Origin of the sequence: Aeromicrobium sp. CFBP 8757 (assembly GCF_014841755.1) — a bacterium.
In the GTDB taxonomy this organism is placed as follows: domain Bacteria; phylum Actinomycetota; class Actinomycetes; order Propionibacteriales; family Nocardioidaceae; genus Aeromicrobium.
In genome coordinates this window covers 1-54,680 of sequence record NZ_JACYUM010000010.1, presented here as the reverse complement: position 1 = coordinate 54,680, position 54,680 = coordinate 1, and the positions used below count along the sequence as shown (strand labels likewise).

Below are 54,680 nucleotides of genomic sequence, written 5' to 3'. Positions count from 1 at the left end.
CTCGGCGTGGCCGAGGCGATGGCCGCCTCACTCGCACGCGAATGACGGCCACCTACCCCGCAGGCTTGCCGCGCAGGCCGGTGTCGATGAGGTCGACGAGCCAGTCGAAGCTCTCGTCGGTGTCAGTCGACCACTGGAAGCCCCCGGCCGACTCGATCGTGGCGAAGCCGTGGAAGGCGCTGCGGAGCGCGCGGAGGGCGCTGGTCATGTCGTCGGGGGCGATGTCGTAGCCACGCAGCACCGCGGTGAAGGGCCCCATGCTCGTGGCGGCGGCGACGGCGAGCGGGTCGTCCGGCCCGGTGGGTTCGAGGCCGACCGTCGCGGCGTACCGGCCGGGGTGGGCGAGCACGAACTCCCGCAGGGCGCGGGCCGCGGCGCCGAGCGCGTCACGTCCGGAGCGACCCTGGATGGCCGAGCCGATCGCGTCACCGGCACCGGTCAGCCCCACGGCAGCGATGCGACGCACCAGGTCGTCCTGGCTGGCGACGTGCTTGTAGAGCGACGGGGTGCGGACGCCGACCCGTTCGGCCAGCCGTCCCATCGTCAGGTTGGCGAACCCGATCTCGTCGGCGAGGTCGGCGCCGGCGGCGACGACGGTGTCGGTGTCGAGGCCCGCCCTAGGCACGGACGCCGTCCAGGAACGTCAGCATCGAGGCGGCCACCTCGGCAGGGTACTGGACGTGCGGGTAGTGCCCGGCGCCGTCGATGACGTCGAGTTGGCCCAGGCCGTCGGGCAGCTCGGCGACGACCGCCTCGCCCTCGGCCAGCGGCGCGGCCCAGTCGGGGTCGGCGCTGCCCTGCACGACCAGCACGGGGCAGCGGACGTTGGCCAGTTGCTCGCCCGCGTCGGCGGGCGACGCATTGCCCATCTTCTGCAGCACCTTCATGCGTCCCGGCTGCTCGAGCATCGCGGTGACCTGCTGCAGGCGCGTGTCCCAGTCGGCGGGCTTGGTGCCGGGGTACGCGACGTCGAGGTACTTCGCCCACTGCTTCGTGCTGCCGAGCACGGTCGTCCCCACCAGCCGCAGCATGCCGCGACGGAAGGCGGACGACCGCAGGTCGCCGAGGCCGATCGACTGCTTGCGGGTGAAGGGCGCGAGCTCGACGGCCGCGATGACCAGCTCGGGTGCCGTCGCCGCCGCGATGGTCACGGCGCCGCCGGCGATGGAGTGTCCGCCCAGCACCGCCGGCCCGCCGAGGTGGCGCACCAGGGCGACGAGGTCTCCGGCGATGTCGGTGCGCGTGTACGCCTGCCAGCCGACGCTCGACTCGCCGCAGCCGCGCAGGTCGACCGCCGCGACCCGGTAGCCGGCCTCGACCAGCATCGGCGCCAGGAAGCGGTAGGCCTCGCGGCTGTCGCCCATGCCGTGGGCGAGCACCACCAGCGGGCCGGCGGTGCCGGTCAGGTCGTAGGCGAGGGTGCCGCCGTCGATCTCCAAGAACTCGGTCATGTCGTCCTCCGTGTGCGTCGTCGGGCTGGCTTATGTTGTTAGCCATAAGCTAACACACTTAGCCACCGATGACGAGACGCCGTCAGCTGGCGACCAAGGTCCCCTCCTCCCGGGCCGTGTGGCCGGGCCGAGGTCCCCGCGGTGCGAGCACCATGGCAGGAGGCCGACGGGTCACTGGCAGAACACGTTGAGCAGACAGCGTCGGTACCGCCAGGGCCCGCCGGGCAGCCGACCCCGGCCTTTCAGGGAGGGGCCACCCATGGCTGACGGAACGAGCAAAGACCCGTGGCGTCTCACCACTCCGCCCGGGTCGTCGACGTACACGATGCACCTCGACGAGGAGTCGGAGCCGGCCCTGCTCGTCTGCCAGGTGGGCTCGACCCGGCTGACCTACCTCGCCCGCGCGATCGGCGACCTCCACGCCTGGCTGCAGACTGAAGAGGACTGGGTCCCGCTCGGGGCGGCCGACGAGAACAAGCCCGCGGCTCCCAACACCGTCGAGGCCTGGGGCAGGTCGGACGCCAACCCGGTCGGCGGGTGGTACGGCCAGCGCACGGGCTACCGGGGGCGGTTCGGCATGTACCTGCCGCCGCTGCTCGAGGAGCTCGGCCTGGCCGAGCTGACCCACGAGAAGCGCAACAACCGCATGCGGGCGACGTGACCTGACGGGCGCAGCACCCGCCGTCAGAGCATCCGTCCGTGGACGTCCCAGCCCTCGTCGGGCACCCGGCGCAGGGCGGTCATGCGGCGGAACCCGACCGCGTGGTCAGCGCGGAAGTTGGCGAGCTTGAGCCAGAACCCGTCCTCGTGGTCGGCGACGGAGTCGAAGTAGGCGTCGATGTCGACGTGCTTACTCATGTGCTTGCCGGCGAAGAGGCCGATCATGCCCATCACGCCCTCGGGCGCCAGCAGGCTCCCGACCCGGTCGGCGGAGTACTCCTGGGCGCGCGAGACGCTGGGCCCGATCTGCAGGATCGTCGAGATCGGACGCAGGATCGTGCGCCAGACGCTCACGTGGCGGCAGTGGATGTGGCCGAGCTCGTGACCGAGGACGAACCGGATCGTCTCGAAGTCGCCGTTGAGGTAGGCGATGTCGAGCAGGTCGGAGTAGATGACGACGTAGCCCCGCCGGATCCGACACTTGGTGGCGTACGCGTTGAACACGCCGTTGCCGTTCGTCACGTACAGACGCGGCAGCTTCAGCAGCCCCTCGCCGTCGGGCGTCATGCTCAGACGTCCGCCGAGCTCGGCGAACAGCTCGTAGAGCTGCGGCAGCTGTCGCGGGGTCACCTCGACGCCGTTGCTGATGGTCGTCCAGTACATGTAGCGGATGAAGAACAGGCCGGCCAGCAACGGGCCGAGCACGATCAGCACGACGGCCGACGTCAACCAGCCGGGCTGATCGGCATTGGTCGCGACCAGGACGATGAACACCGCCACGGCCACGACGCTCGACACCCCGGCCAGCACCAGCATCGGCACCTCGGCCCGGTGCCTGAGCTCGCGGACGGGCGGCAGCCCCGATCCGCTCGGGCGGTCCGTCGGACGAGACGTTTCCTCGTGCAGGCTCATCGGCTTCTCCGGTTCGCGGGGGATCTTCCCGCGATTGTTCGACCGCCCACTCGACCGGACGAGGGCCTCTGGTCACACCCGGAGGTGGCCAGAGGCTCTGGCGCCGTCAGTCGACGTCAGCTGGTGCGCGCCTCGGAGCCGAGGACCAGCAGCACGAGCTTGTCGCCCTTCTCCTCCAGACCCAGGACGTACTCGCTGCCCTGGACGTCGACCTTGAACGAGTCGTCGCCCGCACGGTAGGCGCGGTAGGCCCGCTCGCCGTCCGCGTGGGTCAGGGGCAGACCGTAGGAGGACTGGGCCTCCTTGACGAAGGCGTCGACGCGGGCGTCCTGGTCGACGAGCACGGCGTCGGTCGAGCAGATGAACGCCACCACGGCTCCGGCGATCGCCAGCGACGCCACGGCACCGGCGGCGCGCGACTTGCCCGTGAAGAACAGGTGCACGCCGGCCAGGACGCCGAGGACGAACAGCGCCACGGCGACGCTCACGAGAACTGTCGAGAGGGTGTCGTGACCGCCGGTGGTGAACACGTTCTTCATGAGTGGAGGAACCTCTCGATAAGTTGGATGACCATCGGTGAGGTTACTCCGTGCCCTGAAGCCGTCAGCTGCCGGACAGCGCCGAGAACAGCTGCTCGTACCGCGCGGACGGGCTGAGCGTCAGGCCCGACTTCACGAGCTTGGCCCAGTCGTCGCCCAGCACCTCGTCGGCACCCGACTCGATCGCGTCGAGCCCGGCGGCGGCGAGGGACGCGGGCGAGATCTTGGGGGCGTCGCTGGCGGCGGCCATGTCGGTGTCGACCAGACCCATGTGGACGCCGACGACCTGCGTGCCCTGGTCGGCGAGCTCGAGGCGCGTGCTGTCGGTGAGGCTCCAGGCGGCCGCCTTCGACGCGGCGTACGCGCCGGCGCTCGGGACCGTGAACCACGAGAGCGCCGAGACGACGTTGACGATCGCGCCGCCGCCGTTGGCCTTGAGGATCGGGGCGAAGGCCTGGGTCATGAGCAGCGGGCCGTAGAAGTTGGTGTCCATCTCGCGGCGGATGTCGGCCAGGTCGCCGGAGACGACCGACGTGCCGGTCGAGATGCCCGCGTTGTTGATCAGCACCTGCACGTCGCCCGCTGCGGCCGCTGCGGCCTCGACCTGCGCGGGGTCGGTGACGTCGAGCCTGATCGCCTCGACACCCTCGACGTCGATGGCACCGTCGCGCGAGGCGGCGTAGATCTTGGCCGCTCCGCGCTCCTTGAGCTGGGCGACGAACTGCGCACCGATGCCTCGGTTGGCTCCGGTCACCAGCACGACGGCGTTGTTCAGCTGCATGGGAATCTCTTTCTGTAGCGATCACTATGGATTAAATCTCGAACATAACACATTCCATAACGGTCACTACGTTATGCTGGCCACATGGCAGGCAGACCCAGGAGCTTCGACCGCGACACCGCGCTGGCCGCCGCCGTCGAGCAGTTCTGGCGGACCGGCTATGAGGAGACGTCGATCGCGATGCTGACCAGCGCGATGGGCGTGACCCCCCCGAGCCTCTACGCGGCGTTCGGCGACAAGGACAGCCTCTTCACCGAGGCGTCCGACCTGTACTTCCGCCGGACGTGCGAGGCCGTGGACGCGGCGATGACCCGCACGTCCATCCACGAGGCGATCGCGAAGATGCTCGGCGACACCGCCCGCGCGCACACCGCCAGCGACACCCCGCTGGGCTGCCTGCTGCTGACCGAGCCGCGCCTCACCGCGCAGCGCGAGACCCTGCACGACAAGCTCACCGAACGAATCGCGCGAGCCGTCACGGACGGCGACCTGCCGGCGTCCACCCGCCCCGACGAGCTGTCGTCGTTCCTGCTGGCCGTCATGCGCGGCATGTCGGGCTGCGCGCGCGACGGCGGCTCGACCGAAGACCTCCTCGCCATCGCGCGATTCGCCGTCGCCGCGATCCCGGACCAGAACGCACCTACGATCGACGAATGATCGGTGACCGCTGGGGCGTGACGGACGCCGAGACGAGCCGCCACTACCCGTGCGACGACTTCGTCCCCCGGCCCGCGTGGCAGGCCTGGCGCGGAGTCACCATCGACGCCACCCCTGACGCGGTGTGGCCGTGGATCGTGCAGCTCCGGCTCGCGCCTTACTCGTACGACTGGATCGACAACCTCGGCCGCCGCTCACCCCGCGAGCTGCGAGGCCTGCCCGACCCCGAGGTCGGGGACCCGTTCACCGCCACCGCCGGACGCTCGATCGGAACCGTCCTGTCGGTCGAGCCCGGAGTCCAGCTGACCGCGAAGCTCGTCGGCGCCTACATGTCGTACGTCCTCGTGGACGCCGGCCAGTCGACCCGGCTCCTCCTGAAGCTCGCCGCCCGCAACGGCCGCGCTCTCGGCCCACTCATCGCCGTTGGCGATCTCGTCATGGCCCGCAAGCAACTCCTCAACATCAAGACCCTCGCCGAAGCGCGATAGCCCTACCGTTCGCTGCTGAAGATGAGCATTGCGTCGATCGCGGGGGAATGCCACACCTCCGTACGACGAAGGAAGACCGCCAGAACAGGTGCTACCTGGCTTGTCCGCGCCTAACGGTGACGTGAAGGTGAGAAGTCCCAGTCAGCGCTAGACCACCAGCGCGTCCCCTCGATTGGGAAAACCTGGTCGCGCCTAATACTCGTGCCGATGTGGTCCGGATGGAACATGCCCGGGACAGACTCGACCTGCTGGTGAAGCATTGCCGTCAACCGGTGGCCACCACTCGTAAGTTGCACAGACGTGACCGTTATCGGTTCGATGCGGAGTGCCTCGAGTCCTTGAGCATCCACCTCCGAAAGCTCCTGCTGTGCGCGAGCAATCTCATCTTCCAGACCGTCAGCCACACCAGCAGTCGCGATGGATTGAAGAATTTGAGCCAAGTGAGCGTTGACCGTCTTCCAGTCGACGGCGCGATGCCAGGAGTCGTCTTTCCATAGTTCGTAGTCGAGAACTAAGTCGGCCACCTCCGAGAGCTGAATCTCGCACCAATTTTCGTCGTCAGTCACCCGGGAAACGATAGGCCCGAGCATCGCTCAGAGGATCGGTATCGTCGTGCGAAAACGTGCCTACCGGAGACGCTCCTCGTTCGCGGGGGAATGACGTACAGAGCACGACCCACATCGGCAGCGATACGGTCAGGCCCGAGGGGGACGCGCCGGCGGTTCTGGCTCCATCTCTTCCCGTGCTTGCGGTGGCGACGATCATCTCGCGCCCGGTATGCGACTAGACCAACACCACAGACGACCGACGATTGCGAAGATCGTGTCCCATCGCCCGTCTGCTGTTGCGAGCAACTGCGCCGTGGCGGAGCCCGGTCCACAATCCAAAGGTCAGCATCCAAACACTTGGCCGGCGCGGCGGCTCGTCCGGCATGGACGCGACAGCAGTCTGGGCGAAATAGAGTTCGCCAGGTCGGGTCCAGCCCGCTCCACGGCTATCTCCGCGAGCCTCCCAGACCACCCCGCGAACTTGACCCGTGTACTCGATGACCGCCGGCAAACTCGCGGCGCCGTTTCCCCGTTGTCATCAATCCAATGCGCGCGAGCGCGTCAGTCCCGTGATGCGGTCCCAGATGCGCCACGATTGGTGTCCGGTCGACCTGGCGAAACGAGGCAAATGACATCGAACCCGCTCACGGTTTGGCTCCGTGAGAACACAGCTCTGGCTGCGAGTGGGTTGGCGACTATCGCCCTTGCCCTCAAGGTCCTATACGTCGCTGGATTGGACTACACGACCGCGCTCGCTATCGTGCGCATCTCTGGCACCTCGAACCTAGTGATCGGCGCACTAGTATCGGCGCTCCCCTCACTCATCGCAGGGGCCCTTTACTTCTTAGTTGGTAACTACTACAGCTGGTTTCGCGCCCGTACGGGCCTCGAACGATCAGCCATACAGGCGGCAGCTGCTCCGATCTTCATCCTTGCTTTGGCGGCAGCTCCCGTCGCCGTCGTCGTGATCCCAGCGCTCGTATTGATGCTGATCGCGCTCGGAGTGCGGCTATGGGGGCGCCTGTCGAAGAAGTCGCCCGCCCCGCTGCAGCCAGACGAGCGGCCGTCAGATGTGGAAAGGAACGCCGTGCGCGCCATCATCGGCGTCGGCATCCTGTTCCAGCTCATATCTGCGCCGTGGCTCCCGTCGGAACGCGTTGAAAGTCCCGGGATCCCTGCGCGTACGGTTCAAGTACTTGGCTTTCAAGGTGCTTCGACCGCTGTTCTCGTGATTGGCGAAGGCACCGCCAACCGGAGGATCGAAATGCTACCCACGCAGGAAACGACCCGGGTGCTCTGTTCGAGGAAGACCTGGATGGATAAAACTCTGTCCGACTGGATCTCCGGCGACCGCTATCCCAGGTGTCCCGACTGATCGCGACAGCGATCCGTAGTGCCATGCTCAGACCGAGTCGCGGGCATCGACGCACCCTGAGCTCGCGCTGATCGTGCAGATCTATCCGCTCCCCAGCGGCGACCGTATCGTCTCAGTTGATGCACAAGAGGTCGGGCGGAAGAGCTTGGACTCTCTGTTCTAGACGCTATTCGTGCTGCACCTATGGATTAGAACGTTTGAACGCCGGAATCCAGCGATCGCCTCCGCGCTGTGGACGGCGGGATTGGGCCCACGACCTCGATGCGGGCGTCGGACACAACTCCGACGGAGCGAAGCCGAGAGCCATAGCCGCGACGAGTTGTCTGGCCGAACGCCACCGAACGACGCCCGTTTGCGTCAGGATGAATCGTCACGACGATGGACCGGCCGAAGTTGGCCGCCGTCTTCGGCAATTCGAGCGAGCACAGGGAGCATCCGAGATGTGGTCCGATAGCGAGACAGACGTCGACTTCCTCAACTTCACCGGTGTGTCGGACACAGTGGCAGAAGTGATCCTCCGAGCCAACGGCAGGCCCGTTTCGATCGGAATCTCTGGGTCTTGGGGGATTGGGAAGACGTCGATGCTCAAGCTCACCGAGAAGTCATTGAGCAGTCGACTTCTAACCGCTGAGGCCGAGACGGGCCAACCCGGCCGCCGTCACATTTTCCTGACGTTCAACCCGTGGCTCTATCAGGGTTATGACGACGCCCGTGCGGCACTCATTGAGGCGATCGCCACCAAGCTGCTAGCTGAGGCAACGGGCAAAGAAGCAGCGGTCGCAAGGGCAAAGCAGCTACTGAAGCGCGTCAACTGGTTTCGCGTCGCCGGTCTTACTGCCCTCGGGGCGGCGGCTCTATTCTCTGGCGTTGGCGCGCCCGGCGCCATTGGCGCGGCAGGCGGGCTGATCGCAAGTTTCAAATCCGATGGTGTGACAGAGCAGAATCTGGCTGATTCTCAGAAGCTGGCTGACGCCATCGGGGACGAAGCAGATGAAGTCCTACCCCGTGGTGAGACTTCGCCGCCGAAGGAGATTCATGATCTCCGCGAAGACTTCGCGCAGACTCTGGCGCTACTGGATGCGACATTGGTTGTCTTCATCGATGACTTGGATCGCTGCCTACCCGAGACGGCCGTCGCGACTCTTGAGGCCTTTCGTCTGTTCATGTTCATTGAGAACACCGCATTCGTGGTTGCAGCGGACGACCAGATGATCAAGCACGCGGTGCGTCGACATTTCGACAACATTCCCGACGACCGACTGGTCACGAACTATTTCGACAAACTGATCCAAGTGCCGGTCAGAGTTCCCCCGCTTGGCACGCAAGAGGTGCGCGCTTACCTGATGCTCCTATTCCTCGCCGACAGTCCCGAGGTGGACCAAGATCAGCATGAGGAAATTCGGGCGGCAGTGTCTAAGCAACTTCAGTCGTCTTGGACCGGAGCCCACGTCGACAAATCCTTTGTCGAATCCTTGGCACAGAATCTCCAGCCAGAAACCCTTGGCCGACTGGACCTCGCTCAGCGCCTGGCTCCGCTGATGACAACCGGAGTCGGAATTAACGGCAATCCACGCCTCATCAAGCGATTCCTGAACGCGCTCGAGATTCGAATGTCGATCTCCAGGGCGCACGGCGTTGGTGTGAGCGAGGAGATTGTTGCAAAGATCCTCCTCTTAGAGCGTCTCGGAAGCGACGAGGCTCTGTCGGAACTCGCTTCAGCAGTCAACTCGAGCGACGACGGAGTATTCGCACCATTTGCAGAGTGGGAAGAGAGTGCCCTGAAAGGCGCCGATCTCGAACTGACTCCGGCCTGGGACAACGAGTTCACCAAGAGGTGGCTCACAATCAACCCTGGATTCGCTGGACTGGATCTCCGCGGCGCGATGTACGTGAGTCGAGATCGACTGCCGTCAATCACCTCCGAGTCCAGGCTCTCCGAGAAAGCAGCCGACTTGCTGGCCGCTCTTCTTGAGAACCCCGCCACTGCCGACTCGCACCGCACGAAGTTGGAGGCAGTGTCAGCCGTCGAACTCGGCATAATAATGGGCAGAGTTTTGGAGAAAGCCTCAGCAATTCAAACCTGGGGAGCACCGCCCATCCTAAAGGTCGCAACGCTGATCGCCGAGATTTCGCCGACTCAAGCTGATCGTCTCGCAATCTTCCTTCGGGAGCGACCACTCAATCAGATTCAAGCCGCCTTGATCACGAGCATCAAGTCGTTCGCGTGGGCGAAACCGCTCTTCGAGTTCTGGGAAGCGTCCGACGAAGTAGATACCACCGTCAAAGAGAACATCAAGGCGGTGGTCGCCGATGGGCACGTCACAAAGTAGTGCAGGTCCGGGACCAGGGGTGGCACTTCTCCCACCATGGGTGGAGGACTTGACACCGCAGCCAGACGAGGAGACTTCGGACGACCCCACCGAGGAAAGCGCGAACCCTGATCTGCTGCTCACGCCCCTTGCTCCGCCACGCAGATTCGCAGAGGCCCGCCGCAACATCGGCGAATTCGCGAATACGAGCGACTCGGTCTCCATGCGTAGGGGACTCCGCGAATACACCAGGACCGGCTATGGCGGCGCTGAAGGCCTCACGGCCCGCTTCGGCGGGACCGTGCGCCAGAGCGAGCGCCTTTTCAACGCCCTTGATCCTAGTCAGTCTGAGACTTCGGAGCGTCAGAGGCTGCTGGCCGCAACCTCCGGCGCCGTAGCGCTGCTGGACATCGTGGTGGAGATCGTGGCTCCTGTCGACGGCACCCAAGATGCGGAGTCGTCTAGGGCAGCGGTATTCGAAGCTATCGCGGAACTGCAGAATCAGTACCCAAGCGCCAACATTCTTGAGCTGACCGCGCAGCAAAGAGATGTGCTGATCGAGGAGTTCGTTGCAGTCTCGGTTTACCAAAGGGTGATCCTCGACATAGGCGACGCGATCTCCGCCAAGGCTCCTAGCATCCAAGCCGAATCATCACGCCTGCAGCAAATCAGGGACTTCATCAAAGCTACGGTGTCGGGCGCCTTCACTGAAGGCCGGATCGTAGGTCTACCGACAACATCACCCGATATTGCATCGCGAACGCGCGACGCACTTCAACGGACCTTTCAGGTATTCAAGGACTGGACCAAATGAGATACGTAGCTGGACCGTCTGGGTTCACGCCCCCCGCTGGCACTCATGGGGCTCAGATCCTGCTGTTCGGCAATCAGGGGGCACCACGGACCGTAGGGCACGCGATAGAGACTCACATTCGCCGGGCGTGTCTGGACGTTCACCCCCAAGCACGGGACTTCCTAGCCATCGCCCTTGCGGCTATCACCGCAGACCAAGGGACACTTCGAAGCGACAGTTCAGATGGCTGGACCCGTGAAATTCATCTCCACGTGGGAGTGGAGGACGCTGACATATGGTCGGCCGCCAGCGGCCTTCTCTCCGCGGCCCTGCAGTTCCTGACCACGGATCGCTGGACGTTCTCATTCAGCCAGGCCGAGTACGCGAATTTGCCAGGCGGTAAGAGTGTCGCAGCTGACAGTGTCGCGCTACTTTCTGGTGGCTTGGACAGCCTCATAGGTGTACATCGACTGATGGAGATGGGCGCCGACCCAATATTGGTAAGTCACACGGTCCGAGGCGACAAAGAGAAGCAGTCCTCGTTCGCCGCCGCATTGGCCCCGGATCAGACCCACATTCAACTCGGACACAATGCCGTCACGCCGGGTTCAACCGAGCTCTCCCAGCGCAGTAGATCCCTTGAGTTCATTGCGCTCGGGGTTCTGTTCGCATCAGCAAGATCGCCCCAAATCGACGGCACCAAGACACCCTTCTGGCTCTGCGAGAACGGGTTCATCGCAGTCAATCCGCCGCTAACACCGTCCCGTCTCGGTAGCCTGAGTACTCGGACGGCACACCCGACATACTTATCACTCCTGAACCGGCTTCTCGCTCAGATTGGTCTCTCGATCGAGATTCAGAACCCACACCGTTTCGAAACGAAGGGTGAAATGCTTTTGTCCGTAGCCTCGGAGCCGTCAATGGAAGCGATGGCCATCCAATCGACCAGCTGCGGGCGGTTCTTGAGGAACGGATACAAGCATTGCGGCCGCTGCATTCCCTGCCAAGTAAGACGCGGAGCGTTCCTACGCGCGGGGATTGCAGACACCACGGGATATATCTATGAGAACTTGGGCATCCGCGATGGGCATCACGCGCAATGGAAAGATGTCCGGGCGGTCGGGCTAGCCGTTGCAACCGCGAGCGGCAGTTCGGTTCAACGGTGGGGGCACCCGGCGCTCGCTGGACTCCCCGTTACAGAACAGCCCAACCTACTCGGCGTAGTGTCCCGTGGGCTCGCGGAGCTCAGCCAACTCCACAGCTCCTACGGTGTTTCGTGACGATCGACTTCCACTCTCACTTAGACCTTTACCCAGACGCCGCCGCGACAGCGGCAAAGCTCGACGCAAGTGTCGGGTTCGTTCTCTCAGTCACGACAACGCCAAAGGCTTGGAACGGCACGCAGGCGCTCGAGAGGCACCACCCGGCAATTCACACCGCCCTGGGCTTGCATCCGCAGCTTGCGCAGCAACGTCAGCACGAAGTTGATCTATTCGAAGAACTGGTTAGCAACGCACGATTCATCGGCGAAGTCGGTCTCGACGGTACTGATGCTGACGAGACGGGCCGGCGGGCTCAGACCGATGTGCTTAGCCGAATTCTCACAGCATGCGCTCGCGACGGCGGGAAAGTCGTTTCACTTCACAGCAGGCGCGCAACTTCGAAGGTCCTAGACCTCTGGGAAGGGAACCCGGGCGCCGGAACACCAGTTCTGCATTGGTTCTCGGGGAGTCGGGCAGAACTCCAGAGAGCAGTTAATTTGGGATGCTGGTTCAGCGTTGGTCCGGCGATGCTGCGGGGCGCCAAAGGCCGGCAGGTGGTAGCCGCGATCCCGCGCGACAGGATCCTCACTGAGACCGACGGCCCATTCGCTCAGAGTAGCCAGCGCGGGCTGATGCCGGCTCAGACTGAGGAAGCAGTAGCCGTGCTTGCCCAGGTCTGGCGGACGGACGCGATGGGCGTCGACCAACTCCTCGAAACGAACCTTGCGTCTCTACTTCAGCAGAACGACATCACGCTTTAGTAGATCTTCTGCGAGTAGCTCGTCACGAGATTTGGCTGCGTCAAAGTGGGCGGAATGCACCAGCCCAGACGGCAACGTCCGACCCGCCCCTAGGGGCCAGTCGGACGTCGCAGTATTGGTCAGGCGCGAGGACGCGAGCCCTACTCCCCCACGTAGTCCGTGTACATGTACGGGTTGTCGAGGACCTTGGACTCGGGGATGTCGGGGTGCTTGCCGGCTTCCCACTCGTCGGGGCCGAGGGTCGACTCGAGGTGCTCGACGGTCTGCTCGACGGCCGTGCGGGCCTTCGCCAGGGCGTCGCCGATGAGCTTGTGGTCGTGCTTGACGAGCTTGCCGTTGACGACGACGGTCTGGACGTCGGCGCGCTGGGCCTGGAAGGCGACGTGACCGTACGTGTTGAGGATCGGCAGCATGACGGGCGAGTGGTCGTTCTTGATCAGGACGATGTCGGCCTTCATGCCGGGCTTGAGCTGGCCGACCGTCGAGCCGAGGCCCAGGGCGTCGGCGCCGCCGCGGGTCGCCCAGCGGACGACCTCCTCGCAGCGCAGGCCGATGTTGGTGACGGTGTCGCCCGCCTCGTGGGCGATCTGGTGCTCACGGGCACGGTCGGACGCGAGCGTCGAGCGCATGGCCGAGAACATGTCGGCGCTCCACCAGACGCTGGTGTCCATCGACAGCGAGATCGGGATGCCGTGGCGGCGCAACGCCCAGCTGGACGGGTAGCCCTGCCCACAGGTCGACTCGCTCTCGGCCGACACCGACGCGACGCCGCCCGACGCCGCGATGCGGTGGTACGAGTCCTCCGACAGCGTGGCTGCGTGGACGTAGACCGTCCCGGGTGCCATGCAGTCGTTGTCGGCCATCAGCTTGATCGAGCCGTCGTCCGTCGCGCCCCACACGCCCGCGTGGGTCGTGACCGAGACGCCCAGCTCGCGCGCCGCCTCGAAGGCCGCCTTCTCGGGGAAGTCGGGGTCGCCCGTCACGTCGAACGCCAGCTGGAAGCCCAGCATGTCGTCGCGCGGGATGCGACGCTCGACGAACGAGCGCAGGTCGGGCGACGTCGCCCACTCCCACGGCGCCTGGTGGATGTTGCCGTAGCCGAGCACGAACCGTCCGCCCGTCTCGAGCAGGCCGTCGACGGCCGCCTCGGCGTGCTCGATGGTCTGCAGCCCGTGCGACCAGTCGACCGTCGTGGTGACGCCGGCGTCGAGCGCCTCGAGCGCGCCCAGCACGTTGCCGGCGTAGATGTCCTGCGGGCGGAAGTTCTTGCCGTGCTCGAGGTAGTTCCAGACGAAGTACTGCGTCAGCGTCCAGTCGGCGCCGTAGCCGCGCATCGCGGTCTGCCACATGTGGCGGTGCGTGTCGATCATGCCGGGCATCACGATGCCGCCGGTGGCGTCGATCTCGAAGGCGTTCTCGGGCACCTCGATGCCCTCGCCGATCGCGACGATCGAGTCGTCGACGACGAGCACGTCGGCGTTGGTCAGGACGGTGCCGGCGTCGTCCATGGTCAGGACGGTGCCGCCACGGAAGACGATGGGTTGGTGCGGTGCGGGCTGGTTCACGATGGATCCTTTGCGATCGGTGACAGCAGCCGGCGGCTGCGCACGATGGGTGGGACGGCGGCGATGACGCCGAGGACGATGGCTGCCACGGGCACCCACCAGTGGTCGAGAGGGACGTCGAGGGCGTGGTCGAGCGAGGCGTCGCCCGGGCCCGTGACGGCCAGGCAGGCGGCGAGCAACCCGTAGAAGACGGGCACCTCGCACCCGCCCTGCTGCGCCCAGAGCCCGTTCTTGGCGGTGGGCGAGGCGGCGACGATCATCGTCCCGAGCACGATCGCGCACCCCAGCGGGAACGCGAGGCCCGTGACGATCAGGGCCGCGCCGACGAGCTCGGAGACCGCCGCGACCGTCACCATCACGGTGCCGGGACGGAAGCCCCACGCCTCGAAGACCGGCGCGGTCTGGCTGCGGCCGCCCCCACCGAACCAGCCGACGCTCTTCTGCAGCGCGTGCCCCGCGATGAGCGCGGCGAGCACGACCCGCAGGAGCAGCAGCCCGACGTCGGTCTGGTCCATGGGTCAGACCGCGGCCGAGGGCTGCAGGACGAAGTCGTACTCGGCGGTGACGAACGGTCCGTCGATCGTCGTGCCGTCGGGCGCCACACCACCGTCGTGCAGGACGAACGGGGTGATCAGCTCGGCCTTGGTGCCGAACACGACGTCGTCCTCGAGGTACTGCGTGCCCTCGGCGAACAGGTGCGTGACGAGCCGCTCGTAGCCGTCCTCCTCGAACAGGAAGTGGATGTGGGCGGGACGGAAGTAGCTGATCTCGGTGCGCGCGATCAGGTCGCCGACCGGGCCGTCCATCGGGATCGCGTAGCCGAGCGGGACGATGCTGCGCAGGCAGTACGTGCCGTCCTCGCGGGTCTCGTACTTGGCCCGCAGCCGCGCCTCGTCCATGCCGAGCTGCGCCTCGTAGTTGCCGTCGGCGTCGGCCTGCCAGACGTCGAGCACGGCCCCGCCGATCGGCGTGCCGTCCGTCGACCGCACCGTGCCGGTGATGAAGAACGGGGTGCCGGCGATGCCGTCCGACATGTCCCACCCGTACGGCGCGGCGGGCGAGCCGTCGATGTGGAACGGGCCGAGGACGGTCGCGGGCGTCGCCTCGGGCACGAAGCCGTTGTTCATCTGCACCACGAGCATGCTGAGCCCCAGCACGTCGGACGCGAGGATGAACTCCTCACGCTTCTCGTCGCTGATCTGACCGGTCTTGGTGAGCCAGCCGATCGCGGTGATCCACTCCTCCTCGGTCAGCCGCACCTCGCGGGCGAAGTCGTGCAGGTGCGCGACCAGGCCCGTCATGAGCTCGGCGAGGCGCGGGTCCTTCGCCGTCGCCCAGCGCTCGATCGCGAGATCGGTGATGTTGTCTTCCGTCGCGTATGCCATGCGTGCTCCTACTGCGGATCGGTCGCGGGGTCGATGTACGTGGAGTGGCGGTCGATGTGCAGGTACGCGTCCATCGCCATGGGGTGCAGCTTCTCCTCGGCGATCTGGCCGACGAGCCCGGCAGTGCGCGCCAGCAGGGCGAACCCGCGCAGCAGGTCGACCGGCAGGCCCAGGTCGGCCAGCGCGGCGCCGCACACGCCCGCGCCGTTGAGCGGCAGGGTGCGCCCCATGATCTCGGGGTGCACGCGGCCGATCGCGGCGAACAGCGCCAGGTGCGGGCCGTAGGTGCCGGTCTGCTCCGCGATCTCGTAGACGCGCGGGGTGCGGGGGTCGCCGTCCTTGTGGTTGGGGTGCCCGAGGCCGGGGATGAACCGCTTGGTCTCGCGCGCCTCGGTGACGAGCCGGCGGGCCAGCTCGTCCCAGTCGTCGTCGGTGGCGCTGTCGTCGAGGCCGGACTCGTCGACGGCCTTGGCGAGGTAGCTGCCGCAGTCCTCCGTGACGCCGAGGAACCGCGACCCACCGCCGAGCAGGCCGGACGCCAGTGCGCCCTGGATCGAGTCGGGAGCGCTGAGGTAGGTCATGCGCGTCGCGATCGCCGTCGGCGTAAAGCCGTGGTCGGCCAGCGCCACGAGGCACGCCTCGAACAGCCTGACCTGCTCGGGCGTCGGACGCCGGCGGGCTGCCAGCCAGAACGCGAGCTCGCCGAAGCCGACGTTGCCCATCAGGTCCTGGATCTGCTCGTCGAACAGCGTGATGGTCGTGCGGGTCGACCGGCCCAGCGAGGACGGGTAGCTGACCTCGGTGTCGTCGCTCATGCGTCCTCCTCCTCTGCGTCGAGCCAGGCGCGGATCTCGTCGGTGTGCTCGCCGAGCGTCGGCGGCGGCAGGTCGTAGCGCAGGTCGCTGGACGAGAAGGTGATCGGGTTGCGGATCGACGGCACCATCGCGTCGCCCTCGCCGACCTCGACGACGGGCGCGAGCCCCAGGCCGTCCGCGAACTGGACGCCCTCGGCGATCGTGTTGATCGGGCCGGACGCGACGCCCGCGGCCAGCAGCACCTCGAACCACTCGGCCTTGGTGCGCTTGGCCAGCTCGCCCTCGAGCAGGGGCCGCAGCTCCTCGCGGTTCTTCGTGCGGTTGGCGTTGGTCGCGAAGCGCTCGTCCTCGACCAGCTCGGGGACGCCGAGGGCCGCGCACAGGCGGGAGAACTGCACGTCGTTGCCGGCGATGATGATGATCTCGCCGTCCGACGCGGGCAGCGGCTCGTACGGGAACAGGCTCGGGTGGGCGTTGCCCATGCGCGTCGGCACGGTGCCGCCCGCGACGTACGCACCCGTCTGGTTGACGAGACCCGACAGCGCGGACGCCAGCAGGTTGACCTCGACGTGCTGGCCCTTGCCGGTGGCGTGGCGGACGTTGAGCGCCGACAGGATGCCGATGTTGGCGTGCATGCCGGTCATGACGTCGAACACCGAGATGCCCGCGCGGAACGGCTGGCCGTCGGGCGAGCCCGTCAGGCTCATGAGCCCGGAGATGGCCTGCACCATCAGGTCGTAGCCGGGGTAGTCCTTGCCGGCGCCGGTGCCGAAGCCGCTGATCGAGGCGTAGACGACGCCCGGGTTGGCCTCGGAGACGCTCTCGTAGTCGAGGCCGAAGCGCGCCATCAGGCCAGGTCGGAAGTTCTCGATGACGATGTCGGCGCGCGCGGCGAGGCGCTGCGCGGCGGCCAGGTCGTCGGGGTCCTTCAGGTCGAGGACGATCGACTTCTTGTTGCGGTTGATGCTCAGGTAGTACGTCGACACCTCGTCGCGCACGGGCGGCACCCACGTGCGGGTGTCGTCGCCGATGGGGCTTTCGACCTTGATGACCTCGGCGCCCATGTCGGCGAGCAGCATCGTCGCGTAGGGGCCCGCGAGGATCCGCGAGAAGTCGGCCACGACGAGCCCGGCGAGCGGGCCTGCAGTCTTCTGGTCTAACACATTGCTCCTGTCCGCTGTACGGACATCTGTCCGCCACAACCTCACCGTAGCACGCGTTGTGACCGCCGTCACCCCTCAGGGGTGGACGGTTCGAGAGGTCGGACTCCCCTAGTGCTGGTCGACGACGCGGTCGAGCCACTCCGCCAGCAGGCGCCGCTCCGCCTCGCTCAGCGCCTCGAGCTGCGGCGCCATAGCCCGCATCGCGACGGCCACCGAGACCGAGTCGTCCTGCGCTGCGGCGGGCTCGTCGGTGAGCATCTGCCCCAGGACGGCGTCGAGCATCGCGTCGGCGAGACCTCGGTCGCGCTGCTCCGGCGGCGTGGCAAGAATCGTCGTGACGGCCCCCACCCCGGCTGCCCGGATGAGGTCGACCGCTCGCTCCTCCGCGACGCGAAGACGTCCGGTGACGGCCATCCGGTGCACCCGCGCGCGCAGGACGTCCAGGCCCGCGAGCGTCGCGGGGGACGTGAGCGCGCGGGTCGGATCGTTCATGAACCGGAAGAGCATGGGGTTCGCGAGCCCGAAGTCGATCTGCGTGTCCCACCCGGCGCGCAGGTCGTCGACCGGGTCGACGTCGTCGGACGTCGCAGCCTCGACCGTCCGCGCCTTGGCCGACACGTACGTCGCCATGACGTGCTCGGCGACCGCCTCGAGGAGGCCGTCCTTGTCGCCGAAGATCCGGTAGATCGTCGGCGCCTGGACGCCGGCCTCGTCGGCCACGCGACGTGTCGTGACGGCGGACGCGCCGTGCTCGCCGAGCAGCCGGGCCGCGGCGTCGACGACCGCCGTCCTCGTGTCGGTGGGTCGATCGGTCGTCGCAGGCACGTACCAACGATAACACCAGGTTGTTATCGCAGATAATCATTGTTACCGTCGTCGTGTTAACGACGATAACACGAAAGGGCCACCCATGATCGTCATCACCGGCGCCACCGGACCGTTGAACGGAACCACCACCGATCGCCTGCTCGACCGACTGCCGACGGGCGAGGTCGCGGTCGCCGTGCGCGACCCCGCCAAGGCCCAGCGGTTCACCGACCGCAGTGTCGAGGTGCGCCGGTGCGACTACGCCGACCCAGCCTCGCTCCCGGCCGCCTTCGAGGGCGCCGACCAGCTGCTGCTCGTCTCCTCGAACGACCCGGGGGCCGACGCCGTCGGCCTGCACGCCACCGCCATCGAGGCGGCCGTCGCCGCCGGCGTCGGGCGCATCCTCTACACGAGCCACCAGGGTGCCGCGCTCGACAGCCCCTTCATTCCCGCCCGCGGCCACGCCGCGACCGAGCAGCTGCTCGCCGACTCCGGCGTCGCCTGGACGGCACTGCGCAACGGCTTCTACGCCCACAGCCTCGACATGCTGATGGGCCCGTGGCGCGAGACCGGCACCGTCGTCGTCCCTGCGGACGGCCCGGTGTCGTGGACGGCCCGCGAGGACGCTGCCGAGGCGGCCGCCGTCGTCCTCGCGGACGGCTCGGCCGTCGACGGGCCGATGACCCTCACTGCGAGCGCGGCACCCACGTTCGCCGACGTCGTCGGCATCGCGTCGACGGTGATCGGACGCCCGGTCGATCTTCAGGTCGTCGACCCCGAGGAGTGGGTCGCGGCCCAGGTCGAGGCCGGACGACCCGAGCTGCTCGCCCGGTTCACGCTCGGCATCTTCCTGGCCGCGCACGAGGGCTTCTTCGCCGGGACGGACCCGCAGCTCGCGACGATCCTCGGGCGCGAACCTCGCACCGTGGCGGACGTCCTGGCCGACGCGCCCCGCTGACGGTGATCGTCTACTGCGCGGCACCCGGGTCGGTCGACGAGGAGCGGCTGCTGTCGCTGTGACCGGGCGGCCGGTCGACGGCCTGCGAGTCCGGCTCGGCCTGGCAGTGCGGGAGCGCACCCACCGCCATCGCGAGGACCAGTGCCACGCGCACGCGGCGCTTCACGCTGCACCTCGACGCATCGATGCGTGCAAGCGCGGGCGGAAGTGGCGGGAGCAGGTCACCGCGAGAGTCTGTCACGAACAGAGGTCACACCGCTACTGATCGGTCGCATCGTGTGGTCGGATTCGGAAAACTTGTCATGTGCGTGACAAGTTCTTGCCGCCTCGCCGCGCGATCAGGTGCCGTGCCGGGCGGCGATCCACGCCTCGAGCGCCTCGTCGCCGAGAGGACGCGAGTACAGGTAGCCCTGCGCGACGTCGCAGCCGATCTCGGTGAGCCGCGAGAGCTGCGCGACCGTCTCGACTCCCTCGGCGACGACCGACACCGAGAGCGCGTGCGCGAGGTCGACGCACCCCACGACGAGCGCCGCCGACTCGGCCGAGGAGTCGATCCGCTCGACGTAGGACTGGTCGATCTTGATCTCGTCGACCGGGAAGTCGCGCAGGTAGGCGAAGCTCGCGTGTCCCGTGCCGAAGTCGTCGATCGACAGCTTCACGCCGTGCTCGTGCAGCTGGCGGAAGGTCTCGGCGATCTGGGGCCCGTCCGTGACGAGCCCGGTCTCGGTGAGCTCGAGGGTCAGCAGGCGGGGGTCGAGGTCGGCGGCGCGCAGCAGCGCGACGACGCTGTCGGCGAAACGCGCCTCGCCGAACTGACGCGCCGCGATGTTCACCGACATCTGGACGGGCCCGAGCGGGCCGCTCGCGAGATCGGCCGCCTTCGCGATCGCGGTGGCGCACGCCCACAACCCGATCTGGCTGATCAGCCCGCTCTTCTCGGCCGCGTCGATGAATCCCGCGGGCGGGATCAGGCCCCGCTCGGGGTGCTGCCACCGGACGAGCGCCTCGAGACCGTGCAGCCGACCCGAGCGGAGGTCGAGCTGCGGCTGGTAGTCGAGGAACAGCTGCGACTGCGCGATCGCCGTGCGCACCTCGCCGAGCAGCCGGATCTCGTCGAGCGCCGACTCGTCGTCGTCGGCGTCGAGCCGCTTCCACCGGCTGCGTCCCGCCGCCTTGGCCGCGTACATGCCGTTGCCCGCGTGGTGCAGGAGGGCCTCCGCGACGTCCAGGGCGCCCCGCGGTCCGAGCGGCTGCGGTCGCTGCCTCGACGCCAGCCCGATGCTGGCCGAGACGACGATCTCGACGTCGTCGGCCACGACGGGCTCCGCCACCAGGGCGAGGATCTCGTCGGCGACCACGTCGGACGGGACGTCCGGCAGGACGACGACGAACTCGTCCCCGCCCACGCGGCCCAGCAGGGCGTCGTCGCCGAAGCGGGCGGCGAGACGGCTCGAGATCGTCATCAGGACGTCGTCGCCGGCCGCGCTGCCCAGGCTCTCGACGACGACGCGGAAGTGGTCGAGACCGATCCACGACGCCCCCACCGTCTCGCCCGGCCGCAGGGCGACGACCCGCTCGGCCACGGCCTCCACGACCCCCGACCGGTTCAGCAGACCCGTGAGGGTGTCGCGGCGCGCGACCTGCTCGAGGTCGTCCTCCGCCGCCTTGCGACGGGCGTCCGAGTCGTCGGCCCGACGCACCGCGGTGATGAGCTGCGCCTCCTCGAACGACTGCTCGCGGCGCGGCGCGACGACGAACAGGGTGAACGGCGGGTCGGTCATGACCCGCGAGGCACCGAGCGTCGCGGGCAGGCGGGCGCGGTCGGCGCCCAGGACCGTCACGGCGAACTCCGGCACGTGACCGGTCAGCTCGACGAGCAGCGCCGTGCGCGTCGACAGCAGCACCCGGTCGGCGACCGACAGCAGCCGCATGAACGGCGTGCCCAGCAGCTCCTCGCGCGACAACCCGCTCCACCGCGGGAACCAGTCGTTGACGTCCACGATCGTGTCGTCGGCCGCGGTGACGACGAGCCCCGCCCCGGCCGTGCGGAAGACCACCTCGAAGTCGGGACCGGACGGGTGCGTCATGTCAGGCGGCGGTGTACGCGAGGATGGCCCGCGCGGTCTCGTCCGGGGCGCTCGCCTGGGGCACGTGACCCGACGCGGTCAGCACCAGCAGCGTGCTCTGCGGCAGGTGCTCGTCGAGGTAGGTGCCCACGGACAGCGGTGCCAGGGCGTCGTCGGAGCACTGGACGATGAGGCTCGGCACCGAGACGGACGGCAGCAGGTCGCGGACGTCCGACAGGAACGTCACCCGGGCGAACGTCCGCATGACGCGGGGGTCGACGCGACAGAAGTCGTCCTCCATCTCGTCGTTCAGCTCGGCGGAGTTGTCGGCGCCCATCACGACCGGGGCCATCGCCGCGGCCCACGCCATGTGGTTGTCGTCCAGCGACGCGAGGAGGTCGTCGACGTCGAGCGACGACAGGCCGCCGACGTAGCCCGTGGCGTCGTCGTCGAGGTACGACGGCGACGGCGCCAGCAGCACCATGCGCGTCATGAGGTCGGGGCGCCGGACGGCCGCGGCGATCGCCATCATCGCGCCGATGCTGTGGGCCACCACCGTGACGTCCTCGAGCGCGAGCGCGTCGCACACCTCGAGCAGGTCGGTGACGTAGCGGTCGAGGGTGCCGTACGCCGCCGGGTCGTAGGCGTCGAGGTCGGAGCCGCCCGAGCCGACGTGGTCGAACAGGACGATCCGGAACGTGTCGTCGAGGTGCGGGACGAGCCGGCTGTACATGGTCTGGTCGCAACCGAAGCCGTGCACCATCACCACGACCGGGGCCCCGTCCCGACCGACGATCCTGACGTTGTTGCGCACCAGCACGTCCTGCGACTGCACCCTCATCTCACACCCCCCGACACCGTGCAAGCCTCTCACGATCGTCGGCCCGGCGCGGACCCACTCAGAGCAGGGTGAACGTCACTCCGCTCACCACGACCTGGGGCGACTCGGGCGCGGCACCCTCGGCGACCTGCACGTCGATGCCCGTCATCATCTTGACGTCGCCGCGCACGAAGCGGACCGTGCGCTCGCCGATCGCGATCTGCGGGACGTCGATGTGCTGCACCGACACGTCGAACAGCGTCGCCCACTTCTCGGCCTGCGCCTGCGGGTCGTGCGAGCTGATCTCGACCGCGAGGACGTCGTCGATGAGGGGGTTCTCGGACGTCTCGCCCTCGATGTCGTCCCAGAACCACTCCGACGCGTCGGGGATCTCGTCGAGCTCGACCAGCAGGCCCAGGTCGCCGGGCTTGAGCTGCACGATGCGGTGGTCGTAGACGACCTGGTCGGCGATCGTCCGGATGCCCAGCGCCTCGGCGCGCTCGAGGAACGGTCCGAGGTCGCCGACCTGGATCGACAGGCCGTAACCACCGCCGCCACCGACCTTGGCACACCACGTCGCGATCGAGGCCTCGGGCGTCAGCGCGCCGACGAGCTCGAGGTGCGCCTCGCCGCCGACGCGCAGCGTCTCGTCGTCCATGCCGATCGTCTCGAGGATCGGGTCGGCGAAGCCCGGCGCCAGGCCGAACGCCGAGCGCAGCTCCTTGCTCGCGGTCTCCATCTCGCTGGTGCCGATGATGACCTGCCGCATGATGGGAAGGGTGCCGTGCTTCATCCGATGTTCCTCTCGTGTCCGGCCCACCACGGAGCACGCAGCTCACGCTTGAGGACCTTCCCGGACGGGTTCCGGGGCAGGGCGTCGACGATCTCGACGCCGGTCGGGCACTTGTAGTGCGCGAGCCGTTCGCGGGTGAAGGAGATGAGCTCGTCGGCGTCGATCTCGTGGCCGGCGGCCGCGGCGACGACCGCCAGCGGCGTCTCGCCCCAGCGCTCGGACGGCACGCCGATCACGGCGACCTCCTGCACGTCGGGGTGCGCCATGATGACGTTCTCGACCTCGGCCGGGTAGATGTTCTCGCCGCCCGACATCAGCAGGTCCTTGATGCGGTCCTTGAGGAAGACGTAGCCGTCCTCGTCGACGTAGCCGGCGTCGCCCGTCCGGAACCAGCCGCCGGGCCAGAACGCCGCGGCGGTGTCGTCGGGACGGCGCCAGTACGAGCGGGTGACGCCGGGGCCGCGGGTCACGATCTCGCCGATCTCGCCGGTCGGGATCGGCTCACCGGTCTCGGAGTCGACCACCGCGACCTCGACGCCGGGCACGGCCCGGCCGGCCGAGCGCAGCTTCGTGGTGCCGGGCACGTGGTCGGACGGTCCGAGGATCGTCGTGACGCCGACCGTCTCGGTCAGTCCGTAGCTCTGCGACAGCTCGGCGCCGAACACCTGCTTGGCCCGCACCATGACGGTCTCGGAGATCGGCGACCCGCCGTAGACGACGTGCTGGACGCTCGAGTAGTCGGCGGCGGACGCCTCGGGGCTCGTGATGAACAGCTGGATCACGGTCGGCACCATGATGACGTGCGTCGCCCGGTGCTCGAGCAGCAGCGAGAGCATGTTGACGGGCGTGACCTCGGTGAACTGCACGATCGTGCCGCCCGCGGCCAGCGCGATGAGCGACCATCCGCCCGCGGCGATGTGGTAGTACGGCGTCGGCACGAGGCTCACCGAGTCGGGCGTGATGTCGAACTGCGCGCTGAACGCGTCGACGGCCCACAGGAAGCCCTCGACCGTCGTCGTGACGCCCTTCGGCCGGCCCGTCGTGCCCGACGAGTACATCAGCGAGCACAGCGCGTCGCCGCCGAGGTCGCGCTGCGGGTCGCTGGCGGGCTGCTCGGCGACCCACGCCTCGTATGACGACGTCTCGCCGGACTGCGAGAACACCAGCCGGTGGCCCGCGTACGTCTCGGGCAGCAGGTCGGTCAGGTGGTCCTCGACCAGGATCGCGGCGGGCTCGGCGTCGCCGAGGATCCACGTGATCTCGTCGCGTGACAGGCGGAAGTTGAGCGGGACGATCGCGACCCCGGCCTTGGCCGCGCCGAAGAACAGCTCCCAGTACTCCGTGGCGTTGCGGGCCAGGTAGGCCACGCGGTCGCCCGCGACGAGACCCATCGACACGAGCCCCGACGCCACCCGGTCGGAGCGGGTCGACAGCTCGCCGTACGTCACGCCCCGCCCCTCGCCCGTGATCGCCACGGAGTCGGGGTGGTGCTTGGCGCTGGTGCGGATGACGTCCGCGATCGTGCGCTCCTGGCTCATGTCTCTCCTCTGGGTGCCGCGCCCACGAGGGCGGGGACGATCGTGATGTCGTGTCCGGCGAGGGCCTCGCCGCACTGGTCGCAGCTGAACGTCGCGACGAAGTCGCCGCCGCACGTCCGGTGCGTCTGGACGAGCGAGGGCCCCTCGGGCGCGTGGAACCAGAACTCGGCCCACTGCAGCGTCGCCGCGACGACCGGGAAGAACGCGCGCCCCTTCTCGGTCAGGCGGTACTCGGCCCAGTCGGGACGCTTCTCGTTCTGCGTCGCCACCAGCACGCCGATCGCGCAGAACGCGCGCAGCCGGTCGGCCACGAGCGTCGGCGGCGCCTTCAGGCTCGTCTCGAAGTCGGTGAAGCGCGTGACGCCGCGGAACGCCGCACCCATGAGGGCCGACGCCCACCGGTTGCCGAAGATCGTCATGGTCTCGGGGAACAGCCCGGCCCCGCCGTGCGTCGGGTCGGCCTCGGACCGCCGGCGCGTGACCGACTCGGGCACCGACCGCTCCCACGTGCCGCTCGGGCCCCACGTCGCCGAGATCTCCTTGGCGGCGACGGGCTTGCCGCACGAGCCGCACGACAGGATCGGGGAGAAGGCGCGCTCGCACGTCACGTGGTGCATCGTCGGCAGGACGTCGACGTGCTCGGCGACCCAGTGGCGCTCCCAGTCCCAGATCGCCAGCATGACGGGCCACAGCGACCGGCTGCGCGCCGTCGTCAGGTACTCGGCCCGCAGCGGGTTCGACTGGTAGACGTGGCGCTCGAGCAGGCCCTCCCGCTCGAGCATCGACAGCCGTGCCGTCAGCACCGAGTTGGAGATCGGCAGGGCCGCCTTGAACTGGCCGTAGCGGCTGACCCCCTGCAGCGCCTGCTGGACGATCAGCAGGGTCCACTCGTCACCGAGCAGGCCCAGCATCCGTCCGACGGCATTCGTGCCACCGGGCTCCAACGTCGTGGGCTCCGCCTCGGCCATGATCGACTCCTCGCAGCTACAGACCGACCGCGTCCGCGGCCGTGTCGGCAGTCTGCCAGCGGCGCAGGTCGGCGCCGGGAGCCCACGTCGAGTGCGTGCCGCTCGAGATCCGCTCGGGCAGCTTGAGCTTGCACACCGGGCCGTCGCCGACGCGGGCCGCGTCGAAGATGACGGCGTACGAGGCGTCGTCGTTCATGTCGGTCGTCAGCGTGATCAGGTAGCCGTCGTCCTCGGACGTGCTGCCGACCCGGGGCGCCATCGCGGTCTCGCTGCCGTAGACGCCGTCGCCGAACGAGTACTTCTCCTCGGTGCCGTCGAGCAGGTCGTGCTTGACGAGACCGTCGAACAGGAACCACGACGGCTTGCCGGTCGCGGCGTACGCGTAACGGTACTTCTGCCCCGCGTGCGAGCCGTTCATCATGCCGAACTCGGTGATCGAGTCGCTGAGCTGCTGCTCCTTGACCTGCCCCGTGACGAGGTTGAGCCGCCAGCGGTGCAGGCGCGACTGCATGCGGTCGAGCGCGAGGAAGCGGAACGCCCGCTCCCAGTGGTTGCCCATGCCGTTGTCGGCCGGCTCCGGGTCGCCCTGGAAGAAGCCGTCGAGCACGATCTCGTCGCCCTCCTCGTACGCGTTGACGAAGTGCAGGACGAACGTCGACTCGGCCTCGAACCACTTGATGTCGGACGTCTGCCCCTTGCGCGGGATGACCGCGAAGCGCGTCGGCAGCTCGGGGTGGAACCGCGGGATGTGGGCGTCCTGCTTGAGCCCCTCAGGGTCCCAGAACAGCGGGCAGTCGTTGAGGATCGCGTAGTTCTCGGTGAACGCCATGTCGTGCGGCAGGCGCGGGCCCGGCAGCGGGACGTCGATGTAGTGCGACAGGTCGTTGTTCTCGTCGACGACGCCGTAGTGCATGTACGGCGCCTCCTTGCTGTAGTTGAAGAACAGCATCTCGCCGGTGCGGTCGTCGACCTTGGGGTGCGCCGAGACGCCCCACTCGAACGGGAACCGGCCGTTCCAGTCCTCCTTGCCGCGCGTCTCGGCCGACATCGGGTCGATCCGGTACATGTCGCCGCACTGGTAGAACGTCGACAGCGCCTGGCCGCGGTGCACGATGACGTCGGTGCTCGACGCGTCCTTCATGCGGGTGCGGGCACCCCAGCCCTGGTCGCGCTTGGAGCTCGACGGGCGCTCGGCGAGCCCGGCCCACAGCGCCTGCCCCGCCTCCTGCTCGGCCAGGAAGCCGTCGGTGCGGATGAAGCGGTTGCGGTAGAACGCCGTGCCGTCGCGGAAGCCGACGACGTGGATCATGCCGTCGCCGTCGAACGGGTGGTAGTTCTTCAGCGACGGGTGCACGGGGTTCTCGGTGTTGCGCAGGTAGACGCCGTCGAGGTCCTTGGGGATCTCGCCCTCGACGACCTGCAGGTCGTCGGCCTTCCACTCGGTGGTCTGCGGCTGCCACGGGCCCGTGCGGTACGGGTGGTCGTCGTCCGCGGGCAGCGTCGACAGCAGTCGTCCGACGACTTCAACGTCCATGGGGGTCTCCTAGCTGCGGTGCTGGTGGGTGGTCAGGCGGCGGGTGCGGCGCCGACGACGAGGCTGACGGTCGTCGCGGTGCTGCCGCCGAAGTTAAGCGTGCCGAAGGTCGAGGCGCCCTCGACCTGGTAGTCACCGGCGGTGCCGCTGACCTGCTTGGTCGCGTCGAGCAGCATGCGGACGCCGCTCGCGCCGACGGGGTGGCCGCCGCCGATCAGGCCGCCGCTGGGGTTGATGGGCAGGGTGCCGCCCATCTCGATCTCGCCGTTCTCGATCGCCTTCCACGACTCGCCCGGGCCGGTCAGCCCGATGTGGTCGATCGCGACGTACTCGCTCGGCGTGAAGCAGTCGTGGGTCTCGAGGCCGTCGAGGTCGTCGAGCCCGACGTGCGCGCGGTCGAAGGCGTCGAGCACGGCCTGGCGCAGGTGCGGCAGGACGTACGGGTTGTCGCGGTCGCGGTCGAGCTTCTGCTGCAGACCGAGGCCCACCGTGCGGTGGCCCCAGCCGAGCACCTGCGCGGCGGGCGTGACCTGGGCGCCGGGGTGCGCGCGCAGCCACGTGTCGTTGACCAGCACGACGCCGGCTCCGCCGTCGGTGACCTGGCTGCAGTCGAAGCGGCGCATGCGTCCGTCGACGACGGGGTTGACGGCGTCGTCGCGCCCCACGCCGGCGACGAGGTCGGGGACGTCCCACCCGCGCGTCTGGGCGTTGGGGTTGCGGCGGCCGTTGGCGAAGTTGATCTGGGCGATCGCGCGCAGGTGCACCTCGTCGAGGCCGAAGCGCTCGTCGTACTCCTCGGCGACCTCGCTGAACATGTGCGGCCACATGAACGTCGCGTCGTGCCCCTCGTGGCCGATCCACGCGGCGGCACCGAGGTGCCCGGCGGCCTGGTCGCCGCTGACGGTCTTCTCGAGCTCGATGCCGACGACGAGGGCGCTGTCGTAGTTGCCGGCGCGCAGGTCGGCCATCGCGGCGAGCACCGCGATGCTGCCGGACGCGCAGGCGGCCTCGTGGCGGGACGACGGCAGGCCCCACAGGTCGTCGCGGACCGACGCGGGCATCGCGCCGAGCTGACCCTGGCCCGCGAACAGCTGGCCGAAGGCGTTGGCGACGTGCACGACGCCGATGTCGGAGCCGTCGACCGAGGAGTTCTCGAGGGTGTGGTCGACGACCTCGGAGGTCAGGTCGGCGAAGTCCTTGCCCTCGCGCGTCAGGTTGCGCGCGAAGTCGCTCTGGTAGCCGCCCAGCACCCAGATGTTCTCCTGGCCCATGCCGCTCTCCTGTCGTCGGATTCAGTCGTGAGGGTTGCGTTGCTCACACAAAACGTACTACAACTAACAGAGTATCTCCACCAGTTGAATCAGCCAATCCGATGAGGAAGACATGACAGACGCCTACGTGCTCGACTACGTCCGCACCCCGCGCGGCAAGGCGAGCCCCAAGGGATCGCTGCACGCGCACTCCGCGCTCGACCTCGTCGTGCACCTGCAGGACGCCCTCGTCGAGCGCACCGGTCTGGACGTCGAGACGGTCGACGACGTCGTCCTCGGCTGCGCCTCGCAGGTCGACGAGCAGGGCGCCAACATCGCCCGCACCGCGGCGCTGCTCGCCGGGTGGGGCGACAGCGCGCCCGGCGTCACGATCAACCGGTTCTGCGCCTCCGGCGTCGACGCGGTCGGCCAGACCGCCGCCCGCGTCCGCGCCGACGACCTGCAGCTCGCGGTGGCCGGCGGGGTCGAGAGCGTCTCGCGGGTGCCGATGTTCGTCGACCGCGGCCCGCTGTGGACCGACCACGACGTCGTCCGGCAGATCGGTTCGGTGCACATGGGCATCGCTGCCGACCTCAACGCGACGATGGACGGGTTCACCCGCGCCGAGCTCGACGCCTACGGGCTCGAGACCCAGCTCAAGGCCGCGCAGGCCAGAGCCGACGGCGCCTTCGGACGCTCCCTCGTCCCCGTCGGCACCCTCGACCACGACGAGCTCGTCCGCCCCGACACGACGCTCGAGGGCCTGGCCGCGCTGCCGCCGGCCTTCGCCGAGCTGGGTGCCGGCGGCCAGGACGCCATCGCGCTGGGCGCGTACCAGGGCGTCTCGTCGATCGACCACCTGCACACCGTCGGCACCTCCCCCGCGATGGCCGACGCCGCGGCGCTGCTGCTGATCGGCTCGGCCGCCGCGGCCGAGCGCGCGGGCCTGCCGCCCCGGGCGCGGATCGTCGGCTCGGCCACCACCTCGGTCAACCCCGTCGTGATGCTGACGGCCGGGCAGTCGGCCGTCGAGCAGGTCATCGCCCGCGCGGGCCTGACGTCCGCCGACATCGACGTCTTCGAGTTCGCCGAGGCCTTCTCGGCCCTGTGCCTGCGGTTCCGCCGCGACCTCGACGCCGGCCCCGACCGCATGAACCCCAACGGCGGCACGATGGCGATGGGCCACGCATTCGGCGCGACCGGCGCGATCCTCGTCGGCAGCTGCGTCGACGAGCTCGAGCGGCGCGGCGGACGCTACGGCGTCGCGGCCGTCAGCGGCGCCGCCGGCCTGGGGGTCGCGGTGCTGGTCGAGCGGATCGCGTCATGACCATGCTCGAGGGGCAGGTCGCGATCGTCACGGGCGGCGGCAAGGGACTGGGGCGAGCCTTCGCGCTGCACCTCGCCTCGCTGGGTGCCGCCGTCGTCGTCAACAACCGCAACCGCGTGCCGGGCCCCGACGGGCGCAGCGCCGCCGAACAGGTCGTCGACGAGATCGTCGCGGCCGGCGGACGGGCCGTGGCCGACCACGGCGACGTCGCCGATCCCGCGACCGCCGACGCCCTCGTCGCGGCGGCCCTCGACACCTGGGGCCGGCTCGACGTCTGCGTCACGAGCGCCGCCGTCAGCGCGCCCCAGATGTTCCACAGCACGACGGCCGAGAACTTCGCGCAGGTCATGGCGATCAACGTGACCGGCACGGCGCTGGTCGCCGGTGCCGCGATGCGCGTCATGCGCGACGCCGGCCACGGGCGCATCGTCATGGTCGCGTCGACCGCCGGGCTGCACGGCGAGCCCACCGTCTCGGCGTACGCCGCCAGCAAGGGCGCCGTCATCGCGCTGGGCCGGACGGCCGCCGCCGAGGGGGCCCGCCGCGGCGTGCTCACCAACGTCCTGCTGCCCTACGCCACGACCCAGATGACCGAGGACGGCATGGACCCGCGGTTCGCCGACACCATGACGTCCGCGAGCGTCGCGCCCGTCGTCGGCGCGCTGGTCGACCCCGCCTCGACCCTCAACGGGCAGGTCGTCGTCGCGGCCGGCTCGGGCATCCGGGTCGCGGACGCCGTCGAGGGCGGCACGGTCACGCTGCCCGAGCCGTCGGCGCTCGACGGTGCCGGGCTCGCCGAGCTCGTCGCGCTCAGCCGCGCCGGCACGCCCCACACGTACGCGCACGCGCAGGACGCCTTCCAGCACTTCGCGTCCGAGCTGGCCTGACACCTCTCCTCTTCTTCTCCCACCCCACACCCAAGGACCTCCATGAACGACCTGCCCTGGGGCGACATCGCCCTCAACCTCCTCGCGGTGACCGCCGCGGTCGTCGTGTTCATCGGCGTCATCATGGCGGTGGCCATCCGCATCGAGAACCAGTCGATCATCGACATCTTCTGGGGGCCCGGGTTCGTCCTGGCAGCGGTCGTCTCGTACCTCGTCTCGTCCGGCTCCGAGGGCGACGACACCCGGCGGCTCGTCGTCCTGGCGCTGACGGCGGTGTGGGGCCTGCGGCTCGGCATCTACATCGGCAACCGCAACCGCGGTCACGGGCAGGACAAGCGTTACACCGCGCTGATGCGTCACCAGACCGGCTCGCTCGTGGGCTTCCTCGTGCGCAAGATCTATGGGCTGCAGGGCTTCCTGATCATCCTGGTGTCGCTGCCCGTCCAGGTCGCGATGTACGAGAGCGCGTCGCTCGGCGTCATCGGCGCGATCGGCATCGCGATCTGGGCGATCGGCTTCGCCTTCGAGTCCGTCGGCGACTGGCAGCTCGCACGGTTCAAGGCCGACCCGGCCAACGCCGGGCAGGTCATGGACCGAGGCCTGTGGGCGTGGACGCGCCACCCCAACTACTTCGGCGACGCCGCGGTGTGGACCGGGTTGTTCCTGCTGGCGCTCGGCTCGCCGTGGGGCCTGCTGACGATCGTGTCGCCGATCGTCATGACCAAGCTGCTCGTCAGCTACAGCGGCAAGGCCCTGCTTGAGAAGGGCATGCGCCGCAGCAAGGGCGAGGCGTACGACGCCTACGTCGCCCGCACGAGCGGCTTCTTCCCGCTGCCCCCCAAGCGGGCCTGATGCAGGGCACCGCCGGGCTCGCCGACGTCTTCGCGCTCGAGCGGCGCGACGACGACACGTGGGTCGGGCGCACCGACGGCGTCCGCCTGCCGCAGCTGTTCGGCGGCCAGCTGGTCGGCCAGTCGCTGATCGCGGCGGGCGCGAGCGTCGAGGGCAAGGACGTGCACTCGGTGCACACGACGTTCCTGCGCGGCGGTGCGCCCGGCGTGCCCGTGACGTTCCGCGTCGAGCGGCTGCGCGACGGCCGCCAGATCTCGACCCGCGAGGTCAGCGCGTGGCAGGGCGAGCGGCTGCTGTGCCGGTCGATCGTGTCGTGCGCCGTCCCGGCCGACGGCATCACCCACAGCCGTCCGGCCCCCACGACGCCCGGACCCGACGAGTGCCCCGACATCCGCGACGTCGCGGCGGCCGACGGCGGGCTCGGCGAGTTCTGGGAGGACTTCGCGGCGATCGAGGTGCGGCTCGCGCCCGACGTGCCCGGCGTCGTCCCGCACTCGGCCTCGCCCGCGAACGGCGTGTGGATGCGCTCGGTCGAGCCGTTGTCGGACGATCCCGTCGTCCACCGGGCGGCGCTCGCCTATGCCAGCGACCTGATGCTGATGTCGACCGCCGTCACCCCGCACGGTCACACGTCGGGGCACGAGCGCTCGCTCGCGAACACCTGGAACGCGGTGTCGCTCGACCACGCGATGTGGTTCCGCGGCCTGCCCCGCGCCGACGAGTGGATGCTCTTCGAGCACACCACCCCGATGGCCGGTGCGGGACGCGCGCTGATCGAGGCCGCGGTGTTCGACGCGCGCGGCACGAGCATCTGCCACGTCGCCCAGGAAGCCCTCGTCAAACCGCTCAACCCCTTGGAGGACCCATGACCATCGACCACTCGCACCCGAACGTCCAGCTGCTCGACCGCATCATCGTCGCGGCGGAGGCCGGCGACGCGTCCGACCTGTTCGACATCTACGCCGATGACGCCGTCATCTGGCACAACACGGACGACCGCACCCAGACCGTCGAGCGCAACGCCAAGGTGCTCGAGGCGATGGACCGTTTCGTGACCGACCGCCGGTACACGGAGCGTCGCGTGACGGCGTTCGAGGGCGGCGCGGTGCAGCAGCACGTCCTGCGCGGCACCAACCGCTCGACGGGCGAGGAGGTCGCCCTGCACGCGTGCGTCGTCATCGCCGTGAACGACGACGGCCGCATCACCCGTCTCGACGAGTACTTCGACTCCGCCGAGGCAGCGCGCTTCGCCTGACTAGGGCTGGGTGGTCCAGCGCAGGAGGCCGTGGCCCTTGTATCCGTGATGCCGTCGGCAGAGTGGACCGAGGTTGTCACCCCGGGTGGGTCCGTGTGGCCAGGGCACCCGGTGGTCGATGTCGCACCGTTCGGCCGGCACCATGCAGCCCGGGCCTTGGCAGGTTCCGTGGAGGAATCGCAGCGCCACGGCCAGGACGTCGGGGGCGAATCGCCCCAGGTATTCGTGCGCGAGGACGTCGTCGGTGACATGGTCGATCAGGATGCGGTGCCAGAACGTGGAGCCGGATGCGATGACGGCGGCGATCCACTCGGCCGGGACGGCCCACGAGCCGTCGGTCGACTCGGCGAAACCGGGGTTGGCGCCGGCCAGGACGTCGGCGTCGACGGTGACACCGATGTTCGCGTCGACCACACCGGCAGCGGCCTCTTCGTCCAGCAGCCATGCCACCAGCAGGTCGGCCTCCCGCTGCGCGACCGTGCGCTCGTCGCCGGGGTCGGCGGGTCGACGCGCCTCGCGGCGGAGCCGGTCGGCGATGGCGGCGAGCTCGTGCGACGCCAGGCGGGCACCGAGGAATCCCATCGAGTCGTCCTCGTGCCGGGTGGTCACGTGCCGGTTGGCCCGTTCGGCCTCGGCCCGCTCGATCGCGAGGTCAGCCTCGACTCGCCGCACGAACCGCTTCAGCCAGTCGCGCAGCTCGGCGACCGTGTGCGTCTCGGCGAACTGGACGACGCGGGCGTCGAGCCGGTGCACTGATTCGGTGCGCTTCAGCTGGTCGATCGCGTGCCCGATCTCGCGGACCCGGGCCAGATCGACCCTCCCCTCGACGAAGGCCTCCCACGTCGTCGGCGACTGGTCGCGCACGGTGTCGGCGAACGACAACCGGTGCTGCACCTGCCCCTCGCTGAACCCCATCGCCTCGCCGATCGCCAGCGCGATCGCACCGCGCTCGACCAGCTGCCGCATCGGCGACTCACCCGAGTTGTCGATCCGGTCAGACTCCACATCACGGAAGTGCAACATCGCCACGACCTCACGCGCCTCAGCCCGAGCACGCTCCCGCATGACGTCACCCAGGACGTCGATCGGAGCAGCAGTAGCGGTGGCCATACATTCAACCTAGACGCCACCACCGACACTCAACCGTAGCGATTTCGCAGGTGTGCACAACGACCAGATCGTGGTTTACGACCACTCTTTCAGTTGCCTAACCATCGCGAGGAAGGGCGTCATTCGCGGTGAATTGACGCACTCAATCGTCGTCTTTAGTCGGTTGGACTCAACCGCGCTGCGCTTAAGGCGTAGGTACGGTATCGAGTCGCGCAGCGCCGAAATGGTCCTCAGTCGCACGACGGCTACGCGAGAAGTTCGACGAAGCCATCCTGTTGCCGATAGATCAACCCAACATCGTAGATTCTGAGCAGGCGAGAGGCCTCCTCGCCAGGCTCTCCGCGGAGAAGCACGGCGATTTGTGCGTCCAAGCCTCGGGGGTCGATCGATCGGTAGTACATGGCTTGACCCATCGCGTGTGCGACGGTGACGTCGTCCCGATGGCTCGCTTTGGCCTCGATAATTAGGCTTCGCTGGCGGTCGTAAAGGTCGGCCTGACGGCCGTTAGCAAATCGAAATTCGCGCTCGACTGGACGCGCGAGCCACTTGACATAGGCGTCAACGAGCTCCCTCTCGAGTTCCGTCTCGATCTCTGCCCGCTCGATGGCAGTCAGTGTCGGATCAGCGAGGATGGCCTCGACGTCGTCCTGCAGCATCCAATGAGCCCGAAGAACTCGTAGACGATTGCCCTTGAGGTATTTGTGCATCGCCCAGTAAACGTCACAGTGGCGGTAGCGACCAGCAAGTTCGACGAAGCACTCGTGGACGGTTCGACTTTGCTTGCGTCCAGGGTTGGGCCAGCCGAGGGCCAACACGGCGTCAGCGACATCACTCAACCGGTCCGGTGAAACAGCGATTGGGTCGTCTGCCCGACCGGGGCGCCGGAAGTAGTCGTTCTCGTAGACGATGACATTCGTCCACTCAAGGTCGAGTTCAGCTGCGAGGAACGTGTCCTGAACGGTGGATCGCTCATTTGGAACTCTAAGACTGAGGCGCAGATCGGAAGCAATTCGTTCCGACAGAGTCGTCCAATTCGGTCGCTCGTCAAGTGCTGCTTGAATTACGCGGCTCGCTACCGCGACACGGTGATCCTTGTTCTGGCTGTAACCATTTCGCCCGTCGGGCGGATAAGGTACGGCCATCTCAACGACTCACGTCTGCTACCCGAATGTCCTTTATGGAGAGACCCACGGCAACGATCGTCCCACGGGCGCGTCCCGCGTTCTGTCCGGTAGATGGTGCGCCTCTGGTCGGCGTCGGCGGATGCGCATCGCCGAAGTCCGCGAGCGCAGCGCCTTCGCACCGAGGAGGAGCTAATGCCGATATGCCGATCGCAGTGAAAGGACGCATACGTCGAACGGATTCGCCGTGCCCCTCGGTACTTATCAGTACTCAGGTCTTCAAGTCCCCTTCGAGCGCGGGGACAAAGCTCGGACTCGAAAGATCTCTTTGTGGGGGCGGGCTTTCATCCCGGCCTGCGAGAGCATGCATCACTCTATTGATCTTGCGACCCGGCCTGTCTCGGAGCTCATTGGCCGACCCGAGGGCCTGCGGACTCGTAATTTGCTTCGGACAGGCCAGTTCCGGGCAGCCCCACAAGAAGCGCTAAGCCAAATCCGGGGCAGGATCGGCCAGCGCGATTCCTATCGCTGCCAGGACTATGTCAACGGTCTCTTGGATCGCGCTTGCCTTGTACACAATTCCTAGGTCGATAGGGTCATCAAAGACTGCGACCTGCTTGGTCGGAAGGTCGACGACACGGCCATCGACTTGTCGCGTGTGCACTGCCGCGAGCACACCGAGGAGGTGAATGCGGTTCGATCCGAGATTGAAGTTGCCCTGACGATCGACGTGTCCACCTCTATCGACGAGCAGTACCGGACTGCCGCTGGAGCCGGGAAAAACGGACGCGTCTATCAAGAAGGCGGGGTAACCCCGATAATCGTTCGAGAGTGGTGTGGCGGTCTGCCCACGTCGAGCGATCGGCAGGTAACTCGTGGTGTCGAATAGCCCGTTCGGGTATCCAATGAATGTCACCGCTTCAAGCGCATCAGTTTCTTCCGCCTGCGCCGAGGTCAACAGCATCGACGCCGGTGCCCACTTTACGAGTGCAGGATGACCATCGGTCTCCATCTGATTGAGCACAGGTGCGGCCTGAAACACAGCCACATCGACAGCGGCATCAGGGTGACCCGCCCACGAGTGTGGTCCGAACTGAACCATCTGGATCTGTGTGGCTCGTTGCTCGGGCTGACCATCCGCCCCTCGAGCCACGAACCGGACTGTGAGTTTTGTTGCCCCCGCCAAAACGTGCTTGTTCGTCACGACAAACGGAACCAAGCCCTCAGTAGTTTCAAATCCAACCACGAACCCCGTCCCAGTCCAGGTGCCGCCAGACGCGTCCTCTCCCTCCAAGTACGTCGTCATGAAGAAGAGCTGTTCTTGAACGGTCTCGGCACGCATCCGTCGATCGTGACAGGCGACAACATAATTGTCTTGAGAGTGCATGGATTAGCTAGCGCCAGAGACCGTGCCCCGCAGGGTGCATATCCCCGCAGTTGCGGCCATGGCCCGATCGCGAGCTTGTAGTTGCGGAGCGATCCTCGCGTATCGTCTCGCGCACGTAGAACGTCTCCCGCGTGACTACATGCCGACGCCTGGGCAGGTGTTCGGGAGTTCGATAGAAGCCCATAATCTGTGAGCCATGAGCCGCCCGGTGTGCTCAAGTTGGCCGACCGCGTCGCCAGACTCTCACCGTGAGTCCACTGCTTTTCGTGAACGACGCCGCATCGATTTTCCGAGAGAGCGAGGGGACATGACCGGGGCCAGCGGGGATTCCGCACTGCGGAAATGCCAGGTAGCTAAGCGAAAGGAGGCGGCAGGGACTTAGGGCTGGTCCGATTCACGACCTACCTCAGATAGTGCGGAAGCGCGTCGATCAGAGCCTATGCATCGTTAACGTGCCGGTAGTAGGCCAAACGGCCATGATCAGTCACGCTGATGGTTCGCCGTCTTTGATCGGCTTCATCGATCTGGTAACTGACTAGATGCGCTTCCGTCAGCTTTCGGACCCGGGACAATAATGGGGGCATCTGTGCGTATCCGAAGTCCTTGTACTCACTTGGGCTACATGACCCTGCCTTGCTCCGAAGCAAGTGATCGAACACTTTCCAATCTGCGGCCCCGAGATCTCTAGCCTGGGCTGCGTACACGAGGTCCGCTTCTCGGAGCACCGATTCGTGAAATCGAAGATCTCTATCAGCCTCTGAAATCCCGCGCAATTCGTCAGGATCCGAATCGAACGCGTATCTCTCGGAGAGGTTAAGGGCGTAGCGAAGGTTTTGACCGATGGACCTGTAGAGGTTCGCGAAAGCCGTCATCGATACAGGGGCAACCGCGTCATCTTGGTCCTGCAGCGCCTTCATCCGAGCGAAGATGACTTGCGGGACCAGCTTGTGCGGTAGCGGGCGAACGTCGATCGGATTCAAAAAGACGCCTGCCATTTTCGGGCTCGCGTAGGCAGCGCGGACCATCCCCTGCGCGCCGCTGATGATCCAGCGGAGACCAGGCCTCTTGAACAATGGGTCCCTGAGGGGCTCCATCACGTTCAAGGCCGTGCCACTGTCGTTGAGTTCCTCGAGGTTGTCGAGAAAGCAGAGCACGCCGCCAGAGTCGCGATTGGGAAAGAGTTGGGCAAGCCAACCATCCACAATCTCGGCTATGCCGAGTTCGGCAAAACCCGTGGAAGTGTTAGGAGTCCGGGCTTTGCCAAACCCTGCATTGCCTCCGGCCACCCCTCCGACGTTGGCGCCTAAACTAGCGTTCCAACCACCGGCTTCGGGCGCCTGGAGCCACCGCTTCACTCCTTCGACGCCATCGAGCGGACGCCCCCCGCTCTTCAAAGAGCCGGCATTGGCAACTAAGACGTGAGCCACAGCACGCACGACTCTTCGCTCAAAACTCTCGCGCGTATCTTCGGGACGAAGACTCAAGCGTGTGTCCATCGCGAGAAATAGTGGACCTCCCTCTTTACTCCACTGCGCCGCATCGAATGCGGCGACTGCCGCCAGACTCGTCTTGCCGACACCAAAGTCGCCTTCCAGCGCCACCACACTCGCGCCGCCCGTTAAGTGTCGCCCGATGAGTGCCAGCTCCTGCTCTCTCCCAATCAGCAGTTCACGACCCGCCGCGCTGACCTCAATGGGATCGGTTGAGTACGGGTTCCCGCGAAATCCGTACTCGTGCCAGACCGACGTAGGCATCGCCATGCTTAATCCTTCTTTGAAACGGTTCACTGAAAACCTCTCTCAAACGTGAGTGTCGCACGTCCAGAACTGCGGCGTTGTCCGTGCGCGTCTAATCAGTCCGCACGGGACAAGCTTGGGCGTCGTCGCGCTACGTACTTGTTGCAATTTTCTGGGCGCTATGCCCCTGCGTCTTAGTGGGCGGAATGAGGCTCCGGCCCCACCAAGCTCCCCCAACTACCCTGACCCCATGGACCCCAATGACGCCGCCGAGCTCGCGCGGCGCATGCGGGCGGCCGTGGTGACGGAGGTTCCGCGGCGGCGGTGGGAGCTGCCCGCGGTCGCGCTGCTGGTCGTCGTGATCGTCGCGATGGTCGTCATGCTGGCGCGGGGCTGAGACCCGCCGGGCGGCCCGTCTGACTGACAAGCACCTGCCCATCCACGATACTGACAGTATGACTGTCAGCGATCTGTCCGCACCACTCACTCTCCCGTGCGGGCAGGTGCTGCCGAACCGGCTCATGAAGTCGGCGCTGAGCGAGGTGCTCGCCGATCGCCACGGCGCACCCGACCACCGGCTCGAGCGTCTCTACGCCACGTGGGCGACGGGCGGCTACGGCCTGCTCGTCACCGGCAACGTCATGGTGGACGGTCGACAGATCGGCGAGCCCGGCAACGTCGTCGCCGAGGACGAGCGCCACCTCCCCCAGCTGACGCGCTGGGCGTCGGCGACCCGCGCGCACGGCGTCCCGCTCTGGATGCAGCTCAACCACCCCGGCCGCCAGGCCAACCCCATGGCCCTGCGCAGCACCCCCGTCGCCCCCAGCCCCATCGCCGTCAAGATCCCCGGCGCCAGCACGCCCCGCGAGCTGACGGGCGCCGAGATCGAGGACGTCATCGAGCGCTTCGCGACGACGGCCGCGATCGCCGAGAAGGCCGGCTTCGACGGCGTGCAGGTGCACGCCGCCCACGGCTACCTCGTCGCCCAGTTCCTGTCGCCGCTGTCGAACCAGCGCACCGACGAGTGGGGCGGCGACCCCGAACGACGCATGCGGTTCGCGGTCGAGGTCGTGCGCCGTGTCCGCTCGCGCGTCTCCCCCGGCTTCGCGGTCGGCATCAAGCTCAACTCGGCCGACTTCCAGCGCGGCGGCTTCACCGAGGAGCAGTCCAAGGACGTCGTCGCGGCGCTGTCGACCGAGGGCCTCGACCTCATCGAGGTCAGCGGCGGCAGCTACGAGTCGACAGCGATGTTCGGCGCGGCCGCCAGCACCGTCGAGCGCGAGGCCTACTTCCTCGAGTACGCCCGCGCCGTCCGCGAGGTCGCCGGCGACGTGCCGCTGGCCGTCACCGGCGGGTTCCGCTCGCGCACCGCGATGGAGTCGGCGCTGTCGTCGGGCGACTGCGACGTCATCGGCCTCGGCCGCCCGACCTGCACGACCCCGGACGCCGCCAACGTCATCCTCGCCGGCGCCGACGCGCGCATCGCGTCGCACCGCATCGGCTTCAGCACCACCGGCCTGCTCAGCCGGGTCACGGACGTCAAGGCCGTCAACAGCGCGATCGACCTCGGCTGGCACGAGGACCAGCTGCACCGCATGGGCGCCGGCCTGCAGCCGGACGTCTCGCGCACCAAGCTCGCCGCCGCGGCGTCGCTGGTGCGCCGCAACGGCCGCGACGCCTTCGCGAAACGGCGCGGCTGAGCGCTCAGCGGTAGCCGCCGTCGCGCAGTCCGGCGTCCTCCTCGGTGTCGTTTCGGCGCACCAGCCGCTCCCACAGGTAGGACGCGACGAAGCCGGCCGGACCCTTGTCGGCCCACTGCCGCGCGTGCCGCTCCTCGTGGTGCAGCAGACGGTCGAGGTCGAGGCGTCCCGCCCGGGTCGAGCCGTCCGCGGCCTGGTGGCGTGAGCGCCCCGACCACACCAGGGCGCGCAGCTCGGCCGGCGCGTCGACCCGCGCGATGTTCAGCAGTAACAGGTCGCCGTACGTCGTGCCGCCGCGCTGGCTGAGGACGTCGAGCAGACGGTCGCCGCCCAGACCCATCAGCATCCCGTTGGGCGTCGTCACCAGCCGACCACCGCGGGAGTGCACCACCGACACTCCCCAGCGGTACGTCCAGTCGTTGGCGCGCTGCCGCTCGGCGATGCGCCCCACCTCGGCGGCCGAGTAGGGCGTCTCGTCGAAGTCGAGATCGGTGCCCGACGTGCCGTACCCGGTACCCGCGTTGACGACGTACGTCATCAGAACGGCTCTGCGGGCGTCGTCGGCACCGATGTCGTCGGGCAGCAGGTGGAACGACTTGCCGTCGGGGTCGACGAGTTCCTCGAACCTGTCGAGCAGCCCGACGTCGTCGGGCAGGATGCCGTGCCGGCGGACGACGTCGCCGACCGTCTCGGGCTCGACGCCCCGCCGCACCGCGTTGTCGAGCCAGCGGCGGTACGCCCCGGGACGCCCGCCCTCAACCACGCAGCTGAGCGGCCAGGGGGCAGTCGAAGGGATCGCGCGCCCGCAGGCCGACGTTGTTCAGGTAGTCGACGACGATCGCGTACGACCGGAACAGCCCGACCTCCATGTAGTCGACGCCGATCGACTCGCAGTGCGCCTTCACGAGCGGCTGCGCCTTGCGCAGGTTGCAGCGCGGCATGCTCGGGAACAGGTGGTGCTCGATCTGGTAGTTGAGCCCACCCATGGCCCAGTCGACGACCGGGTTGCCGCGGACGTTGCGCGACACCATGACCTGGCGGCGCAGGAAGTCGAGCTTCATCTCGGGCGGGATGATCGGCATGCCCTTGTGCGCCGGCGCGAACGACGCACCGAGGCAGAAGCCGAACACCGCCATCTGCACCGCGAAGAACGCGACGGCCTTGCCTAGCGGCAGGAACGTCAGCAGGATCGCGACGTAGACCGCGAGCCGGGTCACGACGAGCCACAGCTCGGTGCGGCGCCACGGCTGGTTGGACGTCTTGTCGCGCGCCGCCCGGATGCTCTCGGCGTGCAGGTTGAGACCCTCGAGCGTCAGCAGCGGGAAGAACAGCCAGCCCTGCCGCTTGACGAACCATCCCGCGAAGCCGGTCGTGCGCTGCGCGACGATGCCGGGCGTGAACGCGATCGCGCCGGGACCGATGTCGGGGTCGTAGCCCTCGAGGTTGGGGCCCTTGTGGTGCATATTGTGCTTGGCGCGCCACCACGCGAAGCTCAGGCCCGCGAAGCCGCCGGCGAGGATGCGCGCCGTCCACGAGTTCCACGACGCCGAGGCGAACATCTGCCGGTGCGCCGCGTCGTGGCCGAGGAAGCCGAACTGCGTCACGATCACGCCGAGCGCCGCGGCGAGCGCGAGCTGCCACCACGAGTTGCCGAGGACGAAGAACGCGGCCCAGATGCCGAAGAAGGCAGCGACGTGCACGCCGATCTGCGCCCAGTAGTAGCCGTGCCGGCGCTCGAGGAGCCCCTCGTCCTTGACGGCCCGCATCAGGTCGGTGAACTGGCTGACGTAGTCGGACGCCCCAGTCCTGGTGGAACTCAGCTCGGTCGTCATCGGCCGCCCCCTCAAGGCTGGTACCTCGAAGGACCGGATCGGCCACGGCGAGGCGGTGCCCCTTGAGTGTGGCACGGGTGCGTGTCGAGCAGGTGTCCGAAACCTGTGAACTTCGGCAGAACGCCTCAGCCGAGGACGAGCAGGAGATCGCCGCCCTCGGCCGCCCGCGGGTCGGCGACGACCAGGCGCACCACCGTCCCGGCGGTGGCCGCCGTGATCGCCGCCTCCATCTTCATGGTTTCGATCGTCGCGACCGTCTGGCCCGCCTCGACCACGTCGCCCTCGGCGACGACGGCCTGCACGATCCCGGCGAACGGGACGGCGACGTGCCGCGGGTTGCCGGCATCGGCCTTCTCTGGCGCCACGGTGCCCCTCCTGGGTCGGGGCGCCCCGACCTGCGGCGCCGCCGTCACGGTACCGCGACGGTGCGTCAGGCCTTGAACACCCGGGTGCTCATGATCATGTCGGCGAACGTCCGGTTCTCGCGGTCCCACAGCGGCCACAGGTAGCCCAGGCCGCAGGGCAGCCCGTCGAGGACGTGCACGAGCTGGCGGGCGAAGGTCAGGCCGCCGCCGATCGGCTGGTGGGTCGACTCGCCGAGCACCGTGATGCCGACGATCTTCTTGCCGATCGTCTGGCCCGTCGAGCCCTGCCGGATGACCCAGTTGAAGACGAACCAGCCGATCGCGAAGACGACGTACACCAGGAACGGCAGCCCGCTGAGCTGGAAGGCGAAGCCGTTCTCGCTCGTCTGGCTCTCGCCGAACGCGGCGGCGAGCACCGTGAACACGATGCCGGTGGGCAGGCTGTCGATGATCAGCGCACCGACGCGGGCGATCCAGCTCGCGTACGGACGGTTCGGGGTGCCGTACGGCGGGGGTGCGGACGCGGACATGGGAGCTCCTGACTCAGGGATGGACCCACACCGTAGCGACGGCGCCGCCTCCGCGGGGCGTTTTCACGGACACGGCGTCTCCATGAAAGATCACAGGGGCGTGAGGCCCGTGATCTTCCAGGTGCCACCCTTCTTCTGCGCCGTCACCGCGAGCTGCGCCGCCGAGACGCTCGACTCCTGGTCGGCCGCGCGCCGGCTCGACTGGTCGAGGAAGACCAGCAGCGTCGCCCGGCCGTCGCGCAGCTCCTTGACGCCGATCGCCTGCACCTGCGCGGTCAGCGTGAGCTGCTGCCCCGGTGCCCGCTGCTGCAGCGACGCGAACAGCGTGTCGTACTCGGTGCGGGCCTTGCCGGCCAGCACCGCGTCGGCAGCCGCCTCGGTCGTCGCGGGGTCCTGGTAGTCGTACGTCAGGATGCGGCCGAGCGCCTGCGAGACGCTCGACTGCACCTGGGCGGTCTGCCGGGCGTCGATGACGGCGGCGTTGGCGGACGCGTCGTCGCCCCGCAGGTCGAACCACGTCCACCAGGCGACCAGGCCGACGGCCAGCAGGATCGTGGCCAGGGCCAGCGGGAGGATGCGTCGGACGGTCGTCATGACAGGCTCACCGCCACCTGCTGCAGCGACTCGAGCTTCCAGCGCCCGCCGATCTTGACCAGCTCGGCCGAGAAGCGGTTGCGCTTGACGGTCGGCTCGCTGTCGGGCGCCGCGGCGTCCTCGACCGTCACCTCGACGGCGGCGATGACGGTCGCGGTGTCGGCGTCGGCGTCGATCACCGCGGCGTCGGCCACGCGCCCGGTCGAGATCTTCTTCTGGTCGGCCAGCAGCTTGCGGTCGTCGGCGCTGACGCCGGTGAGCTGGTCCTTCAACGTGCCGGTCGTGACCTGCGACCACGCCTTCACCCCGGCGTCGACCGAGCGGTAGTCGAGCGTGTTCATGGTCTCGATCGCCTGCCGCGCCTCGATCAGCACGGTGTCGCGCGTCTGGGCGGCCGCACGGTCGGGATCGCGATCGGCGTGCCACCACATGAACACGCCGGACGCCGCGACGAGGGCGGCCGCCAGCACCAGCGCCCATCGCGCCCGGCCTCGCCCCGTCCGGGCTGCCGCCGGTCCGGACGCGTGCTGCTCGTGGCCGTCGACGTCGTCTGCGTCGGTCTGGTCGACCGGCGTGTCCACCTGGCTCGTCATCGTGCTCCCCCCATGAGATCGCTCAGCGAGTCGGCGACGCCGACCCTCGGTGCCGCCGCCGTCGTGCCGCGCGAGCCATTGTCGCCCACGGCCGCCGTGGCGCCCGGCTTCTTCGGGACGCTTCTCGGCCCGCGGACCTCGCCGCCCGACGACGGTGCCGTGGTGCAGCCCGCCCGCGTGTTGAACGGGCGCCCCTCACCGGTGTCGAGGCCCGGCCGCACCTGCGTGTCGCCGTAGCCGCTGGTGCACGGCAGCGGGTCGAAGTACGCCTGCGCGAGACCCAGGTTGAGCCCGCGCGACCCGTTGACGGCCCAGCCGATGCTGAACGCGGTCGGGATCGTGATGAGGGCGTCCTCGACCCCGTCGGCGTTCGTGCCGAAGACCTGGGCCGTCGAGACGAGGTTGCTCATCAGCAGGCCCAGCGGCGTGCCGACCTGCGTGAAGAGCTTGTCGATCTCGCGGGCCGCCGCGGGCGTGCTCTCGATCAGCGCCCGCAGGTCGCCGTCGGAGCTCTCGAGGGTCGACGCGATCGTCCGCAGGTCCTGGCTGAAGCCGCGGATGCTGCCGGCGGCGGCCTCCTGCGTCGCCAGCACCCGGCCGGAGTTCTGGATCAGCTGCGACGTCACCAGGAAGTTGGTGTCGGCCGCCTCGATGAACGTCTGCGACGTGTCGAGCAGGCGCGAGAGGTTCTGCCCGGCGCCCTGCGTCGCGTCGTAGGTCTCGTCGATGACGGTCGTCAGCGAGTCGGTGTCGACCGAGCCGGCGAAGTCGCGGGCGCTGCGCAGCACGTCCTCGACCGGGGGCGGGGACGAGTCGCCGCCGGCGGTCAGGCGGTCGCCACCCTTCAGGGTCGGCCCGCCCGTCGAGTCGCTGCGCAGGTCGATGTACTGCTCGCCGATCGCCGACCGGTCGGCGACCTTGACGCTGACGTCGGCCGGGATGTCGGTGCCACCGTCGAGCCGCAGCACCGCCTCGGCGCCCTGCGGCGTCGCGGTCAGCGAGCTGATGCGCCCGACCGGGACACCCCGGTAGGTGACCTCGCCGTTCGTGAACGCCCCGGCGGCATCGGGCAGGTCGACCGTCACCGAGTAGCTCGACCGGGTGAGGTCGATCCCGACGTAGCGGGCACCCAGGTAGCTCGTCGCGAGCAGCGCGACGGCCACGAACACCAGGAGCTTGGCCCTGATCCCTGCGGTCAGCATCACTCACCACCGTCCTTCGGCGTCGGGGTCGGCGTCGGGGTCGCCGTGGGCTCGTCGCGGGTCGGCGTGGGCGACGCGGACGGTGCCGCCGTCGGCTGGGACGGCGAGGGGCTCGACGGCTCGGGCGTCGTCGGGCTCGGCGCGCTCGGCGCGGGGCTCGACGGCACCGACACGGTGGGCCGCGGCATGCCGGGGACGGCCGAGTCGGTCGGCGGCAGCAGCGAGGGCGACGGCGCCTTCTGCGGCAGCCTGCGGCGGTCGGCCGACGTCGCCGGTGCCGAGGCGTTGGGGTCCTCGACCTGCGGCCACGAGCAGCCGATCGCGTCGCAGCCGGTCGGGAGCGTGCGGAAGTTGGTCTCGAGGAAGACGTTGAGGTAGTCGCCCTTGATCGCCCCCAGCACCGAGTCGGGGAACGGGTACGTCAGCAGGATCTGCAGCGACTCGGGCAGGTCCTGGCCGGACTTCGCGAGCTGCTGGAGGATCGGCTCGAGCGCCTGCAGGTCGGCGACGATGTCGTCCTGCGCGGTGTCGAGCGTGTCGACCGTGACGGACGACAGCCGGTCGAGCGAGCGCAGCATCGACACGAGCTGCTTGCGCTGGTCGACCAGCACCTTCATGCCCGGGCTCAGGCCCTCGAGGGCCGAGGCGATCTTGGCCTGGTCGGCGTCGAGCGTCGTCGACAGCGCCGCGAGCCCGTCGAGGGCCGACGTGATCGACTCCTTGCGGTCGTCGAGGCTCGAGACGAAGGCCTCGATCTGTCGCAACGACTTCTTGACGTCGTCGGTGCGGCCGGCCGAGACCTTCTGCAGCTCGCGCGAGATCTCCTGGAACTGGCCGATGCCGCCACCGTTGAGGACCATCGACAGCGATCCGAGCACCTGCTCGACCTGGGCGGCCTGCGACGTGTCGGCCAGCCCGAGCCGGTCGCCCGAGGCGATCGCGGGCCCGGCCACGGCGGTGTCGGGGCGCACGAGGCCGACGTACTTCTCGCCCAGCAACGAGGTCTGCTGCAGACGCGCCGTCGTGCCGGCCGGCAGCTCGGCGTCGCGGTTGACGACGAGCTCGACGCGCGCGCTGCGGCCGTCGGGGTTGAGCGTGATCTTCTGGACGCGGCCGACCGCGACGTTGTCGACCTTGACGCTCGACTGCGGCACGAGGTCGAGGACGTCCTCGAAGTCGGCCGTGACGTGCAGCGGGTTCGAGCCGACATCGGCCCCGCCGGGCAGCGGGGTGTCGTAGACCCCGCCGGACAGCACGCCGCACCCGCCGAGCGTCAGGGCGGCCGCGACCCCGGCCCCGATGGCCGCGAGCCGACTCATCGGTCGTCCCCCTGGGTCGGCAGCAGCAGCGGCGGTGCGGAGCCCGACGACTTCTGGGTCTGGCCACCGTCGGACCAGATCGACGTCTCGTTGAGGTTGGCCCGGCCGTCGAGCGTGTTGTTCTGCGCGTTGTACGAGCGCAGGAAGTTCTGCAGCACGAGCGGCACGAGCCGCACGGACTCCTCGAGCGAGTCCTTCTGCTTGACCAGCACCTGGGTCGGGCCGAGCAGGTTGTCGACGCTGGTCTTGATGTTCGCCCGGTTGTCGCCGATGAAGTCGTCGACGATCGCCAGCGCGTCGCCCAGGTTGGTGATCGCGTCGGCGAGGTCCTCGCGGTCGTCGGCGAGGTAGTCGGTGACGGCCGCGAACTGCCGGTTGACGTCGGCGACGCCCTGGTCGTTGGCGACGAGCATGTCGTTGAACTCCTTGAAGTTCGCGATCGTGGCGAACAGGTCGTCGCTGGACGAGGCGAGCGTGCCGGTGGCACGGCCGAACTCGTCGATCGTGCGGTTGATGCCGGTGCCGTTGCCGGCGAGGTTGCGGGCCGCGACGTCGAGCAGGTCGGACAACGCCCCCTTGCGGTTGGCGCCGTCGGGGCCGAGCTGGGTCGCGACGTCGGTCAGGCTCGTGTAGAGGTCGTCGATCTCGACGGGCGTGGCGGTGCGGTCGCGCGGGATCACGGCGCCGTCCTTGAGCCGGGTGCCGCCCGTGTCGGGCCTGGTCAGCTGCACGAAGCGGTCGCTGACGAGCGTCGGCGCGACGATCACGGCGGCCGTGTCGGCCTCGACGTGCTGGCCGCGCTCGAGCTGCATCGAGACCCGCACGACCGGCCCCTCGGGGTCGACGTCGGTGACGGTGCCGACCTTGACGCCCAGCACCTGCACCTCCGAACCCGGGTAGAGGCCGACGGTCGACTCGAACAGCGCGTCGACCTTCGTGCCGCCGCCGTGCGACGAGCGCCAGGCCAGGAGCCCGGCGACCACCACCAGCAGCACCACGGCCGCCCCGATCGTCCTGCGTGTCGCGGTCATCGTCCGCCTCCCTTGGCCGGCTTGCAGTTGCGTGCGACGTCGTTCTCGAGCAGCGGTCGCCGGTCGTCGCCGAACAGGCCGCACACGTAGGAGTCGACCCACGTGCCGTTGCCGAGCGCCGACGACAGCACCCGGTAGTAGGGGCCCAGCTTCTTCAGCGCGGCGTCGAGGTTGTCCTGGTTGTCCTGCAGGATGCGCGAGACGTCGTCGAGCTTGGCCAGCGCCGGGCGCAGGGCCTTCTCGTTGTCCTTGACCAGGCCCTGCAGCTGGACGCCCAGGCGTGCCGTGCCGTCGAGCATCTTCGAGACCGTGTCGCGGCGCTGCTCGAGCTCGTCGAGCAGGGAGCTGCCGTCGGTGATGATCTTGGCGAACTCGGCGTTGCGCTGCTTGAGCGTGCCGCTGACCTTGCTGGTGGCGGCGAACAGCTGATTCAGCTCGGCGTCGCGGCTCGAAATCGTCCGCGACAGGTCGGTCAGCCCCGACACCATCGTGCGCACCGACTCGGGGGTGTTGCGGAAGGCGTCGCTGAGGGCCGTGAAGCTGGCCTCGAGCTGGTCGGTGTCGATCGTCCCGATCGTGTCGGACAGGTCGGAGAACGCCTCGTTGACGTCGTACGGCGTCGTGGTGCGCGCGAGCGGGATCGGCCCGTCGAGGTCCTTGGAGCCGAGCGGGTCGACCGCGAGGAACTTCTGGCCCAGCATCGTCTTGACCTTGACGGCGGCGGTCGACTGGTCGCCGAGGTCGTCGATCTTCGCGCGGAACTTCACGCTGACCACGGCGCCGTCGAGCGAGATGTCGACGACCTTGCCGACCTTGACGCCCGCGACGCGGACCTCGTTGCCCTCCTTGAGCCCGCCGGCCTCGGCGAACTGGGCCGTGTAGACCTTGCCGCCCCCGATGATCGGCAGCGAGGCCGCGTTGAAGGTCAGGGCGAACACGACGGCCATGATCGTCATGCCGATCAGCGCGATCGCGATCTTGTTGCGCTCGGCGAACGCGGTGGGGAACGTCGTGGTCATCAGCGGCACCTCTCCGCGACGGGCTGGGCGCCCAGGTCTCCGAAGTACCCCTCGGGTCGGGGGATCTTGCCCTCGATCGAGCAGGCGTAGAAGTTGATCCACGAGCCGTACGACGCCGTGCGTCCGATGCGGTCGAGCTTGACCGGCAGCGTCGCGAAGAAGGAGTCGAGCTGCGGCTCGGCCTTCGCGAGGTTGCCCGCGAGCCCGTCGAGCGCCGTGATGGAGCCCCTGAGCGGAGCGCGGCCGTCCTCGAGCAGCCCGGCGACAGACGTCGTCAGGTCGCCCAGGCCGTCGAGCGTGCTGCCGATCGTCTTGCGGTCGTCGGCCAGACCGCTGACGAGCTGCTGCAGCGTGACGATCGTGGTGTCGAGCTGGCCCGAGCGGTCGTTGACGACCTGCAGCACCGAGCTGAGGCTCGTGATGAGCTCGCCGATGACCTCGTCCTTGCGGGCCAGCGTCGACGTGAGGCTCGCGGTGCTCGACAGCAGACCGTCGACCGTGGCGTCCTCGCCCTGGAACACCGCCACGATCTGCCCGCTCAGGGCGTTGACGTCCTGGGGGTCGAGCAGCTGCAGCAGCGGCTGGAAGCCGTTGAACAGCATCGTGAGGTCGAGCGCCGGCCGCGTGTGGTCGAGGTCGAACGTGTGGCCGGCCCGCAACGACGGTGCCGATCCGGTCGGCGGATCGAGCGAGATGTACCGCTGGCCGATCAGGTTGCGGAAGCGCAGCTCGGCGACCGTCCCCTCGACCAGGGGTGCCGACCGCGAGACCCGGAAGGTGACGAGGGCCCGACGCCGGTCGGTGACCTCGACCTTCGTGACGGTGCCGAGCTTGACGCCCGACATGCGCACGTCGTCGCCGCGGTTGAGGCTCGTGGCGTCGGTGAAGACCGCGTGGAACTCACGGGTCGCCCCTCCGCTGTCGTTGCGGATCGTCGCGGCCAGCGCCACGGTGGCGAGCACCGTCACGACGACGAACGTGATGCTCTTGATCAGGAGCTTGGTCATCTCAGCACCACCTGTGTGCCGCGCAGCGACGGTCCGAGGAGCAGGCTGCTCCACGACGGATAGTCGTCGGGCGCGATGCCCTGCGACGGGGCGACGATCTCGGCGACGAGCTGGTTCTCGGCGGGCGAGTTGGCCTGACCGAGCCCGGCGCCGGCGCCGATGCGCTCGGGGATCGTCGTGCGCGGCGGAGCGATGGTCTCGGGCTCGCCCGCTGCCGCCGCGGCGGCGGTGCTCCTGGCCGGCGTCGTGCCGACCTTGCCGGTGACGTAGGGGCAGCGTGCCTGCCGCCCCGACGCGAACGTCACGGCGTCCTTGCCGGCGAGGTACCTGCCGCGGCTCGGGACGACGTTGAGCCGCACGTGCAGTCCGGGCTCGTCGGTGCCCTTGCCGAGCACCTTGTCCATCGCGGGGATGTACTCGCGGGCCGACTTGAACAGGCACGGGAACTGCTTGGCGTACGGCTCGACGGCCTCGAGCGCGGCCCGGCTCTCGTCGGCCAGGACCTCGATCGTCTGCCGGTTGTCGCTGACGAAGCCCTCGGCCGAGTCGGCCGAGCCGATCACGGTCGCGTAGACGTCCTTGAGCGTCGTCTGCTGCGCGACCAGCGTGCGCGAGGTCGTGGTCAGGGTGTCGAGGGCGTCGAGCAGATCGGGTGCCGCGGCGTCGTAGACGCGGGCGACCCGGCCGAGACGGTCGAGGTCGTCGGTCATCTGCGGCACCAGCGGGTTGAGCTGGTCGAGGTAGGAGCCGAACGTCGTTAGCGTGTCACCGATCTGGTCGCCGCGGCCCCGCAGCGTCGTCGACAGCTCGCCGAGCGTGGCCGACAGCTTCTCGGGCTGGATCGCGGTGAGCACCGGCAGCAGCTCGTCGAAGACCTGCTCGAGCTCGACGGACTCGTCGCTGGTGTCCTGCAGGATCACGTCGCCCGACGAGAGCCCCGTGTCGGTCGCCGACGCGGGGGTCACGAGCGAGACGTAGCGCTCGCCGAACAGCGTCTTGGGCAGCAGCCGGGCCGTGGTGTCGCGCGGCAGCTCCTCGGCCGTGCCAGGCTCGAGGGCCAGCTCGACGACGGCTCCGTCGGCGTCGGACGACACCTTGGCCACCGTGCCGACCGGCACGCCGTTGAGCTTGACGTCCGAGCCCTTCTGCAGCGCGTTGCCGACGGGGCCGGTGCGCAGGTCGACGTCGGTGCTCGACACGAAGGCGCGGTCGTACGCGAGGACCGCGACGGCCAGGAGCGCCAGCGCCAGGGCGACGTAGCCCAGGCCGAGGCCCACGTCGACGAGTCGCCGGCTCATCCGGCGATCCTGACCGTGGTCGTGGTGCCCCACAGCGCCATCGACAGCAGGAGGTCGAGCACCGCGACGGTCACGATGCTGCGTCGCACGGCCGTGCCGACCGCGATGCCGACGCCGGCGGGCCCGCCCGCGGCCTTGAAGCCCAGACGGCAGTGGATCAGGATGATCAGCACCGAGAAGATCAGCACCTTGACGAACGACAGCAGGATGTCGATCGGCGGCAGGAACAGGTTGAAGTAGTGGTCGTACGTGCCGGGCGACTGGCCGTACAGGTAGATCGTCACGAAGCGCGCGCCGGCGTACGACGTCAGCAGGCCGACGACGTACAGCGGGATGATCGCGATGAAGCCGGCGATGACGCGTGTCGTGACGAGGTACGGCACGCTCGGCACGGCCATGACCGTCAGCGCGTCGACCTCTTCGTTGATCCGCATCGCGCCGAGCTGGGCCGTGAAGCCCGAGCCGACGGTCGCCGACAGGGCCAGGGCCGCCACGAGCGGCGCGATCTCGCGGGTGTTGAAGTAGGCCGAGATGAAGCCGTTGAGCGTCGACGTGCCGATCTGGTCGAGGGCCGCGTAGCCCTGCATGCCGACCACGCTGCCGACGAACAGCGTCATGCCGAGCATCACGCCGATCGTGCCGCCGATCACGGCCAGGGCGCCGGAGCCGAAGCTGACCTCCGACAGCAGCCGCAGGACGTCCTTGGGGTAGCGGCGCAGCGTCGCGGGGATCCAGGCCAGCACCCGGCCGTGGAAGCGGATGTCCTGGCCCATGTCGGCCAGGCGGTCGACGGGCCGGTCGAACCAGCGGGGCTCGCGGGGCGCGTGTGCGGTCATGTCAGGCTCCCTTGCCCGGCACCAGCTGCAGGTACAGCGTGGTGATCACGAAGTTGACGAAGAACAGCATCAGGAACGTCACGACGACCGACTGGTTGACCGAGTCGCCGACGCCCTTGGGCCCGGGCGCGGTGTTGAGGCCGCGGTGGCACGCGATCACGCCGGCGATGAAGCCGAAGACGACGGCCTTGAGCTCGCCGACGTAGAGGTCCTGGATCTGCGCGAGCGCCGTGAAGCTGGCGAGGTACGCACCGGGGGTGCCGCCCTGCACGATGACGTTGAAGACGTAGCCCCCGAGCACGCCGACGACCGAGACGAGCCCGTTGAGCAGCACCGCCGCGGCGATGCAGGCCAGCACGCGCGGCACGACGAGCCGCTGCACGGGCGAGACGCCCATGACGCGCATCGCGTCGATCTCGTCGCGGATGCGCCGCGAGCCGAGGTCGGCGCAGATCGCAGCGCCCCCGGCCCCCGCGATGACGAGCGTCGTGACGATGGGAGCCGCCTGCTGGATGACGGCCAGCACGCTGGCCGCACCCGTGAACGACTGCGCACCGACCTGCACCGTCAGGGTGCCGAGCTGCAGGGCGATGACGGCGCCGAACGGGATCGCGACGAGGATCGCCGGGATCCACGAGACGCTGACGACGAACCAGAACTGCTCGAGCACCTCGCGGGTCGCGAACGGCCGGCGCACCGAGGCACGGGCCGTGTCGAGGCCCAGCGCGAACACGTCGCCGACGACCGTCAGGCCGCGCCCGACCATGCCCAGGAGGGGGACGCCCGCGACTCGCTCCTTCTCCTCGTCGTCGGCGACGTACAGCCGTGCGCCGCCGGAGCTGACGCGCTCGCGGTGCCGCTGCTGGCCGGCGCGGACCGCGCCCGAGCGCGGCTCGAGCTGGCGCGGCAGCACCTCGATGGCCCGCGCCCCGGCGTGCCGCGACATGACGGCCGTACCGCTGGGGCCGGCCGAGTAGTCGACGGGCTCGTCGAACAGGTCGCTGCTGCGGTGGTCGGTCTCCTCGCTCATGCCGATCGGGCCGTCGGGGTCGCCGCTCATGAACTGCGAGACGACCGGGTGGTCGGTCAGCAGGAACTCCTCGCGCGGGCCGAACATCACGAGCTCGCGGCGGTAGAGCATGCCCAGGTTGTCGGGCATCGTGCGCGCCAGCTCGATGTTGTGCGTCACGACGAGCATCGTCGCGTCGGTCGCGGTGTTGACCTCGACCAGCAGCTGGGCGAGGTTCGACGTGCGGACGGGGTCGAGGCCCGAGTCGGGCTCGTCGATCAGGATGATCTCGGGATCGGTCACGAGCGAGCGGGCCAGGCCGGCGCGCTTCTTCATGCCGCCGGAGATCTCGCCGGGCACCTTGTGGTGCTGGCCGACGAGGCCGACCATCTCGAGCTTCTCCATGACGATCTCGCGGATCTCGGCCTCGCCCTTGCGGGTGTGCTCGCGCAGCGGGAAGGCGACGTTGTCGTACACGTTCATCGACCCGAACAGGGCGCCGTCCTGGAACAGCACGCCGAACTTCTTGCGCATCTCGAGGCGCTGCGACTCCTTGGCCGCGACCATGTCCTCGCCGTCAATCAGGATCGACCCGGCCTCGGGCTCGACGATGCCCATGATCGACTTGAGGAAGACCGACTTGCCCGTGCCGGACGGACCGAGCAGCGCGGTGATCTCACCGGGCGGGAACGTCAGCGAGACGTCGCGCCAGATGTTCTGCCGGCCGTAGCTCTTCGTCAGGCCCGTGACCTCGACACTTCCACCCATGGTGTCCCTCGCGTTTCGACGGTGTGGTTCACGGCACCGCCCGTCCCCCGACGGGGGTGCCTCCGCAGAACCTAGGTGTGTCACGCGTCACGACGCCAGACCTTCGGGACGATCTGTGCCGAACTCGTCGGTTTCTTGTCATGCACCTCACAAGTTCTTGCCGCCGCGCACCCGGCGACTACCGTTGCTACTCATGAGTCGCCATACTGGCATCGTCCACAACGCCTCCTCCACCCCGCGTGTCGTGTCCGGGGCTGTCTCTACCGTCGGATGAGAAGTCGCACACCGTGCGACGAAGGGATCTCATGACTGCACACTCGACCTCGCGCCCCTCGTGGCAGCGCGACACCTGCCCGCTCTGGTGCGTCGTCGTGCACGCCGAGCACGATCCGCCCGACGACCGCTACCACGACAGCGTCACGCTGCACGTCCCGGCGACCCTCGGACCGGGCCCCAGCCACGCGGCGACGACCGATCTCGTCGTCGTGATGTCGCGGCGCTGCGACGAGCTCGACGACTGGGTGCTGGTCGGCGAGCCCGAGCGCGACGGGCAGCACCTCTACCTCACGCGCGACAGCGCGGCCCGGGTCGCCAGCGCCCTGACGAGCCTGCTCACCCACGCGGGCTGAGGAGCGTCCGCGCGCTACTCATCGGTGTGTAGACCGATGAGTAGCGCATGCCCCACAGTGGCAGGGTGACATCTGAGCTGCAGAAGATCGTAGGCCGGCGACTGCGCGAGCAGCGCCAGGCGCTGGGCCTGAGCCAGGAGGCGATGGCCGAGCGGCTGGGCTACCACCGCACGTTCCTCGGGTCGGTCGAGCGCGGCGAGCGCAACCTGACGCTCGCGTCGGTCGAGCAGCTCGCGGCGAGCCTCGACATGGCGCCGCTCGACCTGCTGAAGGACTGACGCCCCGACGTCCCGGGGTGCGGACCCGGGCGGTCACCGTTTCCAACGCACGAAGGATCAGCTGCCCGGGCCCGCCCCCTCATCATCCCATCCCGGCGTCGCGGTGAGGCCGGATCCGAGGCACCTGTGCACATCAGCTCAGGTCGATGACCCCGTCCGGCGACGAGACCGCGAAGTAAGCCTTGACGTCGAACGGCTGACCGTTCTGGAACTGGCTGAGACAACCGACGACGCCTGAGACGACCAGATCGCCGGTGAGGCCGGACTCGTCGATCACCAGGCGCTGGGTCGTCTCGTCGAACGACGCGTCCGCCGTCCCGGTCACCGTGAACCTGCAGGCCGCGTTGGACCACGTGGCGCTGAAGCCCTCGACGTGACCAGCCACCACGTCGGCAGATCCGGGCGCCGAAGGGCTCGACCCGTGGAACCGCCACGGGGTGGGCGCCGACACCGACAGCGCACCCAACGGCACCGTGCACCCGGTGAACGACACCTCGTTCACCGTCAGCACGTCTGTCACACCTGCACCGGACGAGACGGTCGACGGCGGGCTGGCCGGCACGGATGCGCCGCTGCAGCCGAAGCTCAGCGTCGGCGTGCTCCACGCGACTGCCCCCGTCGTCGCAGCGGTGAAGGGGTGGGCGGCCGTGGCGGAGCTGCCACCGACGGCGACCGTGTAGGCGCTGCCGCTCGCGAGCGCGGGTCCGGCCGCGGCGAACGACGCCGTGCCGAGCGCCACCGCGGCGAGTGTCTTCTGGAGCCTCATGGGGTGCCCTCTCGTGACGGGACCCGGGCGG

The 54,680-nt window shown here is 68.5% G+C and carries 58 protein-coding genes and 1 pseudogene (1 of these 59 running past the window's edge); 19 read left to right on the top strand and 40 right to left on the bottom strand.

What is annotated here, in order from left to right:
* Positions 1–45, top strand: the 3' end of a protein-coding gene (locus tag IFT73_RS17645; RefSeq protein WP_192168751.1) for an FMN-binding negative transcriptional regulator. 585 nt of this gene lie to the left of the window's left edge; 45 of the gene's 630 nt are visible here — the last part of the coding sequence; the start codon falls outside the window, past its left edge; it ends in the stop codon at positions 43–45.
* Between the two features lie 7 nt (positions 46–52).
* Here the strand turns inward: IFT73_RS17645 and IFT73_RS17640 are convergent, their stop codons facing one another.
* Together IFT73_RS17640 and IFT73_RS17635 are read right to left on the bottom strand one after the other, a co-directional pair.
* The gene (locus IFT73_RS17640; protein WP_192168750.1) at positions 53–625 is read right to left on the bottom strand and encodes a TetR/AcrR family transcriptional regulator; all 573 of its coding nucleotides are present in this window, start codon (positions 623–625) and stop codon (positions 53–55) included.
* Positions 618–1,451, bottom strand: a complete 834-nt coding sequence (locus IFT73_RS17635; RefSeq protein WP_192168749.1) for an alpha/beta fold hydrolase — start codon at positions 1,449–1,451, stop codon at positions 618–620. The genes IFT73_RS17640 and IFT73_RS17635 overlap by 8 nt, the downstream gene beginning before the upstream one ends.
* Before the next feature lie 259 nt (positions 1,452–1,710).
* Here IFT73_RS17635 and IFT73_RS17630 point away from each other — a divergent pair, with 259 nt between their 5' ends.
* Positions 1,711–2,112: a DUF6855 family protein gene (locus tag IFT73_RS17630; RefSeq protein WP_192168748.1), complete on the top strand. Its 402-nt coding sequence runs from the start codon at positions 1,711–1,713 to the stop codon at positions 2,110–2,112.
* Positions 2,113–2,135: 23 nt separating this feature from the next.
* Here IFT73_RS17630 and IFT73_RS17625 read toward each other — a convergent pair whose 3' ends face one another.
* The 3 genes from IFT73_RS17625 to IFT73_RS17615 all read right to left on the bottom strand — a co-directional run bounded on the left by IFT73_RS17625 (position 2,136) and on the right by IFT73_RS17615 (position 4,343).
* Positions 2,136–3,023: a M48 family metallopeptidase gene (locus IFT73_RS17625; protein WP_197984360.1), complete on the bottom strand. Its 888-nt coding sequence runs from the start codon at positions 3,021–3,023 to the stop codon at positions 2,136–2,138.
* 116 nt (positions 3,024–3,139) lie between these two features.
* Positions 3,140–3,562: a hypothetical protein gene (locus tag IFT73_RS17620; RefSeq protein WP_056605062.1), complete on the bottom strand. Its 423-nt coding sequence runs from the start codon at positions 3,560–3,562 to the stop codon at positions 3,140–3,142.
* Between the two features lie 64 nt (positions 3,563–3,626).
* Entirely contained in the window at positions 3,627–4,343 is a 717-nt protein-coding gene (locus IFT73_RS17615; protein WP_192168747.1) for an SDR family oxidoreductase, read from the bottom strand.
* Between the two features lie 84 nt (positions 4,344–4,427).
* On the opposite strand from IFT73_RS17615, the gene IFT73_RS17610 reads away from it, so the two are divergent.
* A complete protein-coding gene (locus IFT73_RS17610) occupies positions 4,428–5,000 on the top strand; it encodes a TetR/AcrR family transcriptional regulator (RefSeq protein WP_192168746.1) in 573 nt (190 codons plus the stop codon).
* Positions 4,997–5,488: a polyketide cyclase gene (locus IFT73_RS17605; RefSeq protein WP_192168745.1), complete on the top strand. Its 492-nt coding sequence runs from the start codon at positions 4,997–4,999 to the stop codon at positions 5,486–5,488. Before IFT73_RS17610 ends, IFT73_RS17605 begins: the two co-directional genes overlap by 4 nt.
* Positions 5,489–5,598: 110 nt before the next feature.
* Here the strand turns inward: IFT73_RS17605 and IFT73_RS17600 are convergent, their stop codons facing one another.
* Positions 5,599–6,054: a hypothetical protein gene (locus IFT73_RS17600; protein ID WP_192168744.1), complete on the bottom strand. Its 456-nt coding sequence runs from the start codon at positions 6,052–6,054 to the stop codon at positions 5,599–5,601.
* 715 nt (positions 6,055–6,769) lie between these two features.
* On the opposite strand from IFT73_RS17600, the gene IFT73_RS17595 reads away from it, so the two are divergent.
* The 5 genes from IFT73_RS17595 to qatD all read left to right on the top strand — a co-directional run bounded on the left by IFT73_RS17595 (position 6,770) and on the right by qatD (position 12,536).
* Positions 6,770–7,411, top strand: coding sequence for a hypothetical protein (locus tag IFT73_RS17595; protein ID WP_192168743.1), 642 nt, complete (start codon positions 6,770–6,772; stop codon positions 7,409–7,411).
* Positions 7,412–7,530: 119 nt separating this feature from the next.
* The gene (locus IFT73_RS17590) at positions 7,531–9,741 is read left to right on the top strand and encodes a P-loop NTPase fold protein (RefSeq protein ID WP_371811323.1); all 2,211 of its coding nucleotides are present in this window, start codon (positions 7,531–7,533) and stop codon (positions 9,739–9,741) included.
* Positions 9,742–9,781: 40 nt separating this feature from the next.
* Positions 9,782–10,534, top strand: a complete 753-nt coding sequence (qatB, locus tag IFT73_RS17585; RefSeq protein WP_192168741.1) for a Qat anti-phage system associated protein QatB — start codon at positions 9,782–9,784, stop codon at positions 10,532–10,534.
* A complete protein-coding gene (qatC, locus tag IFT73_RS19705) occupies positions 10,531–11,793 on the top strand; it encodes a Qat anti-phage system QueC-like protein QatC (protein WP_371811322.1) in 1,263 nt (420 codons plus the stop codon). Before qatB ends, qatC begins: the two co-directional genes overlap by 4 nt.
* Positions 11,790–12,536 carry a Qat anti-phage system TatD family nuclease QatD gene (gene qatD / locus IFT73_RS17580; RefSeq protein WP_197984359.1) on the top strand — a complete coding sequence of 249 codons (747 nt, stop codon included), beginning with the start codon at positions 11,790–11,792 and terminating at the stop codon, positions 12,534–12,536. The genes qatC and qatD overlap by 4 nt, the downstream gene beginning before the upstream one ends.
* 140 nt (positions 12,537–12,676) lie before the next feature.
* On the opposite strand, the gene IFT73_RS17575 is transcribed toward qatD, so the two are convergent.
* The 6 genes from IFT73_RS17575 to IFT73_RS17550 form a co-directional block, all read right to left on the bottom strand.
* Complete coding sequence (locus tag IFT73_RS17575; protein ID WP_197984358.1) at positions 12,677–14,101, bottom strand: amidohydrolase family protein; 1,425 nt, start codon at positions 14,099–14,101, stop codon at positions 12,677–12,679.
* Positions 14,098–14,616: a DoxX family protein gene (locus tag IFT73_RS17570; protein WP_192168739.1), complete on the bottom strand. Its 519-nt coding sequence runs from the start codon at positions 14,614–14,616 to the stop codon at positions 14,098–14,100. The genes IFT73_RS17575 and IFT73_RS17570 overlap by 4 nt, the downstream gene beginning before the upstream one ends.
* Positions 14,617–14,619: 3 nt before the next feature.
* Complete coding sequence (locus IFT73_RS17565; RefSeq protein WP_192168738.1) at positions 14,620–15,486, bottom strand: dioxygenase; 867 nt, start codon at positions 15,484–15,486, stop codon at positions 14,620–14,622.
* An 8-nt stretch (positions 15,487–15,494) separates the two neighbouring features.
* Positions 15,495–16,301: a citryl-CoA lyase gene (locus IFT73_RS17560; RefSeq protein ID WP_192168737.1), complete on the bottom strand. Its 807-nt coding sequence runs from the start codon at positions 16,299–16,301 to the stop codon at positions 15,495–15,497.
* Entirely contained in the window at positions 16,298–17,464 is a 1,167-nt protein-coding gene (locus IFT73_RS17555; RefSeq protein WP_192168736.1) for a CoA transferase, read from the bottom strand. The genes IFT73_RS17560 and IFT73_RS17555 overlap by 4 nt, the downstream gene beginning before the upstream one ends.
* A gap of 108 nt (positions 17,465–17,572) precedes the next feature.
* On the bottom strand, positions 17,573–18,289 hold the full coding sequence (locus IFT73_RS17550; protein ID WP_192168735.1) for a TetR/AcrR family transcriptional regulator: 717 nt from the start codon (positions 18,287–18,289) through the stop codon (positions 17,573–17,575).
* A gap of 85 nt (positions 18,290–18,374) precedes the next feature.
* Between IFT73_RS17550 and IFT73_RS17545 the strand changes: the two genes are divergently transcribed.
* On the top strand, positions 18,375–19,229 hold the full coding sequence (locus tag IFT73_RS17545) for an NAD(P)H-binding protein (protein WP_192168734.1): 855 nt from the start codon (positions 18,375–18,377) through the stop codon (positions 19,227–19,229).
* A 10-nt stretch (positions 19,230–19,239) separates the two neighbouring features.
* Here IFT73_RS17545 and IFT73_RS17540 read toward each other — a convergent pair whose 3' ends face one another.
* The 8 genes from IFT73_RS17540 to IFT73_RS17505 all read right to left on the bottom strand — a co-directional run bounded on the left by IFT73_RS17540 (position 19,240) and on the right by IFT73_RS17505 (position 28,219).
* Positions 19,240–19,395 carry a hypothetical protein gene (locus IFT73_RS17540; protein WP_192168733.1) on the bottom strand — a complete coding sequence of 52 codons (156 nt, stop codon included), beginning with the start codon at positions 19,393–19,395 and terminating at the stop codon, positions 19,240–19,242.
* A 172-nt stretch (positions 19,396–19,567) separates the two neighbouring features.
* Complete coding sequence (locus IFT73_RS17535) at positions 19,568–21,316, bottom strand: bifunctional diguanylate cyclase/phosphodiesterase (RefSeq protein WP_192168732.1); 1,749 nt, start codon at positions 21,314–21,316, stop codon at positions 19,568–19,570.
* Between the two features lies 1 nt (position 21,317).
* On the bottom strand, positions 21,318–22,136 hold the full coding sequence (locus IFT73_RS17530) for an alpha/beta fold hydrolase (RefSeq protein WP_192168731.1): 819 nt from the start codon (positions 22,134–22,136) through the stop codon (positions 21,318–21,320).
* Positions 22,137–22,194: 58 nt separating this feature from the next.
* Complete coding sequence (locus IFT73_RS17525; protein WP_056605016.1) at positions 22,195–22,908, bottom strand: hypothetical protein; 714 nt, start codon at positions 22,906–22,908, stop codon at positions 22,195–22,197.
* Complete coding sequence (locus IFT73_RS17520; RefSeq protein ID WP_192168730.1) at positions 22,905–24,446, bottom strand: long-chain-fatty-acid--CoA ligase; 1,542 nt, start codon at positions 24,444–24,446, stop codon at positions 22,905–22,907. Before IFT73_RS17520 ends, IFT73_RS17525 begins: the two co-directional genes overlap by 4 nt.
* Positions 24,443–25,414 carry a helix-turn-helix domain-containing protein gene (locus IFT73_RS17515; protein WP_192168729.1) on the bottom strand — a complete coding sequence of 324 codons (972 nt, stop codon included), beginning with the start codon at positions 25,412–25,414 and terminating at the stop codon, positions 24,443–24,445. Before IFT73_RS17515 ends, IFT73_RS17520 begins: the two co-directional genes overlap by 4 nt.
* 16 nt (positions 25,415–25,430) lie before the next feature.
* On the bottom strand, positions 25,431–26,948 hold the full coding sequence (locus tag IFT73_RS17510; protein WP_056605007.1) for a carotenoid oxygenase family protein: 1,518 nt from the start codon (positions 26,946–26,948) through the stop codon (positions 25,431–25,433).
* A 32-nt stretch (positions 26,949–26,980) separates the two neighbouring features.
* Entirely contained in the window at positions 26,981–28,219 is a 1,239-nt protein-coding gene (locus IFT73_RS17505) for an acetyl-CoA acetyltransferase (protein WP_192168728.1), read from the bottom strand.
* A gap of 112 nt (positions 28,220–28,331) precedes the next feature.
* On the opposite strand from IFT73_RS17505, the gene IFT73_RS17500 reads away from it, so the two are divergent.
* From IFT73_RS17500 to IFT73_RS17480, 5 genes are read left to right on the top strand one after another with little or no spacing between them, the layout of a single operon-like run.
* Complete coding sequence (locus tag IFT73_RS17500) at positions 28,332–29,525, top strand: acetyl-CoA C-acyltransferase (protein WP_056605003.1); 1,194 nt, start codon at positions 28,332–28,334, stop codon at positions 29,523–29,525.
* Positions 29,522–30,412 (top strand): SDR family NAD(P)-dependent oxidoreductase, encoded by an 891-nt coding sequence (locus IFT73_RS17495; RefSeq protein ID WP_192168727.1) that lies wholly within the window; start codon positions 29,522–29,524, stop codon positions 30,410–30,412. Before IFT73_RS17500 ends, IFT73_RS17495 begins: the two co-directional genes overlap by 4 nt.
* Before the next feature lie 42 nt (positions 30,413–30,454).
* The gene (locus IFT73_RS17490; protein ID WP_192168726.1) at positions 30,455–31,264 is read left to right on the top strand and encodes a DUF1295 domain-containing protein; all 810 of its coding nucleotides are present in this window, start codon (positions 30,455–30,457) and stop codon (positions 31,262–31,264) included.
* On the top strand, positions 31,264–32,133 hold the full coding sequence (locus tag IFT73_RS17485) for an acyl-CoA thioesterase II (RefSeq protein WP_244633576.1): 870 nt from the start codon (positions 31,264–31,266) through the stop codon (positions 32,131–32,133). The genes IFT73_RS17490 and IFT73_RS17485 overlap by 1 nt, the downstream gene beginning before the upstream one ends.
* Complete coding sequence (locus IFT73_RS17480; protein WP_192168725.1) at positions 32,130–32,519, top strand: nuclear transport factor 2 family protein; 390 nt, start codon at positions 32,130–32,132, stop codon at positions 32,517–32,519. The genes IFT73_RS17485 and IFT73_RS17480 overlap by 4 nt, the downstream gene beginning before the upstream one ends.
* Here the strand turns inward: IFT73_RS17480 and IFT73_RS17475 are convergent, their stop codons facing one another.
* The 4 genes from IFT73_RS17475 to IFT73_RS17460 all read right to left on the bottom strand — a co-directional run bounded on the left by IFT73_RS17475 (position 32,520) and on the right by IFT73_RS17460 (position 37,897).
* The gene (locus tag IFT73_RS17475) at positions 32,520–33,584 is read right to left on the bottom strand and encodes a DUF222 domain-containing protein (RefSeq protein WP_371811324.1); all 1,065 of its coding nucleotides are present in this window, start codon (positions 33,582–33,584) and stop codon (positions 32,520–32,522) included. It abuts the gene before it with no gap.
* 290 nt (positions 33,585–33,874) lie between these two features.
* Entirely contained in the window at positions 33,875–34,771 is an 897-nt protein-coding gene (locus IFT73_RS17470) for a hypothetical protein (RefSeq protein WP_192168723.1), read from the bottom strand.
* Positions 34,772–35,234: 463 nt separating this feature from the next.
* Positions 35,235–36,092, bottom strand: a complete 858-nt coding sequence (locus IFT73_RS17465) for a serine protease (RefSeq protein ID WP_192168722.1) — start codon at positions 36,090–36,092, stop codon at positions 35,235–35,237.
* Between the two features lie 482 nt (positions 36,093–36,574).
* Positions 36,575–37,897: a hypothetical protein gene (locus IFT73_RS17460; protein WP_192168721.1), complete on the bottom strand. Its 1,323-nt coding sequence runs from the start codon at positions 37,895–37,897 to the stop codon at positions 36,575–36,577.
* Positions 37,898–38,123: 226 nt separating this feature from the next.
* On the opposite strand from IFT73_RS17460, the gene IFT73_RS17455 reads away from it, so the two are divergent.
* Both IFT73_RS17455 and IFT73_RS17450 read left to right on the top strand, forming a co-directional pair.
* Entirely contained in the window at positions 38,124–38,270 is a 147-nt protein-coding gene (locus IFT73_RS17455) for a hypothetical protein (RefSeq protein ID WP_192168720.1), read from the top strand.
* A 58-nt stretch (positions 38,271–38,328) separates the two neighbouring features.
* Positions 38,329–39,573, top strand: a complete 1,245-nt coding sequence (locus IFT73_RS17450; protein ID WP_192168719.1) for an NADH:flavin oxidoreductase/NADH oxidase family protein — start codon at positions 38,329–38,331, stop codon at positions 39,571–39,573.
* A gap of 4 nt (positions 39,574–39,577) precedes the next feature.
* Here the strand turns inward: IFT73_RS17450 and IFT73_RS17445 are convergent, their stop codons facing one another.
* The 15 genes and pseudogenes from IFT73_RS17445 to IFT73_RS18695 all read right to left on the bottom strand — a co-directional run.
* Entirely contained in the window at positions 39,578–40,336 is a 759-nt protein-coding gene (locus IFT73_RS17445) for a hypothetical protein (protein ID WP_192168718.1), read from the bottom strand.
* On the bottom strand, positions 40,329–41,405 hold the full coding sequence (locus IFT73_RS17440) for an acyl-CoA desaturase (RefSeq protein ID WP_056604984.1): 1,077 nt from the start codon (positions 41,403–41,405) through the stop codon (positions 40,329–40,331). The genes IFT73_RS17445 and IFT73_RS17440 overlap by 8 nt, the downstream gene beginning before the upstream one ends.
* A 125-nt stretch (positions 41,406–41,530) precedes the next feature.
* Complete coding sequence (locus IFT73_RS17435; protein WP_056604982.1) at positions 41,531–41,770, bottom strand: biotin/lipoyl-containing protein; 240 nt, start codon at positions 41,768–41,770, stop codon at positions 41,531–41,533.
* A gap of 65 nt (positions 41,771–41,835) precedes the next feature.
* Entirely contained in the window at positions 41,836–42,300 is a 465-nt protein-coding gene (locus tag IFT73_RS17430; protein WP_056604980.1) for an RDD family protein, read from the bottom strand.
* A 90-nt stretch (positions 42,301–42,390) separates the two neighbouring features.
* On the bottom strand, positions 42,391–42,894 hold the full coding sequence (locus IFT73_RS17425) for a hypothetical protein (protein ID WP_192168717.1): 504 nt from the start codon (positions 42,892–42,894) through the stop codon (positions 42,391–42,393).
* Positions 42,891–43,487: a hypothetical protein gene (locus tag IFT73_RS17420; RefSeq protein WP_192168716.1), complete on the bottom strand. Its 597-nt coding sequence runs from the start codon at positions 43,485–43,487 to the stop codon at positions 42,891–42,893. The genes IFT73_RS17425 and IFT73_RS17420 overlap by 4 nt, the downstream gene beginning before the upstream one ends.
* Complete coding sequence (locus tag IFT73_RS17415) at positions 43,484–44,689, bottom strand: MlaD family protein (RefSeq protein WP_192168715.1); 1,206 nt, start codon at positions 44,687–44,689, stop codon at positions 43,484–43,486. The genes IFT73_RS17420 and IFT73_RS17415 overlap by 4 nt, the downstream gene beginning before the upstream one ends.
* Entirely contained in the window at positions 44,689–46,008 is a 1,320-nt protein-coding gene (locus tag IFT73_RS17410; protein ID WP_192168714.1) for an MCE family protein, read from the bottom strand. The genes IFT73_RS17415 and IFT73_RS17410 overlap by 1 nt, the downstream gene beginning before the upstream one ends.
* Positions 46,005–47,039: an MCE family protein gene (locus tag IFT73_RS17405; RefSeq protein WP_192168713.1), complete on the bottom strand. Its 1,035-nt coding sequence runs from the start codon at positions 47,037–47,039 to the stop codon at positions 46,005–46,007. Before IFT73_RS17405 ends, IFT73_RS17410 begins: the two co-directional genes overlap by 4 nt.
* Positions 47,036–48,058, bottom strand: coding sequence for an MCE family protein (locus IFT73_RS17400; protein WP_192168712.1), 1,023 nt, complete (start codon positions 48,056–48,058; stop codon positions 47,036–47,038). The genes IFT73_RS17405 and IFT73_RS17400 overlap by 4 nt, the downstream gene beginning before the upstream one ends.
* On the bottom strand, positions 48,058–49,065 hold the full coding sequence (locus IFT73_RS17395; protein WP_192168711.1) for an MCE family protein: 1,008 nt from the start codon (positions 49,063–49,065) through the stop codon (positions 48,058–48,060). Before IFT73_RS17395 ends, IFT73_RS17400 begins: the two co-directional genes overlap by 1 nt.
* The gene (locus IFT73_RS17390; RefSeq protein WP_192168710.1) at positions 49,062–50,363 is read right to left on the bottom strand and encodes an MCE family protein; all 1,302 of its coding nucleotides are present in this window, start codon (positions 50,361–50,363) and stop codon (positions 49,062–49,064) included. Before IFT73_RS17390 ends, IFT73_RS17395 begins: the two co-directional genes overlap by 4 nt.
* Positions 50,360–51,199, bottom strand: coding sequence for an ABC transporter permease (locus tag IFT73_RS17385; protein WP_056604956.1), 840 nt, complete (start codon positions 51,197–51,199; stop codon positions 50,360–50,362). The genes IFT73_RS17390 and IFT73_RS17385 overlap by 4 nt, the downstream gene beginning before the upstream one ends.
* A 1-nt stretch (position 51,200) precedes the next feature.
* Positions 51,201–51,965 carry an ABC transporter permease gene (locus IFT73_RS18700; RefSeq protein ID WP_056609844.1) on the bottom strand — a complete coding sequence of 255 codons (765 nt, stop codon included), beginning with the start codon at positions 51,963–51,965 and terminating at the stop codon, positions 51,201–51,203.
* A 414-nt stretch (positions 51,966–52,379) separates the two neighbouring features.
* Positions 52,380–52,976: pseudogene (locus IFT73_RS18695) on the bottom strand (ABC transporter ATP-binding protein); the annotation flags it as partial.
* Positions 52,977–53,281: 305 nt separating this feature from the next.
* Between IFT73_RS18695 and IFT73_RS17375 the strand changes: the two are divergent.
* Together IFT73_RS17375 and IFT73_RS19360 are read left to right on the top strand one after the other, a co-directional pair.
* The gene (locus IFT73_RS17375; protein ID WP_192168708.1) at positions 53,282–53,605 is read left to right on the top strand and encodes a hypothetical protein; all 324 of its coding nucleotides are present in this window, start codon (positions 53,282–53,284) and stop codon (positions 53,603–53,605) included.
* Between the two features lie 65 nt (positions 53,606–53,670).
* Positions 53,671–53,883: a helix-turn-helix domain-containing protein gene (locus IFT73_RS19360; RefSeq protein ID WP_235501749.1), complete on the top strand. Its 213-nt coding sequence runs from the start codon at positions 53,671–53,673 to the stop codon at positions 53,881–53,883.
* A 133-nt stretch (positions 53,884–54,016) separates the two neighbouring features.
* Here IFT73_RS19360 and IFT73_RS17365 read toward each other — a convergent pair whose 3' ends face one another.
* A complete protein-coding gene (locus IFT73_RS17365; protein ID WP_192168707.1) occupies positions 54,017–54,649 on the bottom strand; it encodes a hypothetical protein in 633 nt (210 codons plus the stop codon).
* Between the last annotated feature and the right edge of the window lie 31 nt (positions 54,650–54,680).

Bases quoted from the DNA above. Each gene is read 5' to 3' on its own strand.
- IFT73_RS17635 (WP_192168749.1), bottom strand. From the start codon at position 1,451: ATGACCGAGTTCTTGGAGATCGACGGCGGCACCCTCGCCTACGACCTG.
- IFT73_RS17630 (WP_192168748.1), top strand. From the start codon at position 1,711: ATGGCTGACGGAACGAGCAAAGACCCGTGGCGTCTCACCACTCCGCCC.
- IFT73_RS17625 (WP_197984360.1), bottom strand. From the start codon at position 3,023: ATGAGCCTGCACGAGGAAACGTCTCGTCCGACGGACCGCCCGAGCGGA.
- IFT73_RS17620 (WP_056605062.1), bottom strand. From the start codon at position 3,562: ATGAAGAACGTGTTCACCACCGGCGGTCACGACACCCTCTCGACAGTT.
- IFT73_RS17615 (WP_192168747.1), bottom strand. From the start codon at position 4,343: ATGCAGCTGAACAACGCCGTCGTGCTGGTGACCGGAGCCAACCGAGGC.
- IFT73_RS17610 (WP_192168746.1), top strand. From the start codon at position 4,428: ATGGCAGGCAGACCCAGGAGCTTCGACCGCGACACCGCGCTGGCCGCC.
- IFT73_RS17605 (WP_192168745.1), top strand. From the start codon at position 4,997: ATGATCGGTGACCGCTGGGGCGTGACGGACGCCGAGACGAGCCGCCAC.
- IFT73_RS17590 (WP_371811323.1), top strand. From the start codon at position 7,531: ATGCACAAGAGGTCGGGCGGAAGAGCTTGGACTCTCTGTTCTAGACGC.
- qatC (WP_371811322.1), top strand. From the start codon at position 10,531: ATGAGATACGTAGCTGGACCGTCTGGGTTCACGCCCCCCGCTGGCACT.
- IFT73_RS17570 (WP_192168739.1), bottom strand. From the start codon at position 14,616: ATGGACCAGACCGACGTCGGGCTGCTGCTCCTGCGGGTCGTGCTCGCC.
- IFT73_RS17565 (WP_192168738.1), bottom strand. From the start codon at position 15,486: ATGGCATACGCGACGGAAGACAACATCACCGATCTCGCGATCGAGCGC.
- IFT73_RS17560 (WP_192168737.1), bottom strand. From the start codon at position 16,301: ATGAGCGACGACACCGAGGTCAGCTACCCGTCCTCGCTGGGCCGGTCG.
- IFT73_RS17545 (WP_192168734.1), top strand. From the start codon at position 18,375: ATGATCGTCATCACCGGCGCCACCGGACCGTTGAACGGAACCACCACC.
- IFT73_RS17535 (WP_192168732.1), bottom strand. From the start codon at position 21,316: ATGACGCACCCGTCCGGTCCCGACTTCGAGGTGGTCTTCCGCACGGCC.
- IFT73_RS17530 (WP_192168731.1), bottom strand. From the start codon at position 22,136: ATGAGGGTGCAGTCGCAGGACGTGCTGGTGCGCAACAACGTCAGGATC.
- IFT73_RS17525 (WP_056605016.1), bottom strand. From the start codon at position 22,908: ATGAAGCACGGCACCCTTCCCATCATGCGGCAGGTCATCATCGGCACC.
- IFT73_RS17520 (WP_192168730.1), bottom strand. From the start codon at position 24,446: ATGAGCCAGGAGCGCACGATCGCGGACGTCATCCGCACCAGCGCCAAG.
- IFT73_RS17515 (WP_192168729.1), bottom strand. From the start codon at position 25,414: ATGGCCGAGGCGGAGCCCACGACGTTGGAGCCCGGTGGCACGAATGCC.
- IFT73_RS17510 (WP_056605007.1), bottom strand. From the start codon at position 26,948: ATGGACGTTGAAGTCGTCGGACGACTGCTGTCGACGCTGCCCGCGGAC.
- IFT73_RS17505 (WP_192168728.1), bottom strand. From the start codon at position 28,219: ATGGGCCAGGAGAACATCTGGGTGCTGGGCGGCTACCAGAGCGACTTC.
- IFT73_RS17500 (WP_056605003.1), top strand. From the start codon at position 28,332: ATGACAGACGCCTACGTGCTCGACTACGTCCGCACCCCGCGCGGCAAG.
- IFT73_RS17495 (WP_192168727.1), top strand. From the start codon at position 29,522: ATGACCATGCTCGAGGGGCAGGTCGCGATCGTCACGGGCGGCGGCAAG.
- IFT73_RS17490 (WP_192168726.1), top strand. From the start codon at position 30,455: ATGAACGACCTGCCCTGGGGCGACATCGCCCTCAACCTCCTCGCGGTG.
- IFT73_RS17485 (WP_244633576.1), top strand. From the start codon at position 31,264: ATGCAGGGCACCGCCGGGCTCGCCGACGTCTTCGCGCTCGAGCGGCGC.
- IFT73_RS17480 (WP_192168725.1), top strand. From the start codon at position 32,130: ATGACCATCGACCACTCGCACCCGAACGTCCAGCTGCTCGACCGCATC.
- IFT73_RS17475 (WP_371811324.1), bottom strand. From the start codon at position 33,584: ATGCGGGAGCGTGCTCGGGCTGAGGCGCGTGAGGTCGTGGCGATGTTG.
- IFT73_RS17470 (WP_192168723.1), bottom strand. From the start codon at position 34,771: ATGGCCGTACCTTATCCGCCCGACGGGCGAAATGGTTACAGCCAGAAC.
- IFT73_RS17465 (WP_192168722.1), bottom strand. From the start codon at position 36,092: ATGCGTGCCGAGACCGTTCAAGAACAGCTCTTCTTCATGACGACGTAC.
- IFT73_RS17460 (WP_192168721.1), bottom strand. From the start codon at position 37,897: ATGGCGATGCCTACGTCGGTCTGGCACGAGTACGGATTTCGCGGGAAC.
- IFT73_RS17455 (WP_192168720.1), top strand. From the start codon at position 38,124: ATGGACCCCAATGACGCCGCCGAGCTCGCGCGGCGCATGCGGGCGGCC.
- IFT73_RS17450 (WP_192168719.1), top strand. From the start codon at position 38,329: ATGACTGTCAGCGATCTGTCCGCACCACTCACTCTCCCGTGCGGGCAG.
- IFT73_RS17440 (WP_056604984.1), bottom strand. From the start codon at position 41,405: ATGACGACCGAGCTGAGTTCCACCAGGACTGGGGCGTCCGACTACGTC.
- IFT73_RS17430 (WP_056604980.1), bottom strand. From the start codon at position 42,300: ATGTCCGCGTCCGCACCCCCGCCGTACGGCACCCCGAACCGTCCGTAC.
- IFT73_RS17425 (WP_192168717.1), bottom strand. From the start codon at position 42,894: ATGACGACCGTCCGACGCATCCTCCCGCTGGCCCTGGCCACGATCCTG.
- IFT73_RS17420 (WP_192168716.1), bottom strand. From the start codon at position 43,487: ATGACGAGCCAGGTGGACACGCCGGTCGACCAGACCGACGCAGACGAC.
- IFT73_RS17415 (WP_192168715.1), bottom strand. From the start codon at position 44,689: ATGCTGACCGCAGGGATCAGGGCCAAGCTCCTGGTGTTCGTGGCCGTC.
- IFT73_RS17410 (WP_192168714.1), bottom strand. From the start codon at position 46,008: ATGAGTCGGCTCGCGGCCATCGGGGCCGGGGTCGCGGCCGCCCTGACG.
- IFT73_RS17405 (WP_192168713.1), bottom strand. From the start codon at position 47,039: ATGACCGCGACACGCAGGACGATCGGGGCGGCCGTGGTGCTGCTGGTG.
- IFT73_RS17400 (WP_192168712.1), bottom strand. From the start codon at position 48,058: ATGACCACGACGTTCCCCACCGCGTTCGCCGAGCGCAACAAGATCGCG.
- IFT73_RS17395 (WP_192168711.1), bottom strand. From the start codon at position 49,065: ATGACCAAGCTCCTGATCAAGAGCATCACGTTCGTCGTCGTGACGGTG.
- IFT73_RS17390 (WP_192168710.1), bottom strand. From the start codon at position 50,363: ATGAGCCGGCGACTCGTCGACGTGGGCCTCGGCCTGGGCTACGTCGCC.
- IFT73_RS17385 (WP_056604956.1), bottom strand. From the start codon at position 51,199: ATGACCGCACACGCGCCCCGCGAGCCCCGCTGGTTCGACCGGCCCGTC.
- IFT73_RS18700 (WP_056609844.1), bottom strand. From the start codon at position 51,965: ATGGTCGGGCGCGGCCTGACGGTCGTCGGCGACGTGTTCGCGCTGGGC.
- IFT73_RS17375 (WP_192168708.1), top strand. From the start codon at position 53,282: ATGACTGCACACTCGACCTCGCGCCCCTCGTGGCAGCGCGACACCTGC.
- IFT73_RS17365 (WP_192168707.1), bottom strand. From the start codon at position 54,649: ATGAGGCTCCAGAAGACACTCGCCGCGGTGGCGCTCGGCACGGCGTCG.